The sequence below is a fragment of the Blastococcus sp. SYSU D00669 genome (assembly GCF_054050715.1).
On sequence record NZ_JBJGZV010000006.1, the window covers coordinates 56,101 to 112,738 of the forward strand.

General features: G+C 74.7%; 57 protein-coding genes (2 of these 57 running past the window's edge). 25 read left to right on the forward strand and 32 right to left on the reverse strand.

The features are described from left to right. A protein-coding gene (locus tag ACI8AF_RS06425) for an acyl-CoA dehydrogenase family protein (protein ID WP_456538851.1) crosses the window boundary here: on the forward strand, positions 1–64 show its final stretch. Its footprint begins 965 nt before the window's first position; 64 of the gene's 1,029 nt are visible here — the last part of the coding sequence; its start codon lies beyond the left edge, outside the window; its stop codon occupies positions 62–64. A gap of 8 nt (positions 65–72) precedes the next feature. Here ACI8AF_RS06425 and ACI8AF_RS06430 read toward each other — a convergent pair whose 3' ends face one another. Next, positions 73–651 (reverse strand): hypothetical protein, encoded by a 579-nt coding sequence (locus ACI8AF_RS06430; protein ID WP_456538852.1) that lies wholly within the window; start codon positions 649–651, stop codon positions 73–75. Next, positions 648–2,072, reverse strand: coding sequence for an FAD-dependent oxidoreductase (locus tag ACI8AF_RS06435; protein ID WP_456538853.1), 1,425 nt, complete (start codon positions 2,070–2,072; stop codon positions 648–650). Before ACI8AF_RS06435 ends, ACI8AF_RS06430 begins: the two co-directional genes overlap by 4 nt. Before the next feature lie 219 nt (positions 2,073–2,291). Here ACI8AF_RS06435 and ACI8AF_RS06440 point away from each other — a divergent pair, with 219 nt between their 5' ends. Further along, positions 2,292–3,713, forward strand: a complete 1,422-nt coding sequence (locus ACI8AF_RS06440) for an aldehyde dehydrogenase family protein (RefSeq protein ID WP_456538941.1) — start codon at positions 2,292–2,294, stop codon at positions 3,711–3,713. Positions 3,714–3,733: 20 nt separating this feature from the next. On the opposite strand, the gene ACI8AF_RS06445 is transcribed toward ACI8AF_RS06440, so the two are convergent. The 5 genes from ACI8AF_RS06445 to ACI8AF_RS06465 form a co-directional block, all read right to left on the reverse strand. Then, positions 3,734–5,104, reverse strand: a complete 1,371-nt coding sequence (locus tag ACI8AF_RS06445; RefSeq protein WP_456538854.1) for an MmgE/PrpD family protein — start codon at positions 5,102–5,104, stop codon at positions 3,734–3,736. A 15-nt stretch (positions 5,105–5,119) separates the two neighbouring features. Further along, a complete protein-coding gene (locus tag ACI8AF_RS06450) occupies positions 5,120–5,752 on the reverse strand; it encodes a hypothetical protein (RefSeq protein ID WP_456538855.1) in 633 nt (210 codons plus the stop codon). Positions 5,753–5,853: 101 nt separating this feature from the next. Beyond that, positions 5,854–6,636, reverse strand: coding sequence for an enoyl-CoA hydratase/isomerase family protein (locus ACI8AF_RS06455; protein WP_456538856.1), 783 nt, complete (start codon positions 6,634–6,636; stop codon positions 5,854–5,856). A 38-nt stretch (positions 6,637–6,674) separates the two neighbouring features. Continuing rightward, positions 6,675–7,466 (reverse strand): enoyl-CoA hydratase-related protein, encoded by a 792-nt coding sequence (locus tag ACI8AF_RS06460; RefSeq protein WP_456538857.1) that lies wholly within the window; start codon positions 7,464–7,466, stop codon positions 6,675–6,677. Positions 7,467–7,534: 68 nt separating this feature from the next. Continuing rightward, positions 7,535–8,275: an SDR family NAD(P)-dependent oxidoreductase gene (locus tag ACI8AF_RS06465; protein WP_456538858.1), complete on the reverse strand. Its 741-nt coding sequence runs from the start codon at positions 8,273–8,275 to the stop codon at positions 7,535–7,537. Positions 8,276–8,483: 208 nt separating this feature from the next. On the opposite strand from ACI8AF_RS06465, the gene ACI8AF_RS06470 reads away from it, so the two are divergent. From ACI8AF_RS06470 to serA, 9 genes are all read left to right on the forward strand, one after another. Beyond that, positions 8,484–9,278 carry an enoyl-CoA hydratase/isomerase family protein gene (locus ACI8AF_RS06470; RefSeq protein ID WP_456538859.1) on the forward strand — a complete coding sequence of 265 codons (795 nt, stop codon included), beginning with the start codon at positions 8,484–8,486 and terminating at the stop codon, positions 9,276–9,278. 12 nt (positions 9,279–9,290) lie between these two features. Continuing rightward, entirely contained in the window at positions 9,291–11,618 is a 2,328-nt protein-coding gene (locus tag ACI8AF_RS06475) for a CaiB/BaiF CoA transferase family protein (RefSeq protein ID WP_456538860.1), read from the forward strand. Between the two features lie 109 nt (positions 11,619–11,727). Then, positions 11,728–12,561, forward strand: coding sequence for a 2-keto-4-pentenoate hydratase (locus ACI8AF_RS06480; protein ID WP_456538861.1), 834 nt, complete (start codon positions 11,728–11,730; stop codon positions 12,559–12,561). Then, positions 12,558–13,508 (forward strand): acetaldehyde dehydrogenase (acetylating), encoded by a 951-nt coding sequence (locus tag ACI8AF_RS06485; protein WP_456538862.1) that lies wholly within the window; start codon positions 12,558–12,560, stop codon positions 13,506–13,508. Before ACI8AF_RS06480 ends, ACI8AF_RS06485 begins: the two co-directional genes overlap by 4 nt. Beyond that, positions 13,505–14,530, forward strand: a complete 1,026-nt coding sequence (dmpG, locus tag ACI8AF_RS06490) for a 4-hydroxy-2-oxovalerate aldolase (protein ID WP_456538863.1) — start codon at positions 13,505–13,507, stop codon at positions 14,528–14,530. The genes ACI8AF_RS06485 and dmpG overlap by 4 nt, the downstream gene beginning before the upstream one ends. A 9-nt stretch (positions 14,531–14,539) precedes the next feature. Further along, on the forward strand, positions 14,540–15,043 hold the full coding sequence (locus ACI8AF_RS06495) for a biotin carboxylase N-terminal domain-containing protein (protein ID WP_456538864.1): 504 nt from the start codon (positions 14,540–14,542) through the stop codon (positions 15,041–15,043). Between the two features lie 57 nt (positions 15,044–15,100). Then, a complete protein-coding gene (locus ACI8AF_RS06500) occupies positions 15,101–15,526 on the forward strand; it encodes a dehydratase (RefSeq protein ID WP_456538865.1) in 426 nt (141 codons plus the stop codon). 24 nt (positions 15,527–15,550) lie between these two features. Further along, on the forward strand, positions 15,551–16,774 hold the full coding sequence (locus ACI8AF_RS06505; protein ID WP_456538866.1) for an MFS transporter: 1,224 nt from the start codon (positions 15,551–15,553) through the stop codon (positions 16,772–16,774). A 681-nt stretch (positions 16,775–17,455) separates the two neighbouring features. Further along, on the forward strand, positions 17,456–18,661 hold the full coding sequence (serA, locus tag ACI8AF_RS06510) for a phosphoglycerate dehydrogenase (RefSeq protein ID WP_456538867.1): 1,206 nt from the start codon (positions 17,456–17,458) through the stop codon (positions 18,659–18,661). Positions 18,662–18,683: 22 nt separating this feature from the next. Here serA and ACI8AF_RS06515 read toward each other — a convergent pair whose 3' ends face one another. Together ACI8AF_RS06515 and ACI8AF_RS06520 are read right to left on the reverse strand one after the other, a co-directional pair. Beyond that, on the reverse strand, positions 18,684–18,959 hold the full coding sequence (locus ACI8AF_RS06515) for a hypothetical protein (RefSeq protein WP_456538868.1): 276 nt from the start codon (positions 18,957–18,959) through the stop codon (positions 18,684–18,686). Positions 18,960–19,143: 184 nt separating this feature from the next. Then, the gene (locus ACI8AF_RS06520) at positions 19,144–19,383 is read right to left on the reverse strand and encodes a hypothetical protein (protein WP_456538869.1); all 240 of its coding nucleotides are present in this window, start codon (positions 19,381–19,383) and stop codon (positions 19,144–19,146) included. A gap of 148 nt (positions 19,384–19,531) precedes the next feature. Between ACI8AF_RS06520 and ACI8AF_RS06525 the strand changes: the two genes are divergently transcribed. Next, positions 19,532–20,095 (forward strand): hypothetical protein, encoded by a 564-nt coding sequence (locus ACI8AF_RS06525; protein ID WP_456538870.1) that lies wholly within the window; start codon positions 19,532–19,534, stop codon positions 20,093–20,095. Between the two features lie 5 nt (positions 20,096–20,100). Here ACI8AF_RS06525 and ACI8AF_RS06530 read toward each other — a convergent pair whose 3' ends face one another. The 6 genes from ACI8AF_RS06530 to wrbA all read right to left on the reverse strand — a co-directional run bounded on the left by ACI8AF_RS06530 (position 20,101) and on the right by wrbA (position 25,175). Next, the gene (locus ACI8AF_RS06530) at positions 20,101–20,574 is read right to left on the reverse strand and encodes a MarR family winged helix-turn-helix transcriptional regulator (RefSeq protein ID WP_456538871.1); all 474 of its coding nucleotides are present in this window, start codon (positions 20,572–20,574) and stop codon (positions 20,101–20,103) included. Next, entirely contained in the window at positions 20,571–21,467 is an 897-nt protein-coding gene (locus ACI8AF_RS06535; RefSeq protein WP_456538872.1) for a dioxygenase family protein, read from the reverse strand. Before ACI8AF_RS06535 ends, ACI8AF_RS06530 begins: the two co-directional genes overlap by 4 nt. A 117-nt stretch (positions 21,468–21,584) precedes the next feature. Then, a complete protein-coding gene (gene katG / locus ACI8AF_RS06540) occupies positions 21,585–23,804 on the reverse strand; it encodes a catalase/peroxidase HPI (protein ID WP_456538873.1) in 2,220 nt (739 codons plus the stop codon). Then, positions 23,801–24,271, reverse strand: a complete 471-nt coding sequence (locus ACI8AF_RS06545; protein WP_456538874.1) for a Fur family transcriptional regulator — start codon at positions 24,269–24,271, stop codon at positions 23,801–23,803. Before ACI8AF_RS06545 ends, katG begins: the two co-directional genes overlap by 4 nt. A 66-nt stretch (positions 24,272–24,337) precedes the next feature. Continuing rightward, the gene (locus ACI8AF_RS06550) at positions 24,338–24,520 is read right to left on the reverse strand and encodes a hypothetical protein (RefSeq protein ID WP_456538875.1); all 183 of its coding nucleotides are present in this window, start codon (positions 24,518–24,520) and stop codon (positions 24,338–24,340) included. A gap of 10 nt (positions 24,521–24,530) precedes the next feature. Beyond that, positions 24,531–25,175, reverse strand: coding sequence for an NAD(P)H:quinone oxidoreductase (gene wrbA, locus ACI8AF_RS06555; protein WP_456538876.1), 645 nt, complete (start codon positions 25,173–25,175; stop codon positions 24,531–24,533). 122 nt (positions 25,176–25,297) lie between these two features. Between wrbA and ACI8AF_RS06560 the strand changes: the two genes are divergently transcribed. Both ACI8AF_RS06560 and ACI8AF_RS06565 read left to right on the forward strand, forming a co-directional pair. Then, positions 25,298–28,231: a BTAD domain-containing putative transcriptional regulator gene (locus ACI8AF_RS06560; protein ID WP_456538877.1), complete on the forward strand. Its 2,934-nt coding sequence runs from the start codon at positions 25,298–25,300 to the stop codon at positions 28,229–28,231. Next, positions 28,228–28,716: a GNAT family N-acetyltransferase gene (locus ACI8AF_RS06565; RefSeq protein WP_456538878.1), complete on the forward strand. Its 489-nt coding sequence runs from the start codon at positions 28,228–28,230 to the stop codon at positions 28,714–28,716. Before ACI8AF_RS06560 ends, ACI8AF_RS06565 begins: the two co-directional genes overlap by 4 nt. Here the strand turns inward: ACI8AF_RS06565 and ACI8AF_RS06570 are convergent. After that, on the reverse strand, positions 28,713–30,113 hold the full coding sequence (locus ACI8AF_RS06570) for an MDR family MFS transporter (RefSeq protein ID WP_456538879.1): 1,401 nt from the start codon (positions 30,111–30,113) through the stop codon (positions 28,713–28,715). The genes ACI8AF_RS06565 and ACI8AF_RS06570 overlap by 4 nt on opposite strands. A 65-nt stretch (positions 30,114–30,178) precedes the next feature. Further along, the gene (locus ACI8AF_RS06575) at positions 30,179–30,901 is read right to left on the reverse strand and encodes a hypothetical protein (protein ID WP_456538880.1); all 723 of its coding nucleotides are present in this window, start codon (positions 30,899–30,901) and stop codon (positions 30,179–30,181) included. Between the two features lie 154 nt (positions 30,902–31,055). Between ACI8AF_RS06575 and ACI8AF_RS06580 the strand changes: the two genes are divergently transcribed. Then, positions 31,056–32,198: a sensor histidine kinase gene (locus ACI8AF_RS06580; protein WP_456538881.1), complete on the forward strand. Its 1,143-nt coding sequence runs from the start codon at positions 31,056–31,058 to the stop codon at positions 32,196–32,198. Continuing rightward, entirely contained in the window at positions 32,195–32,848 is a 654-nt protein-coding gene (locus ACI8AF_RS06585; protein WP_456538882.1) for a response regulator, read from the forward strand. Before ACI8AF_RS06580 ends, ACI8AF_RS06585 begins: the two co-directional genes overlap by 4 nt. Before the next feature lie 4 nt (positions 32,849–32,852). Here ACI8AF_RS06585 and ACI8AF_RS06590 read toward each other — a convergent pair whose 3' ends face one another. Beyond that, complete coding sequence (locus ACI8AF_RS06590) at positions 32,853–34,382, reverse strand: LLM class flavin-dependent oxidoreductase (RefSeq protein ID WP_456538883.1); 1,530 nt, start codon at positions 34,380–34,382, stop codon at positions 32,853–32,855. A gap of 72 nt (positions 34,383–34,454) precedes the next feature. On the opposite strand from ACI8AF_RS06590, the gene ACI8AF_RS06595 reads away from it, so the two are divergent. Then, complete coding sequence (locus ACI8AF_RS06595; RefSeq protein ID WP_456538884.1) at positions 34,455–34,949, forward strand: MarR family winged helix-turn-helix transcriptional regulator; 495 nt, start codon at positions 34,455–34,457, stop codon at positions 34,947–34,949. On the opposite strand, the gene ACI8AF_RS06600 is transcribed toward ACI8AF_RS06595, so the two are convergent. Genes ACI8AF_RS06600 through ACI8AF_RS06625 form a run of 6 tightly spaced genes read right to left on the reverse strand, consistent with a single transcriptional unit; the run spans position 34,946 to position 42,028 of the window. Next, a complete protein-coding gene (locus ACI8AF_RS06600; protein ID WP_456538885.1) occupies positions 34,946–35,689 on the reverse strand; it encodes an MBL fold metallo-hydrolase in 744 nt (247 codons plus the stop codon). The genes ACI8AF_RS06595 and ACI8AF_RS06600 overlap by 4 nt on opposite strands. 13 nt (positions 35,690–35,702) lie before the next feature. Next, complete coding sequence (fahA, locus tag ACI8AF_RS06605) at positions 35,703–36,899, reverse strand: fumarylacetoacetase (RefSeq protein WP_456538886.1); 1,197 nt, start codon at positions 36,897–36,899, stop codon at positions 35,703–35,705. Further along, positions 36,896–38,113 carry a cupin domain-containing protein gene (locus ACI8AF_RS06610; protein ID WP_456538887.1) on the reverse strand — a complete coding sequence of 406 codons (1,218 nt, stop codon included), beginning with the start codon at positions 38,111–38,113 and terminating at the stop codon, positions 36,896–36,898. Before ACI8AF_RS06610 ends, fahA begins: the two co-directional genes overlap by 4 nt. A gap of 22 nt (positions 38,114–38,135) precedes the next feature. Next, a complete protein-coding gene (locus tag ACI8AF_RS06615) occupies positions 38,136–39,710 on the reverse strand; it encodes an FAD-dependent monooxygenase (RefSeq protein ID WP_456538888.1) in 1,575 nt (524 codons plus the stop codon). After that, a complete protein-coding gene (locus tag ACI8AF_RS06620; RefSeq protein WP_456538889.1) occupies positions 39,707–40,669 on the reverse strand; it encodes an MBL fold metallo-hydrolase in 963 nt (320 codons plus the stop codon). Before ACI8AF_RS06620 ends, ACI8AF_RS06615 begins: the two co-directional genes overlap by 4 nt. A gap of 9 nt (positions 40,670–40,678) precedes the next feature. Continuing rightward, a complete protein-coding gene (locus tag ACI8AF_RS06625; RefSeq protein WP_456538890.1) occupies positions 40,679–42,028 on the reverse strand; it encodes a cytochrome P450 in 1,350 nt (449 codons plus the stop codon). An 84-nt stretch (positions 42,029–42,112) separates the two neighbouring features. Between ACI8AF_RS06625 and ACI8AF_RS06630 the strand changes: the two genes are divergently transcribed. Genes ACI8AF_RS06630 through ACI8AF_RS06645 form a run of 4 tightly spaced genes read left to right on the forward strand, consistent with a single transcriptional unit; the run spans position 42,113 to position 45,371 of the window. Beyond that, positions 42,113–42,418, forward strand: coding sequence for an antibiotic biosynthesis monooxygenase (locus ACI8AF_RS06630; RefSeq protein WP_456538891.1), 306 nt, complete (start codon positions 42,113–42,115; stop codon positions 42,416–42,418). Next, positions 42,415–43,092, forward strand: a complete 678-nt coding sequence (locus ACI8AF_RS06635) for a hypothetical protein (RefSeq protein ID WP_456538892.1) — start codon at positions 42,415–42,417, stop codon at positions 43,090–43,092. The genes ACI8AF_RS06630 and ACI8AF_RS06635 overlap by 4 nt, the downstream gene beginning before the upstream one ends. Before the next feature lie 12 nt (positions 43,093–43,104). Beyond that, positions 43,105–43,782: a hypothetical protein gene (locus tag ACI8AF_RS06640; RefSeq protein WP_456538893.1), complete on the forward strand. Its 678-nt coding sequence runs from the start codon at positions 43,105–43,107 to the stop codon at positions 43,780–43,782. After that, complete coding sequence (locus tag ACI8AF_RS06645) at positions 43,779–45,371, forward strand: TIGR03086 family metal-binding protein (RefSeq protein ID WP_456538894.1); 1,593 nt, start codon at positions 43,779–43,781, stop codon at positions 45,369–45,371. Before ACI8AF_RS06640 ends, ACI8AF_RS06645 begins: the two co-directional genes overlap by 4 nt. Positions 45,372–45,471: 100 nt before the next feature. On the opposite strand, the gene ACI8AF_RS06650 is transcribed toward ACI8AF_RS06645, so the two are convergent. Next, a complete protein-coding gene (locus ACI8AF_RS06650; RefSeq protein ID WP_456538895.1) occupies positions 45,472–45,870 on the reverse strand; it encodes a VOC family protein in 399 nt (132 codons plus the stop codon). A 50-nt stretch (positions 45,871–45,920) separates the two neighbouring features. Between ACI8AF_RS06650 and ACI8AF_RS06655 the strand changes: the two genes are divergently transcribed. Further along, positions 45,921–46,424, forward strand: coding sequence for a DinB family protein (locus tag ACI8AF_RS06655; RefSeq protein ID WP_456538896.1), 504 nt, complete (start codon positions 45,921–45,923; stop codon positions 46,422–46,424). A 40-nt stretch (positions 46,425–46,464) separates the two neighbouring features. Here the strand turns inward: ACI8AF_RS06655 and paaE are convergent, their stop codons facing one another. The 5 genes from paaE to paaA form a co-directional block, all read right to left on the reverse strand. Beyond that, the gene (gene paaE / locus ACI8AF_RS06660) at positions 46,465–47,541 is read right to left on the reverse strand and encodes a 1,2-phenylacetyl-CoA epoxidase subunit PaaE (protein WP_456538897.1); all 1,077 of its coding nucleotides are present in this window, start codon (positions 47,539–47,541) and stop codon (positions 46,465–46,467) included. Next, positions 47,542–48,036, reverse strand: a complete 495-nt coding sequence (paaD, locus tag ACI8AF_RS06665) for a 1,2-phenylacetyl-CoA epoxidase subunit PaaD (RefSeq protein ID WP_456538898.1) — start codon at positions 48,034–48,036, stop codon at positions 47,542–47,544. A 5-nt stretch (positions 48,037–48,041) separates the two neighbouring features. Continuing rightward, complete coding sequence (gene paaC, locus ACI8AF_RS06670; protein ID WP_456538899.1) at positions 48,042–48,950, reverse strand: 1,2-phenylacetyl-CoA epoxidase subunit PaaC; 909 nt, start codon at positions 48,948–48,950, stop codon at positions 48,042–48,044. 77 nt (positions 48,951–49,027) lie between these two features. Then, positions 49,028–49,384, reverse strand: coding sequence for a 1,2-phenylacetyl-CoA epoxidase subunit PaaB (gene paaB / locus ACI8AF_RS06675; protein ID WP_456538942.1), 357 nt, complete (start codon positions 49,382–49,384; stop codon positions 49,028–49,030). Between the two features lie 5 nt (positions 49,385–49,389). Beyond that, positions 49,390–50,349, reverse strand: coding sequence for a 1,2-phenylacetyl-CoA epoxidase subunit PaaA (gene paaA, locus ACI8AF_RS06680; protein WP_456538900.1), 960 nt, complete (start codon positions 50,347–50,349; stop codon positions 49,390–49,392). A gap of 208 nt (positions 50,350–50,557) precedes the next feature. Here paaA and paaK point away from each other — a divergent pair, with 208 nt between their 5' ends. From paaK to paaZ, 3 genes are read left to right on the forward strand one after another with little or no spacing between them, the layout of a single operon-like run. Further along, positions 50,558–51,898 carry a phenylacetate--CoA ligase PaaK gene (gene paaK, locus ACI8AF_RS06685; protein WP_456538901.1) on the forward strand — a complete coding sequence of 447 codons (1,341 nt, stop codon included), beginning with the start codon at positions 50,558–50,560 and terminating at the stop codon, positions 51,896–51,898. After that, the gene (locus tag ACI8AF_RS06690) at positions 51,895–52,503 is read left to right on the forward strand and encodes a TetR family transcriptional regulator (RefSeq protein ID WP_456538902.1); all 609 of its coding nucleotides are present in this window, start codon (positions 51,895–51,897) and stop codon (positions 52,501–52,503) included. The genes paaK and ACI8AF_RS06690 overlap by 4 nt, the downstream gene beginning before the upstream one ends. An 11-nt stretch (positions 52,504–52,514) precedes the next feature. Beyond that, positions 52,515–54,566, forward strand: coding sequence for a phenylacetic acid degradation bifunctional protein PaaZ (gene paaZ / locus ACI8AF_RS06695; protein ID WP_456538903.1), 2,052 nt, complete (start codon positions 52,515–52,517; stop codon positions 54,564–54,566). Here the strand turns inward: paaZ and ACI8AF_RS06700 are convergent. Further along, positions 54,559–54,996: an ATP-binding protein gene (locus ACI8AF_RS06700; RefSeq protein WP_456538904.1), complete on the reverse strand. Its 438-nt coding sequence runs from the start codon at positions 54,994–54,996 to the stop codon at positions 54,559–54,561. The two genes, paaZ and ACI8AF_RS06700, sit on opposite strands and share 8 nt — an antisense overlap. Beyond that, positions 54,993–56,638: the 3' portion of a SpoIIE family protein phosphatase gene (locus tag ACI8AF_RS06705; protein WP_456538905.1), read on the reverse strand. 502 nt of this gene lie beyond the right edge of the window; only the last 1,646 of its 2,148 coding nucleotides appear in the window; its start codon lies off the right edge, out of view; it ends in the stop codon at positions 54,993–54,995. Before ACI8AF_RS06705 ends, ACI8AF_RS06700 begins: the two co-directional genes overlap by 4 nt.

Genomic DNA, 56,638 nt, shown 5'->3' on the forward strand with positions numbered 1-56,638 from the left:
GGCCGCGCAGGCGGCGCCGGCGCGCACGCTCGTGGCGTCCCGCACCCGGCCGGTCCCGGCCTGACCGCACCGTCAGCCGTCGACGCGGCCGAAGACGTCGAGCACCTTGCCCGCCTGGTGGTGCGGCTTCATGCGGCGGGTCCACGGGCTGTCCGACGCCTGCTTCCACTCCCGGGTCCGCGGGACGTCCGGCGCCGTCATGTGGTACATCGCGAGGTACCGGCGCCCGAGACGGTCGGGGTTCTGCGCCCGGAACCGGCGAGCGCACAGCACGCCGGCGACGCCGGCCAGGGACGGCACGTGCTCCTCGCTGTACCAGCGGTTCCACTCCTCCTCGATCGCGGGGTCGGGGCGCAGCCGGACGAGGTAGAGGTGTCCGGCGTCGGCCGGGGCCACGAGCCCGCCGGGGTGCAGCTGCACGCAGCGGTAGACCGACGTCCGGCCCTCCCGCGTGGTGTCCGGCGCGTCGACGACCACCGGGTCACCTGGCTCCGTGGCGAGGTCCAGGGTGAGGCAGGTCTTGCCGTCGGCCGAGCGCCAGCGCTGTACCGAGAGCACCCCGGGCCGGTCGTCGCCGACCTCTGCTCCCGGGGGGCCACCGGGCTCGCCCACCGGTTCGTCGACGACGACGTGCGCGCCCAGGGGGCTCACCGCGCGCTCTCCGTCCCGGCGACGCGGCCGGTGGTGAGCGCGGTCGCGAGGCCGCCGATGTAGGAGAGCCGGCTGACGTTCCCCACGTCGCCCCCGGCGGCGAACAGACCGGGGACGGGGCTCAGCCGGACGTCGGCGGGGTCGGTGACCGACTGCGCGAGGGGCGAGCTCGAGGAGGACCGGCGCAGCACGCGCATCGCGTCGTCGACGGCGAGCCCGCCCATCGTGGCGGTGATCGACGCCTTGACCGAAACCGCGTAGAACGGCGGACGGCGGAGGGGGAAGCGAAAGCGGGAGCGCCCGGGTGTGTGCGGGCCGGCGGTACCGCTGTCGCCCGCGCAGAGCTGGTCGTACTCCTCGAGCGTCTGCCGGACGGCTGCGGCAGGCACGCCGCAGGTCGCCAGGCCGTCGGCGAGTTCGTCCCAGGAATCGGCCACGACGACGTGCCCGCCGTGTGCCCGTGCGCGGTCGACGACCACGCGCGTCACGCTCTTGCCGGCGGTCCGTGCCCGCCCGGCCACGTCGTCGTCGAACAGGTAGAAGCCCCGGCCCTCGGGCCGGCGCGCCAGGCGCTGGTTGAGCACCTCCTCGCCGGTGCCCTCCGACTCGTCGGCGAACCGGCGCCCGCGCAGGTCGATCGCGATCGAGCCCTGGCCGTAGCCCTGGGTGACCTCGCCGAACTCGATCTGCCGGAACCGGGCCGGCGGAGCCGTCATCGCGTGCCCGTAGAAGGTGTCCAGCCCGGGCGAGGCGGCGGCACCGACCGCCGTCGCGGCGAGGAAGGCGTCGCCCGTGCTCCAGGGGTTCGCGCGCAGGTACAGGTGGTCGGCCCCGGCGACGTAGCGGGTGAGCAGCTCCGGGTTGCCCTGGAAGCCGCCGGTGGCGAGCACCACGGCGTCGGCCCGGAGGACGGCCGTCGCGCCGTCGGCCGTGGCCACCCGTGCACCCACCACCCGACCGGCGTCGTCCTGGACGAGCGAGTCGAGTGCGGTCTCCGTGCGCAGCACGCCACCGAGCGCGGTGAACCGCTCCTGCAGCGCCGCCAGCGCCTGGGCGGGCTCGACCAGCTGCCCGAGGCCACGGATGCCGCTCTCCCCCGAGACGTCGGCCCACCCGCCGTGGGCGAGCTCGGCCGAGGGCTCCGCGGTGGTGAACCGGACGCCCTGCTCGCCCAGCCACCGGCGTGCCGCGGGCGTCCCGTCGAACACCAGCTCCTGCAGCACCGGGTCGCCGTCCGGCACCGCCGCGTGCAGCTCGGCGAGGTCGGCGAACGTCCAGATCAGTCCACCGGAGAGGGCCGTCGACCCGCCGATCGCGCCCGACTTCTCGCACAGCACGACGTACGCACCGGCCTGCAGCGCGGTCACCCCTGCGGTGAGACCGGCGAGCCCCGCTCCGAAGACGACGACGGTCCGCTCCACACGCCACCTCGGCCCTCGCCCGGTCGGGGGCCGGGACGGACCCCGACCGCTCGGAACGCCGCGAAGCTAGCAGCGGCACAGCCGTCGGACAGCTCCCGTGTTCCGCTCTCAGGAACCCCCGCCCGGTGTCCCGCTCAGCGGTATGGCGGGCACGTCCGGGCCGGTCGCAGCGGACATACTCGCGCCACCCCGGAGCAGCTGGAGGGCCACGTGGACGGGATGTTCGTCGCCGGCCGGTCCGTGCCCGCCCGGGGGCCGGAGATCGAGGTCCGCGACCCCGCCCTCGGGACCACCGTGGGGATCGTCCGCGACGGCGGACCGGCGGCCGTCGACGACGCGGTGGCGGCGGCGGCGGAGGCCTTCCGGTCCTGGCGCCGCCTGCCGGGCGCACACCGCGGGGCGGTCCTCCTCGCGGGGGCCCGCGCGGTCGCCGAACACATCCCGGAGCTGGCGCCGCTGCTGACGGCGGAGCAGGGCAAGCCGCACCACGAGTCGGAGCTGGAGCTCTCCCGCTTCGTGCGCACGCTCGAGCACTACGCCGGGCTCGGCCGCAACCTGCGCGGGCAGTCGGTGGCCGATCTCGACGACGGCGCGACCGGGCACGTGCTCACCCGGCCGCTCGGCGTCGTCGGAGTGCTCGTGCGCTGGAACTTCCCTATCACCCTGCTCGGCAAGAAGCTCGGCCCGGCGCTGGTCACCGGCAACACCGTCGTCGCCAAGCCCGACGAGTCGACGCCCCTGGTCACCTTGCGCGTCGCGGAGATCATGCAGGGAGCGGGCCTGCCCCCTGGCGTCCTCAACGTGGTGACCGGGTACGGCGAGACCACCGGCGCGGCTCTGGCCGCCCATCCGGGCGTCGCCATGGTCGCGTTCACCGGCTCCGACGCCCACGGTGCGGAGGTCATGGCCGTCGCCGGGCGCCGGCTCGCCCGCACGACGGCGGAGCTGGGGGGATCCGACCCGCTGATCGTCTGCGCCGACGCCGACCTCGATCGGGCCGTCAGCGCGGCCAGCTGGGGCCGCTTCTTCAACTGCGGCCAAGGCGTGCTGGCCGTCAAGCGGGTGTACGCGCACGCGTCGGTGTACGACCGCGTCGTCGCCGGCCTCGCCGACAAGGCCGGCCGCCTCGTGCTGGGGCCGGGGGACCGGGAGGGCGTGCAGATCGGCCCGCTGCACGGCCGCGACGTGCGCGACCGCGTCCTCGCGCAGCTGGAGTCCTCGGTCGCCGCCGGGGCACGGGTCGTCGTCGGTGGCGAGGTGCCGACCGGCCGACCCTACGACGACGGCTGGTTCCTCCGGCCAACGGTGGTGGTGGACGCCCCTCACGACTCACCGGTCGCGACCGAGGACACCTTCGGCCCGCTGCTGCCGGTGTGGCCGTTCGACGACTTCGACGAGGCCGTGGCGCTCGCGAACGCCTCCCGCTACGGCGGCGCCGCCTCGCTGTGGACCCGGGACCTGACGGCCGTCACCGAGGCGGTGGAGCGGATCGAGACCGGCTACCTGTGGGTCAACACCCCGACGCGGGTCTACGACGAACTGCCGTTCGGCGGCACCAAGGGCACCGGCCACGGCAAGGACCACGGCCTGGAGTCCCTCGCCTTCTACCAGGACGTGCGATCGGTCGTCCTGCACGGCTGACGCCGAACGGCTCCCCGGCGTCAGCGCCCGGCGGGCGTGACGTGCGCCAGGACGTCCGCCGCGACGTCGACGTCCTCCAGGTTCCACAGCGCGGACAGCAGCGAGCCGCAGGCGGCCGTCCCCAGGACCGGTTCCACCAGTGACCGGAACTTGTCCGAGAGCCGGTCGTCGGACATCGGGTTCTCCGGCGAGCCGATCGGCGCCGGCTGGTGGCAGGTGTAGGTCGCCCCCGACGTGGTGCGCACCGTCAGCACCCCGCCGAAGCTGCGCCACTTCTCCGCGTCTATCCGGGGGTCGACGTGCACCTCGATCCGCCGGGCGAGGGCGGCGACCTCGCCGTCGCGGAGGTCGTCCGGGGTGACCGCACGCAGCCGGTCGGCACCGTGCCGAGCGGCCAGCGCGAGGGCGAACCGCATGCTGAACTGCGCCCCGAGCGGGTCGGTGGGGACGACGATCGTGCCGACGGCCTCGACGGTGACCGAGCTGGTGCCCACGCTCATCGAGTCGATGTCGGCGACGGTCAGCCCGTGCGTGGCCATCAGGTGCTCGAGCGCCTGCAGCGGCGCGTGGATCCGGTACTCGGCGAAGTAGCCCTTGGGCCCGGCGCCGTCCAGCAGCCAGGTGTCGCCGAGACCGTCGACCAACCGGTCGACGTGCTGCCGGTCCGCGAAGGCCTCCAGGAAACCCCGGTTGCCCTCGAGGACCGCCACCGGGCCGGTCATGCCGTGCTGGGCGAAGTACCCGGCGCGGACACCCGCCGCCGCCCCGATGGCGGTGAGGATCCGCTTCACCGACCCCCCCGACTCGGTGTACTCCATCTGCCCACCGCTGTGGCTGCCCGCGATGGCCAGCGCGTGCCGTGTGCCGTCGGCGTCCAGTCCGAGCAGCCGCGCGGCGGCCGCCGCCGAGCCGAAGGGGCCGGCCGAGACCGAGGTGTGGTGGTGTCGGGCCATCAGCAGGGGGAACCCGGCCCACGCGACCCGGAGCAGCACCTCGTAGCCCACGACGGCGGCCAGCAGCACGTCCGTGCCCCCGGTCGATCCCTGGGCCTCGGCGACGGCCAGCACCGCCGGCACGACCACGGCACCCGGGTGCGTGCGCACCCCGGTGTGGGCGTCGTCGATCTCGTTCGCCGCGCCGAAGGAGCTGTTGACGAATGCCGCGTCGTCGGGCCGCAGCCGGTGCCCGGTCGCCATGACCAGGCAGGGCCCCGAGCTGCCGAGGTCGAGCGTGGTGCGGAGGACCTGCTGCGACCAGGGAAGGTGGGCGCAGCCGATCTGGCAGCCGACCTGGTCGAGCACCGCGCGCTTGGCGAGGTGGCGGGTGGTGTCCGGCACGTCGGCGAGGCGCAGGCCGTGCGCGAACCCGGCGAGGGTCCTGGTCTCGTCCACGGGATCTCCTGACGGTCAGGGAGCCGGCCGCCGGCCGACGTGGTCCTGCAGTGCGCCGGTGGGGACGAACATCGTCGCCCGCTTGCGCCGGTGGTGCGCGCGGATCCTGATCGACCAGTCGGTGTGCGAGGCCCGCTGCCAGCGCGCGGTCTGCCGCACGCTGGGGCACTGGAGGTGGTAGACGGCGAGGTACTCGCGGACGTCCGCCGCCGCGTTCGTCGCGCGGAAGCGCCGGGCGCACAGCACGCCGGGGACCCGTGACAGCCCGCCGACGTGGTCCTCCGTGTACCACCGGTTGAACTCCTCGTCGTGTCCGGGCTCCACGTCCATGCGCACCAGGTAGAGGAACGGGGTGCTCGGCGGCGAGGGTGCGGCGCCCACCTCGATCTCCTCGACCCGGTACCGCTCCACGGTCGCCGCGTGCCGGGTGGTGGCGTCGCGCACGAGGTCCTCCCACGCGCCGTCGCCCCGCGACCCGGCCGCGCCGGCGTCCACTGCCGGCAGCCGCAGCCGAGCCGCCACGTGCGTCGAGTCCGCCGCCACCCAGTGGGCCGTGGCGTCGTCACGGCCATCGCGGAGACCTGGCCGGTGCGGCAACGAGCAGAAGGAGGCGTCCCACGCCTCGCAGGTCAGCTCGGGTGCGGACACGACCTCGATGGAGCCTTCGGGTTGCTGAGCCACGATCGTGATCTCCCCTGGAGCGGCGTCCGGCCGGGCCGACGTGGCCCGGCCGGACGCGGGGTGGACGCCTACTCCCCGGCGAAGACCGCCGGGCGCTTCTCGAGGAACGCGCTCATCCCCTCGGTCTTGTCCCTGGTCCCGGCCGCGCTGCCCGACAGCACCGCCTCCAGGTCGAGCGCGGACTCCAGGTCGACGTCCATCCCGGTCCGGACGGCCTGCTTGGTCCAGCCGATGCTCAGCGGGGCGTTGACGGCGAACTCGGCGACCAGCGCCTTGGCCGCCTCCACGACCGTGCCGTCGGGCACGACCCTGCTGACCAGGCCGATGCGCTCGGCGTAAGCGGCGTCGAAGGTGCGGGCGGTGAACATCAGCTCCAGGGCGACCGACCGGCCGACCAGGCGGGGCAGGCGCTGGGTGCCGCCGATCCCGGCCACCGAGCCGATCCTGGCGCTGGTCATGGCGAACCGGGCGCCCTCCGCGGCGTACCGGATGTCGGCCGCCATGGCGATCTCCAGGCCGCCGGTGTAGCAGTGACCGCTGATCGCCGCCACGATCGGCGTGAGGCTGCGCTCCATCCGGTGCGTCAGCTCCCGGAACATCCGGCCGTGGTGGACGAACTTCGCCGCTGAATCCACCTGCAGCGCCTCGTTCAGGTCGGCGCCTGTGGAGAAGGCGGTATCCGACCCGGTGAGCACGATCCCGCGGACCGCCGGGTCGGCGTCCAGGCGCGCCAGCGCGTCGACGACCTCACCGATGAGCTGCGCGCTGAGCGCGTTGTGCTTGGCGGGTCGGGCGAGCCGGATGATCCCGGCCGGCCCGTCGACCTCGCACTCGATCGTCGCGGGCTCCACGCCGTCCTCCCTCCCCGTCACGCCGGCCGTCGCGCCGCTCACTCGCGGCGGAACTTCCGGTAGTCCGGGGACCGCTTCTCGAGAAAGGCGTGGACGCCCTCGAGGTTCTCCTCGTCGCCGTAGGTCATCGCGAGCAGCTCGCTACCGGTGCTGTAGGTGTTGTGCTCGAGGTCGGAGCCGTGGTTCATCAGGGTCTTGGCGATCCGGAGGCTCCGCGGGCTCTTGTCGAGCAGCTCCTGCGCCCACTCGTCCACCTCGGTGTAGAGGTCCTCGTGCGGGACCACCTTGTTGATCAGTCCCATCGCCAGGGCTTCCTCGGCCGTGTACTGGTGGCACATGAAGACGATCTCGCGGGCCTTCTTCTCACCCACGATCCGGGGCAGCACCTGCAGCGCCCCGAAGATCGGCACGCTGCCGACCCGTGGGCCGACCTGACCGAACCTCGCCCGGTCGGAGGCGATCGTCAGGTCGCACATGATGTTGAGCTCGTTGCCCGCGCCGATGCAGAACCCGTTGACCGCGGCGATCGTGGGCTTGCCGCTGGTGCGCATGACGGCGCCCATCTCCATGGTGACGCGCAGCTGCTCCCGCCCGGCGTGCACGGTGCGCTTGGCCTGGGTCTTCACGTCCCCGCCGGAGCAGAACGCCCGGTCCCCGCTGCCGGTCAGCACCATCACACCGATGCTCGGGTCGGCGGTCGCCAGCTTGAACGCGTCGCGCAGGTCCTCGTAGGTCTGCCGGCGCAGCGCGTTGAGCACCTCGGGTCGGTTGATCGTGATCCACGCCACGCCACCGCGGTCCTCGTACGTCACGTCCTCGAACTCGGTCATGCCCTACCTCTCGTGATGGATGTCGACCGCACCGACCTGCGCTGCGGCGGAACGGGGACCGACCGGGCTCACCCGGCGCGGAGCATGCCCCCGTTGACGCTGATGACCTGCCCGGTGACGAAGGAGGCGTCCGGGCTGGCGAAGTACTGGACCGCCGTCGCGATGTCGTCGGGCTGGGCGAACCGGCGCATCGGGTGGAGCTTGAGGCGCTTCTGGATGCCGTCCTCCGAGAGCATCTGCCGCATGGCGGCGGTCTCGGTGCTGCCGGGGCAGACCACGTTGACGGTGATCGCGTGGCGGGCGACCTCCACCGCGAGGGACTTCGCGAAGCCGATCAGCGCCGCCTTCGCCCCGGCGTACACCGCCTGGCCCGGCACGCCGGCCCGCGCCGCGTCGGAGCTGATGTAGACGACGCGACCGCCGCCGGCGTCGACCATGCCCGGGAGGAACTGACGGCTCAGGTCGAGGCTGGCCACGTAGTTGAGGTCGATGACGCGCTGCTGCTCGTCGAGCGACATGTCGAGGAACCGCTTGTCGGGGCTGCCGCCCTGGTTGGCCACGAGCACCTGCGGCGGTCCCCAGAGCTGCTCCACCCGCTTGGCGGCCTCGGCGATCTGCTCCCGGTCCGTCACGTCGCACCGGAAGCCCGCCGCCGCCCCGTCGTCCAGCCGCCGGGCGGCGTCCTCGGCCGCGTCCCCGTCCAGGTCGAGCAGGGCGACCCGGCAGCCCTGCGCCACGAGGCGCTTGCCGACCGCGAACCCGATCCCCTGCGCACCGCCGGTCACGACCGCGATCCGAGCGTCTCCCACGCCGACTCCTCACCGCGCGGCGCCGATGCGCCGCGCCGTCCTGTGCCACCTGTCGAGGCGGGAGCGAAGCACGGTGCGTGCGGCGGTGTCCTACGGCTGTCCAGCTGAGCGGAACCGATCGTTGGTCCGGTCCTCGGCGGCATGGCGCAATGCGTTGCGGCCGCTGGGTCCACCGGCGGCGTTCCCCACGCGAGCGGAGTCGCCCAGCATGGAGTACCCCGACATCCTGTTCGAACGGCGCGGCCCGGTCGCCACGATCTCGTTCAACCGCCCGGAGCGGCTCAACGCCTTCAGCATGGACCTGCTGACCAGCGCGCTGCGCGCCCTCGAGGAGGTCCGCAGGGACCCCGAGCTGCGCGTCGTCGTGCTGACCGGGGTGGGCCGGGCGTTCTGCGCCGGGGCCGACGTCAAGCGCATCCACGAGGAGCGGGAGTCCGGGAGGCCGGACTCCCTCGGGTTCGAGCAGGTCCAGCTCGCGCAGAACCTGCTGCTGGCCCTGCACCGGTTCCCGAAGCCGGTGCTCGGCGCGCTCAACGGGGTGGCCGCGGGCGCGGGCTTCGAACTGAGCCTGGCCTGCGATCTGCGGATCGCCGCGGAGTCGGCGTTCGTCAAGGAGGCCGCCATGGGCGTGGGGCTGGTCGCCGGCGACGGGTCGGCGTGGTTCCTGCCGCGCCTGGTGGGTCTGCCGCGCGCGTTCGAGATGTTCATGCTCGAGGAGCGCATCAGCGCCGCCCGCGCCGCGGAGTTCGGGTTGGTCAACAGGGTCGTGCCGGACGAGGAGTTCCGCGACGCCGTCGACGAGTGGGCCGCGGTCCTCGCGGCCCGGCCACCGATCGCGATGGCCCTGACCAAGCAGGCGATCGTCAACGGTCTGTCCCGCTCGCTGCCGGAGACCCTGCTCGAACTGCGCGAGTCGGTCGTGACGACGCTGGCCACCGCCGACTACGTGGAGGGGTCCAACGCCGTCCGCGATCGCCGCCCGCCCAAGTTCGAGGGGCGCTGAGAGGTGGACGCCGTGGCAGGGGAGGGGTCCCCGGGGGGGCAGCTGCTGCGTGGGTTGACCGTCGTCGAGCTGGCGGTCGAACCTGATCTGGCCATGTCGCTCGCCGGCAAGCTCCTGGCCGATCTCGGCGCCGACGTCGTGGTGGTGGGCGCCGCCGTTCCGGAGGACGACGACTCGGCACCTGCGGCCGAGCGGGAGTGGCGCCACCTGCAGCGGCTGGTGGCGGCGGGGAAGAGCGTGCACCCGCCGGTCGCCGACGCCGGCCCGCTGCTCGCCCGGGAACCCGTCGCCCGGCTCGTGCGGGAGGCCGACGTCGTCCTCGCCCCACCCGCCGAGCTCGCCGCCCGCCACGGGGCGGGACACGACGCCCTGGTGGCGCTGAACCCCGACGTCGTCCTCGGGGTGGCCGCACCGTTCGGCGACGACCCGGCGTTCGCCGGCTGGCGCTCGAGCGACCTGGTGCTGCAGGCGATGGGCGGCATGCTCAGCACCACCGGGCAGCCCGGCGAGCCACCGACCCGCATCGGTGCCCGGGTGGCCGACCACCTCGGAGCCCTCTACCTCGCGCTCGGCACGCTCGCGGGGATCGTGCGGCGCAACCGGCTCGGTACGGGACGGCGCGTCTCGGTGTCGCTGGTCGACTCCCTGGTGTCGTCGCTGAACAACTTCGTCGCCGAGTACACCGGCAAGGGGCACCTCCCCCCTCCGCTGGGCAACCGGCACCTGGCCTCCAGCCCGTGGAACCTGTACCCGGCCGCCGACGGCTACGTCGTCATCTGCCTCATCACCGATCGGCAGTGGGACTCGCTGGCCGGCCTGATGGGACACCCGGACCTGGTCGGCCACCCGGACTTCCACGGCCAGCACAACCGCCGCCCCCGTGCCGACGAGATCGACGCCCTCGTGACCGCGTGGACCGAGCGGCGCACGGTCGAGGAGATCGTGACCGCGCTCGGGGAACGCGATGTCCCGTGCGGGACCATCGCGTGGGTCGACGACGTGCTGACGGACCCGGCGCTGTACGAGCGCGGCCTGCTGCGCCGGAGTCCCGCGGGCGAGGTGGCGCTCGGGCCGCTGGTGCGCATCGCCCGAGAGGTGGAGGCGGGGCCCGACCGTCCTGCGTCGGCCTTCGAGGGGCGCGGGGATCCCGCGCGAGGGCCCCTGGACGGGCTGCGGGTCGTGGAGATCGGCGTGGCCGCGGCGGGACCTGTGTGCGGTCGCATCCTGGCCAACCTCGGCGCCGACGTCGTGAAGATCGAGCCGGCGGGAGGAGAGGTGGGGCGCCGGGTACCGCCCCAGGTGGGGACGACCTCGGCCGTGTTCCACCTCAACGGCGGCGACAAGCGCAGCGTCTGCCTGGAGCTCACGTCCGAACCGGGGCGGTCGATCGCGCGGCGGATCATCGAGCGCGCCGACGTGGTGGTGGAGAACCTCGCCCCCGGGCGGCTGGCGTCGTGGGGTCTGGACCTCGCCGACATCCTGCCGCGCAACCCCGGCCTGATCTGGACCTCGGTGACCGGGTTCGGCCAGGCCGGCGCGGGGCGGCGAGCGCGTGCGTACGACACGGTCGTGCAAGGGGCGTCCGGTCTGCTCTCCGTCACCGGGTTCCCCGACGGGATGCCGACCAAGGCCGGCATCTCCCTGTCGGACTTCTTCGGCGGTGTGTCCGGCGCGTTCTCGACGATGGTGGCGCTGGTGGCACGTCAGGCCGAGCGCTCGCGCGGCGAGGCGCCCCGGGGCCGGCACGTCGACGTCTCGATGTACGCCACCACGGCGTGGACCTCCCTGGCGGCCTGGCCGCCGTACCTGGTCCACGGCGAGCGGCCGGTGCGTTCCGGCAACCAGGACAGGTACGAGTTCTGGCAGGGCCTGCTGACGTGCACGGACGGCACCGCCGCGGTGACCGTGCACGACGAACGCGACGCCGCGGCGGCCGCCGGGCTGGTCGAGGTCCCGGTGACGGACGCGGTGTCGTCCGGGCGCGCGTTCGAGGAGTCGGTGCTGCCCGCCCTGGAGAAGTGGGCGGGGGAGCGGTCGGTCGACGAGGTGGTCCGGCACCTGCAGGGCCTGCCGCTCGCCGCCGGCCCGGTCCGCACCGTGCCGGAGCTGCTGGGCGACCCCGGTCTGCGGGAGAGGGCCGTCCTCACCACGGCGGTCCACCGGTTCGACGGCGAGGTCGCCGTCATGGGGACGCCGGTCCGCTTCTCCGACGTGCCGGTCCACGTGCCGCGGCCGGCGCCGGTGCTGGGTGCGGACACCCGGGACGTGCTGCGCACGGTCGGCTTCTCGGACGGCGAGGTCGAGGAACTGCTGCGGGACCCGACCGTCGTGCAGGCGTGAGCCGCACCGCCGGTCCCGTAGTCGTTCCGGCCACCGGAACCGGGCGGTGGGACGCACCCGCGACCCCCGCCATCGTCGTAGGCCCACCGAGCCGGACCCGAGGAAGCACATGACCCAGGTGCGCACCCCATCGGAGCTGCCCGACCACCGGCGTGCGCTGGTGGTCGAGGCGGCCGATCGTCTGGCGGTCGCGGCCCGCAGCCGCGTGCCGTGCCCACCCGTCCGCGACCTCATCGGCGCCGAGGACGTCGTGGCCGCCTACGCGGTGCAGCAACTGTCGACGCGTCGGCGTCTGGCCGAGGGCGCACGGGTCGTCGGCCGCAAGATCGGGCTCACGTCGCCGGCCGTCCAGCGGCAGCTCGGAGTGGACCGCCCGGACTTCGGTGTGCTGTTCGACGACATGGACGCGACCGGCCTGCCGGACGTGCCCTCGGAGCGGCTGCTGCAGCCGAAGGCCGAGGCAGAGGTGGCGTTCGTGCTCGGCCGGGACCTGGACGACGGCCCGCTGGACGTCGGACAGGTGCGGGGGGCGGTCGACCACGCGGTCGCCGCGCTCGAGATCGTGGACAGCCGGATCGCCGGTTGGGACATCACGTTCGGCGACACGGTGGCCGACAACGCCTCCAGCGGCATGTTCGTCCTCGGGAACCGGCGCCTGTCGCTCGACGAGTTCGAGCCGGTCAGGGCGCGCATGCGGATGACGCTGCACGGAGCGGTCGTCTCCGAAGGGACGGGGGCCGCCTGCCTGGGCGACCCGCTCGCCGCGCTGGCCTGGCTCGCGCGGACCGCGCTCGAGGTCGGCGATCCCCTCCGGGCCGGGCAGGTCGTCCTGTCCGGCGCACTGGGTCCCATGGTGGCCACGCCACCGGGATCGGTGGTCCGCGCGGAGATCGGCGCACTCGGCGCGGTCACCGCGACGTTCTCGGGAGAGGGGCAGCGGTGAGCAGGACCAAGGTGGCGGTCATCGGGTCGGGCAACATCGGCACCGACCTGATGATCAAGGTCGCCCGGCACTCGGCTGTGCTGGAGATGGGTGCGATGGTCGGCATCGATCCCGACTCGGACGGTCTGGCCCGAGCGCGTCGCATGGGGGTTCCGACGACGGCGGGCGGCGTCGACGGCCTGATCGCGATGGACGGCTTCGACGAGATCGCGATCGTCTTCGACGCGACGTCGGCCAAGGCGCACATCGCGAACGCCGAGAAGCTGGCGCCGCACGGCAAACGCCTGGTGGACCTGACGCCCGCGGCGATCGGCCCGTACGTGGTCCCGCCGGTCAACCTCGATGCACATCTCGCTGGGGACGCGACCGACCTGAACATGGTGACCTGCGGCGGCCAGGCGACGATCCCGGTCGTCGCCGCGGTCGCCCGGGTCACGCCGGTGCCCTACGCCGAGATCGTCGCCTCGATCGCGTCGCGCTCGGCCGGTCCGGGCACGCGCGCCAACATCGACGAGTTCACCGAGACCACCGCGCACGCCCTCGAGGTCGTCGGCGGCGCCGGCCGGGGGAAGGCGATCATCGTCCTCAACCCGGCCGACCCGCCGCTGATCATGCGCGACACCGTCTTCTGCCTCGTCGGCGACGCCGACCAGGACGCCATCCGCTCCTCCGTGGCGGAGATGGTCCGGACGGTCGCCGAGTACGTCCCCGGCTACCGGCTGAAGCAGGAGGTGCAGTTCACACCGGTTCACGACGGCGATCCCGTGCACACCCTGGTGCCCGACGGGTCGGGGCCGGTGACGACGAAGGTCACCGTGTTCCTCGAGGTGGAGGGCGCGGCGCACTACCTGCCCGCCTACGCCGGGAACCTGGACATCATGACCTCGGCGGCCCTGCGGGTCGGCGAGAGCATCGCCCGCCGGCTGACCAGCGCGGTGCCGGCGTGAGCGTCGACCTGTACGTCCAGGACGTCACGCTGCGGGACGGCATGCACGCCGTCCGGCACCGGATGAGCCCCGAAGACGTCGGCCGGATCGTCGCGGCCCTGGACGCCGCTGGTGTCGACGCCATCGAGGTCGCGCACGGGGACGGGCTGGCCGGGAGCAGCCTGAACTACGGCGCGGGCAGTCACACCGATTGGGAGTGGATCGAGGCCGCTGCGGCGCACTGCCAACGCGCCGTGCTGACCACCCTCCTGCTCCCGGGCATCGGCACCATCGCGGAGCTCCGGCACGCCTACTCCCTCGGCGTCCGGTCGATCCGGGTGGCCACGCACTGCACCGAGGCCGATGTCGCGGCCCAGCACATCGCCACCGCACGAGACCTGGGGATGGACGTCTCCGGCTTCCTCATGCTGAGCCACATGGCGCCGGCCGCCGAACTGGCCAGGCAGGCGGCGCTGATGGAGTCCTACGGAGCGCACTGCGTGTACGTCACCGACTCCGGCGGCCGGCTGACCATGGACGGCGTCCGCGAGCGCGTGCGGGCGTACCGCGACGTGCTGCGGCCGGAGACGCAGATCGGCATCCACGCGCACCAGAACCTCTCCCTGGCCGTGGCCAACTCGGTCGTGGCAGTGGAGGAGGGCGTCACCCGGGTGGACGCCTCCCTCGCCGGGCACGGGGCGGGCGCGGGCAACTGCCCGATCGAGCCGTTCGTCGCCGTGGCGGACCTGCAGGGCTGGCAGCACGGCTGCGACCTGTTCGCCCTGCAGGACGCCGCCGACGACCTCGTCCGGCCGCTGCAGGACCGGCCGGTCCAGGTCGACCGCGAGACGCTCACGCTCGGCTACGCCGGTGTCTACTCCAGCTTCCTCCGGCACGCCGAAGCGGCCTCGCGGCACTACGACGTCGACGTCCGGAGCATCCTCGTCGAGGTCGGTCGCCGGCGGCTGGTCGGCGGCCAGGAGGACATGATCGTCGACATCGCCCTGGACCTGCAGGCGGCGCGCAGCGCCCCCGTGGCCTAGTCCCGTGCCGTGTTCAGCGAGGTCCTGGTCGCCAACCGCGGGGAGATCGCGGTGCGGGCGTTCCGCGCCGCGTACGAGCTGGGCCTGTCCACTGTGGCGGTGTTCGCCGACGAGGACCGCAACTCCGTGCACCGGCTCGAGGCCGACGAGAGCTACCGGATCGGCCGGGTCGGCCACCCGGTCCGGGCCCATCTGTCGGTCGACGAGGTGCGCCACACCGCGCGGCGGGCGGGTGGAGCGCGGAGACCTCCTCCTCGTCGTCACCGGCCCCACCGCCCCGGTCGGCCACCCGCCCCGTCAGGGAGTCGTCCCGTGAGCACCAGCCTGTTCCGATGGTTGTGCGAGGAGCTCGGCTACGCCCCCGAGCACGTGCTGAGCGTCCGCCTCAACCGCACCGAGGCGGTGGTCGTGACGCGGGACGACGCCGGCCAGCTCCGCGTCGTGAACCACTTGGTCACGAGCCCGAGGGTCACGGACGACGTGCTGACGCGTCCGGCACGGGTTCGGCCCTAGGGCGCGGGGAAGGGGATGTCCGGAGGCGGCGGGACGGCGCGGACCAGCGTTCACGGTGTGGAGGGTGTGCTGGCCCTCGTGGGGGAGCACCTGGGCCCCAGCGGGTGGGTCACACTCAGCCGGCGCCGGCTGGACGCCTTCGCCGCCGCGACCGGCAGCTGCCGGGAGCTCCCCGCCGACCCGGAGGGCAGCGGACCCGGTGGCGCGACCGTGCCCCACCTGCTGACGCTGTCCCTGGTGCCGGTGCTGCTCGCGGAGGTCCTCGACGTCTCCGGCTTCCGGCTGGGCGTCAACTACGGCACAGGGCCGGTGTTCTTCCCGTGCCCGGCACCCCTGGGGAGCCGGGTGCGGGCGCAGGCGGTCCTCGAGTCGGCGACGGAGTTCGACGGCGGGGTCCAGCTGAGCGTGACGGTCACCTTGGAGGTCGACGGGGCCGGTGACGCAGCGGTGATCGCGACGGTGCTGCTGCGCCGGTACCTGTGAGCGGGGCGTGAGGCGGGAGCGGCTGTGCGCCGCACCCCCTCGGGCGTGGTCCTGATCGGCCGCGGATCCGGCGCGGCGGTCCTCGCCTACGCCGCCGGCGCCTTCTGCTCGGGGTTGGGCAACTGGATGCTCCGGCTGGGCCAGGCGCTCGTCGTCCTCTCGATCCCGGGGACGGGCGGCGCGGAGGTGGGACTGGTGACCGCCCTGCAGACCGCACCCACCGTCCTGCTCGCCGTTCCCGTCGGCACCCTGGCCGATCGCACGTCGCGGCGGGGCCTGCTCGTCGCCGGGCAGTGCGTGATGGCCACCGCAGCCGGTGCTCAGTGCCTCGTCCTCGTGTCGGGGAGTCCGACGATGACGAGCACGGCCATCGCTGCGGTGGCGTTCGGCTGCGGCTCGGCCGTCGACTCCTCCGTGCGCTTCACCTTCGTCTCGTCCCTGGTGGAGCCTGCACGACTGGTGCGGACCGTCGGCCTCGTCGTGGTGACGTACCAACTGGCCAGGACGGTCGGGCCCTCGCTGGCCGGCGCCCTCGACGAGCTGGTCGGTCTGGCCGCGGTCTTCGTGACGGCCGCGGCGTTGATCAGCACGTTCGCGGTGACCCTCGGCTTCCTCCGCGGGCGCCCCCCACGAGGCGCCACCGCCACACGCGGAACGGGGCTCCGGCGTGCCCTGTGGTCGGTCGGGAGCGATCAGCGGCTGCGCACGGCATTCCTCGTCGTGGCCGTCGCCGGGCTGGTCGGCCCCAACCTCACGACCTTGGCGGTGCTCATGGTCGACGACGTCTTCGAGTCGGGTTCGGCCGGGATCGGCTGGGCGACCACCGGGCTGGCGGCCGGCTCCCTGCTCGGCTCCCTGGCCGCGGTGGTCCTTCCCGGCGGACCCTCGCAGCGGAGCCTGCTGGTCGCCACCGCCGGCTGCGGGCTGACGGCGGCGCTGACCGGGCTGACCCCCTCCGTGGTCGTCTACTGCCTGGTTTCTGTCGCGGCGGGCGCGACCTCCCTCGTCATGGTCTCCATCGCCAGCGCACTGGTCCAGGTAGCGGCCGAGGACGGCAACCGCGGCATGATCACCGCCCTCTTCTCCGTCGCCCTGCTGCTCGGCGTCCCGGTGGGCGGTCCTCTGCTGGGTCTCACGGCCGACCTGATCGGGGCACGGCTCACCTCGGTCGGCGCCGGGCTGGTCGTCCTCGTGTTCTCCGTCGTCCTGGCCGCGCGGAGGAGGCGCTCGGGACCGCGAGGCAGCTGAGCCGTGACTGCGCAGCCGTCGTGCTGCCCCGTCCTCGCTCGTCACAGCGCTCCCGCGTGGGGGACGCCGGGCGCGGAGCCACGCCTACGGTGAGCCCGCCGGCGCGGGCCTCGCTGCGGCCGGCAGTCGAGCTGGCGCGGCTCACCGAGCGCGTGCGACGCGGGGGCGGAGGGGCGGCTGGCAGGCCCTCCGCCTGCGGGCTGCGAGCGCCCCCCGGCGTCCCTCGTCCGCGACGCGATCGGCCACGGCCGCGACGGGCGGGGTGCGGCGGTGGCCACCGTCGGCCCGTGAGCGACGCGCTGCTGCGCCAGGTCGACGCCGTGACCGTCCCGGTGCCCAGCCTGGACCAGGGGCTGGCCTTCTACCGCGACCGGCTCGGGCACCGGTTGCTGTGGCGCCACGACGCCGTCGGCCAGGCGGGGCTGGCGCTGCCGGGCGGCGGCACCGAGCTGGTGCTCACCACGAGGCAGCCCTACGCACCCGCCTGGCTGGTCTCCTCGGTGGCTGAGGCGGCCGCGCGCATCGGCCGTGGCAGTGATCCGGTGGGGACCCGGGGTGCGCCAGCGACCCTGTCAGTCAGTCACCGGCTCGTCGAGGGTCCTCCAGTGAGCCGCCCTCCGGCCCGCCGGACCGGTCGGGGAGGATCGGGGGCGACGCGCTTCCTCCGAGGGGACCTCCCACATGCCCAAGGCTCTGCTGCTCGAGAACATCGACCCGGTGGCCGTCGAGCTGCTGTCCGCGGCCGGCTACCAGGTCGAGGCGGTGCGGGGGGCGCTGGACGAGGACGACCTCGTCGCGGCACTCGACGGCATCGAGCTCCTCGGCATCCGGTCGAAGACGCAGGTGACCGCCGAGGTGGTCAAGGCGCGTCCGGAGCTGGCGGCGATCGGGGCGTTCTGCATCGGCACCAACCAGATCGACCTGGTCGCCGCGGCGGAGGCCGGGGTGGCGGTGTTCAACGCGCCGTACTCCAACACCCGAAGCGTGGTGGAGCTGGCGATCGCCGAGATCATCAGCCTGGCCCGGCGGCTGAGCGACCGGGACCGCGCGCTGCACGCCGGCATCTGGGACAAGTCGGCGACCGGCAGCCACGAGATCCGGGGCCGGACGCTGGGCATCGTCGGCTACGGCAACATCGGCAGCCAGCTGTCGGTGCTGGCCGAGGCGCTGGGCATGCGCGTTTTGTTCTACGACCTCGAGGACAAGCTCGCCCTCGGCAACGCCGAGGCCTGCGGCAGCCTCGAGGAGCTGCTCGAGCGCGCGGAGACGGTGACGCTGCACGTCGACGGCCGTGCCGGCAACGCGGGCCTGTTCGGCGCCGAGCAGTTCGCCCGCATGCGGCCGCGCAGCCTGTTCCTCAACCTCTCCCGCGGGTTCGTCGTCGACCACGAGGCGCTGCGCGAGCACATCCGCAGCGGCCACCTGGCCGGTGCCGCCGTCGACGTCTTCCCCGACGAGCCCAAGGAGCAGGGCGACCCGTTCGACTCGGTGCTGCGCGGGCTGGACAACGTCATCCTGACCCCGCACGTCGGCGGGTCGACGCAGGAGGCGCAGTACGACATCGGGCGGTTCGTCGCCGGCAAGCTGCTCGACCACAGCCGCACCGGGACGACGACGCTGAGCGTCAACCTGCCCGCGGTGGCGCTGCACGGGGCATCGGCCGCCCGGTTCGCGCTGCTGCACCACAACGTGCCGGGCGTGCTGGCCCGCGCCGACGCGCTGGTGGGCGAGCACGGGCTCAACGTCGACGGGCAGGTCCTCGCCACCCGGGGTCAGCTCGGCTACGTCGTCACCGACGTCAACGGGCCGCTGCCCGACGCCCTGCTCACCGCGCTGCGGGCGATGCCGGAGACCGTCCGCCTGACCACCTTCCCGGGCGCCGCCTGAGCCGGGTGCGCCTCCGGCCCTCCTAGGCGGTGTCCTGCAGCCGGGCCCTGCGCCGCACCTCGACGGCGAGCACCGACGGCAGCCGGAGCAGCCGCTGCTCGAGCAACCGGCTCTCGTCGGTGTCGGCGAAGCAGTCGAGATCCAGACGCCACCGGCCGGCGCCGGCCTCCTCGGCCTCGAGGTGGGTGAAGCGGTGCCCGCGGCCGGTGAGGAGGGCGAGGACGCGCTGGACACCGACGTCGTCGGTGGTGGTGACGGTGAGACGGACGAACTGCGGGAAGGACGCGACGGCGTGCACGGGGATCTCCAGGCGGGCGTGGGTGGGAAGTGCTCCCGATCCGTGCTCACGGACCCGCCGGCTCGAGAGTCAGCCTCCGGCGGGCCCGCTGATAATCACCGTCCTGCGCATGCGGCGACGTTACCGGCGGCCACGCGCCCGCCGGAAGCCCGGCAGGCCGGCAGGCCGGCACCGGCAGGGTCGCTCAGGCGACGTCTTGACGGCGCTGCTGCGCGGGCGCGGCCGCCGCCCCGCCGGGCAGGACGACGAGCGCGGGCCGCGCGGCGGCGGGGCGGACCTCGCCGAGCCGGGTGCGCAGCCCCGTGTTCGCGTAGCCGGCCGGCAGCCGGTGGCACTCGTCGAGGACCTGCAGCGGCGGTGCCGGGGCGGGCTCCTGCGCGAGGTGGACGTACACGATGCGGTCCGCGGGGTCGTAGATGTTCATCTCGTCCTCGCCTCCTCCGCGGTGCGTTCCGGACAGGTACAGGGTGGCCCCGGGGTACGACAGAACCGGGGTCCTCGGAGGGCGTCCGGTTCACTGGTCCAGACCGTGGTCGGCCGCGGAACTCAGCGGTCTGGCTAGCCTGCTCGGCGTGCCGCTGCTGGGCCCGACGGACCCCCTCCCGCACCGCCCCGCGCGGGTCCTCGTCGCCGGCACCTCGGGGTCGGGGAAGACCACTCTGGCGTCCCGGATCGCGCACGCCCTGGGCAGCGAGCACGTGGAGATCGACGCGCTGTTCCACGGCCCCGGGTGGACGCGGCGGCCCTCGTTCGAGGCCGACGTGCACGCCTTCGCCGCGGGGCCCACCTGGGTGACCGAGTGGCAGTACGACAGCGTGCGCGAGCACCTGGCGGAGCGGGCCGACCTGCTGGTCTGGCTGGACCTGCCCCGGCCCGTCGTCATGCGCCAGGTCGTCCTGCGCACGCTGGTCCGCCGGCTGGGGCACCGGGAGCTCTGGAACGGCAACGTCGAGCCCCCGCTGCGGACGGTCCTCACCGACCGCGAGCACATCGTGCGCTGGGCCTGGACCACCCACGGCCGGGCCGGAGCCCGCGTGACCGGGCTGCTCGACCGTCGTCCCGACTTCGTCGTGGTCCGGCTGCGGAGCCGGGCCGAGGTCGCGCGCTGGCTGGACGGGCCGCTGCGCGACCGGTGACCCGGCTACCCGCGCCGGTCGGTCGCCGCGTCGAGCAGCTTCCCGGCGATGCGGGCGAGCTGGTCGACCTCCTCCGGTGCCAGCCGGTCGACCACCAGCCGGCGCACCTCCGCGACGTGTCCCGGGGCGAACTCCTCCACCGCATCCCGGCCGGCGGGGGTGAGCCGGGTGACCTGGCCGCGCCCGTCCTGCTCCGACGGGCAGCGGACCACCCAGCCGCGGTCCTCCAGCGCCGTGACGGCGTGCGAGAGCCGGCTGGGGGAGGTGGCGGTCAGGCCGGCGAGCTCGCTCATCCGCAGCTGCTGCCCGGGAGCCTCGGAGAGCACGGCCAGGATCTGGTAGTAGACGTGGCCGATCCCGGCGTCCTCGCGCAGCTGCCGGTCCAGCCGCTGCGGCAGCAGCGTCACCAGGCGGACCAGCGGCAGCCAGGCCGCCATCTCCGCCGGCGTGAGCCAGCGGGTCCCCTCCGGAGCGGTCATGCCGCCTGGAAGGAGCGCCGGGACAGCCCGACGCCGTAGCCGTCGAGCCGCGTGACGACCGGCGCGGTCGGGTCGGTGGCCGCCCCCAGGGTGACGAACAGCGGGGTGAAGTGCTCCACCGTCGGGTGCGCGTAGGGCATGCCCGGCGCGGCGCTGCGGAACCGGGCGAGCTCGGCGACGTCGCCGCGGGCCAGGGCGTCGGCGGCCCAGGCGTCGAAGTCGGCCGACCACCCCGGCACCTCGTTATCGACGAACATCTCGCGGGTCAGGAACGGCAGGCCGTGGGTCATGTGGCCCGAGCCGACGACGAGCACGCCCTGCTCGCGCAGCGGGCGCAGCCGCTCACCCAGGGCCAGCAGCCGGTCGGGGTCCTCGGTGGGGAGGGACAGCTGCAGCACCGGGACGTCGGCGGCCGGGTACATGATCTTGAGCGGCACCCAGGCGCCGTGGTCGAGGCCGCGGCGGGCGTGCCGGTGCACGTGCTCGGTGTCGGGCACCAGCCCCACGACCTGGCGGGCGAGCTCGCCGGCGTCGGGGGTGTCGTAGCGGAACGTGTGGTACAGGGGGTCGAACCCGCCGAAGTCGTACACGAGCTCGTCGGGCCGGTCGGCGCTGACCGACAGCGGCGCCGACTCCCAGTGCGCGGAGACGACGAGGATCGCCTTCGGCTTCGGCAGCGAGCGGGCCCAGGCGTGCAGCGGGTCGAGCCACTCCGCGCTCTGGAAGGGCATCGGGCCGCCGCCGTGGGAGAGGTAGAGGCTGGGCAGCGGCCCGTCCTCCGGCGTCCACACCGCGTGCGGCTGCTCGGCCTGGAGCCTCGCGGCACGGGTGAGGTGCCGGGCGAAGGGGTGGGCCGCGGGGATGCGCGCGTCGGCGATCGCGGTGGTGGACATGCCGCCTCCTCGAAACTTGAAGTCTCAACAACCATATCGGACCTTTGTTGAGATTTCAAGCAGGAATGCGACGGCCCCCGCCCGGCGGGTCGCCGGGCGGGGGCCGTCGTGCTCGGGTCAGCGCAGGTCGAAGCGGTCCAGCTCCATGACCTTGACCCACGTGGTGACGAAGTCCCGGACGAACTTCTCCTTCGCGTCGTCGGACGAGTAGACCTCGACGATGCCGCGGAGGATCGAGTTCGACCCGAACACGAGGTCGGCCGCGGTGGCGGTGCGGACGACGTTGCCGTCGGCGTCCAGGCCCTCGTAGACGCCCTCGGTGTCGACCGACGTCCGCCACGAGACGCCCAGGTCGAGCAGGTTGCGGAAGAAGTCCTGCGACAGCACGCCCGGCCGGTCGGTGAAGACGCCGTGCTGCACGCCGCCGGTGTTCGCGCCGAGCACCCGCAGCCCGCCGACCAGCAGCGTCATCTCCTTGGGCGTCAGCTCCAGCATGTACGCCTTGTCGACGAGCAGCGTCTCCGGCCCGATCTTGGTGCCGGGGGAGACCCAGTTGCGGAAGCCGTCGGCCCGCGGCTCCAGCCAGGCGAAGTTCTCGACGTCGGTCTGCTCCTGGGAGGCGTCGGTCCGCCCCGGGGAGAACGGCACGGTGATCTGCACGCCGGCGTCGGCCGCGGCCTTCTCCACCGCCGCGCTGCCGCCGAGCACGATCAGGTCGGCGAGGGAGACCTTCTTCCCGGTCTGCTGCTCGAACTCGGCCTTCACCCGCTCGAGCACCGGCAGCACGTCGCGGACGCCCTCGTTGACCGCCCAGCTGATCTGCGGCTCGAGGCGCAGCCGGGCGCCGTTGGCGCCACCGCGCTTGTCGGTGCCGCGGAACGACGCCGCCGCCGACCAGGCCGTGTGCACCAGCTGCGGCACGGAGAGCCCCGCGGAGAGCAGCCGCTGCTTCAGGTCGGCGATCTCGGCCTCGCCGACCAGCTCGTGGTCGACGGCCGGGACCGGGTCCTGCCAGATGAGGTCCTCGGCCGGCACGTCCGGGCCGAGGTACCGGCTCTTCGGGCCCATGTCGCGGTGCAGCAGCTTGAACCAGGCGCGGGCGTACTGGTCGGCGAAGTACTCGGGGTCGTCCCGGAACCGCTCCGCGTAGGCGCGCAGCTCGGGGTCCACGCGCAGGGCCATGTCGGCCGTGGACATCATCGGCGGGTTCTTCTTGCCCTCGATGTGCGCGTCGGGCACGAGCTCCTGGGCCTCGGGGTTGCTCGGCTGCCACTGCTTGGCGCCGGCCGGGCTCGTCGTGAGCTCCCAGTCCCAGCGGAAGAGCGTCTCCCAGTAGGAGTTGTCCCACGTCGTCGGCGTGGGGGTCCAGGCGCCCTCGAGACCGCTGGTGATCGTGTCGGCGCCCTTGCCCGTGCCGTACTGGCTGATCCAGCCCAGGCCGTTGCCGTGCACCGGGCAGCCCTCGGGCTCGGGACCGACGAGCTCGGGGTTGCCCGCGCCGTGCGTCTTGCCGAAGGTGTGCCCGCCGCCGATGAGGGCGACGGTCTCCTCGTCGGTCATGCCCATCCGGCGGAAGGTCACCTTGATGTCGTGCGCCGAGGCCAGCGGGTCGGGGTTGCCCTTGGGGCCCTCGGGGTTGACGTAGATCAGGCCCATGGTGACGTTCGCGAGCGGGCCCTCGTCGAGGTTCAGCGGGTCCTCGCCGGCGTAGCGCTCGTCGCCGAGCCAGGTGTCCTCCGGACCCCAGAAGACCTCCTCGGGCTGCCAGGTGTCCTCGCGACCGAAGGCGAAGCCGAAGGTCGGCAGGCCCATGTCGTCGTGCGCGACGTTGCCGGCGAGCACGAGCAGGTCGGCCCAGGAGAGCTTGCGGCCGTACTTCTGCTTGATCGGCAGCAGCAGGCGGCGGGCCTTGTCGAGGCTCGCGTTGTCCGGCCAGCTGTTGAGCGGGGCGAAGCGCTGGGCGCCCTGGCCGCCGCCGCCCCGGCCGTCGGCGATGCGGTAGGTGCCGGCCGCGTGCCACGACATGCGGATGAACAGCGGGCCGTAGTGGCCCCAGTCGGCCGGCCACCAGTCCTGCGAGGTCCGCATGAGCTGGCGCAGGTCCTGCTTCAGCGCCTCGACGTCGAGCTCGGCGAAGGCCTTCTTGTAGTCGAAGTCCTCACCGAGCGGGTCGGCGTCCTTCGCCGTCTTGTTCAGGACGCCCAGGTCGACCTGGTTCGGCCACCAGTCGCGGTTGGTGCGCGGCCGGCGGTCGGTGTGCGCCTCCGGCGACGGGATCGCCGGGTTCTCGCTCTCGCTGGTGCTCGCGGTCTCGACCTTGTTGTGCTCGTCCTTCACGGTGTGCCTCTCTGTGGTGCGGATCCGTCAGGGTTCGGGGACGTGCGGGCCGAGGCGCAGGCGGGGCAGCGGCCCCACCAGATCACCTCGGCCTCGTCGATCTCGTAGCCGGCGTCGTCGGACGTGGTCAGGCACGGGGCCTCGCCGACCGCGCACGCGACGTCGACGATCGCGCCGCACGAGCGGCAGACGACGTGGTGGTGGTTGTCGCCGGTGTGCATCTCGTAGCGCGCGACCGAGCCGGTCGGCTGGAAGCGCCGGACCAGGCCGGCGTCGGTCAGCACGCGCAGCACGTCGTACACCGCCTGGTGCGACACGTCGCCGGAGTCGCGGCGGACCGCGGCGAGGATCGACTCGGTGTCGGCGTGCGGGTGGTCGTGCACGGCCGCCAGCACCGCGATCCGCGGGCGCGTCACGCGGAGGGGCACCCCGCGCAGCAGGCGCTCGAGTTCCGCGGCGGTCGGCACCCCCTCACCCAACCCCAGAATCTTGAATGGATCAAGTCCTCGCCCCCGGTGCGCCGGCCGCCCCGGTCAGCACGCCTGCCGGGCGCCGAGGGCGCCCGGCCGCCGGGCCGGAGGCTTCGGCAGCCGGGTCCGCGGGGACTGGTCCGCGTAGCCGCGGGGGAGGCGGTGCTCGACGGGCGGGACGCCGGCCGCGACCGTCGTCGCCACGTGCACGTAGCGGATCGAGTCCGCCGGGTCGTAGGTGCGCACGTCCGCCTCCTCACGCGGCCGCGCTGCCCAGGAGCAGCCGCCGGGTGACGGTGGCGACCCGCCGGCCCAGGTGCACGGCCGCCGCCGTCGCGACCTCGTCGACGGGGGTCGCCCCGTCGTCGGTGACGTGGCTGACGCCGTAGGGGTTGCCGGCCTCGAACTGGACGGGGTCGGTGTAGCCGGGCGGCACGATGTAGCCGCCCCAGTGGTAGAAGGTGTTCGCCAGCGCCAGCAGGGTCGACTCCTGCCCGCCGTGGCGGGTCGCGCTGCTGGTGAACGCCGCGTACACCTTGTCGGCCAGCAGGCCCTGGTCCCACAGCGCCCCGGTGCGGTCGATGAACTGCTTGAGCTGCGCGGCGGGCAGGCCGTACCGGGTCGGCGTCCCGAAGACGACGGCGTCGGCCCAGAGCAGGTCGTCCTTGACGGCGAGGGCGACGTCGCCGCTGGCGGCCACGTGCGCCGCCCACGCCTCGTTCTTCCCGATCGACTCCTCCGCCGCCAGCTCGGCGACCTTGCGCAGGCGCACCTCCGCGCCCGCCTTCTCGGCGCCCTCGCGCACCGCCTCGGCCAGCGCGTGCACGGTGCCGGTCTGGGAGTAATAGATGACGGCGACCTTCGGGGTGGGGCCGAAGGCGCGGTCGGTGGTGTCGGTCATCGTGGTCCCTCTCGAGGAAGTGCTGCCGGGTCCGGCAGGGCCGCGCGTCGCGGCCGGGAACCAGTGCACCGGGCGGGCCTTCCCCCGACCTTTTCCCGACCTGCTCTGGCTACGCTCCGGCCGTGGACTTCTCGGTCCTCGGCCCGCTGCAGGTCCGGGTGCGCGGCGAGCTCGCGCCGGTCCGCCGGGGCCGCCCGCGCGTCCTGCTCACGTACCTGCTCCTGCACGCCGGGGAGCCGGTGCCGGCGCCGCAGCTGGCCGACCGGGTCTGGGACGGCAGCCCGCCCGCCGACGCCGGCAACGCGGTGCACCGCACCGTCTTCTACCTGCGCCGGGCGATCGGCCCGCGCGAGCCGCTGCCGCTGCGCACCGTGGCGGGTGGCTACCAGCTGGACGTACCGGCGGACGCCGTGGACAGCGTCCGCTTCACCCGCCTCGTGCGGGGTGCCGCCGGGGGACCCGACCGCGTCCTCGCCGCGCTCGACGAGGCGCTCGGCCTCTGGCGCGGGCAGCCGCTCGCCGACGTCGCCGACCTGCCGTGGGCGCTGCCCGCCGTCGCCGAGCTGGAGGAGCTGCACGTGCAGGCCCACGAGCGGCGGCTGCGGTGCCTGCTCGACCTCGGCCGCCACCTCGACGTCGTGCCGCAGGCGCAGGCCCTGGTCGCGACGCACCCGCTGCGGGAGGGCCTGCGCGCCTCGCTGATGACGGCGCTGTACCGCAGCGGCCGCCAGGGCGACGCCCTTGCCGAGGCGGCGGCGCTGCGCCGGACCCTGGCCGCGGAGCTCGGGCTCGACCCCGGCCCCGCGGTGCTCGACCTGGAGCGGCGCATCCTGGCACGCGACCCCACGCTGGGCGGCCCGCCGGCGCCCGTGGCCGCACCGCCGGCCGCCGTGCTCCCGCGGACCGCCCTGCCCCGCGCCGTCACGTCGCTGGTCGGCCGGGACGCGGAGACCTCCGCCGTCCGGGCGGCGCTCGGCACCGTAGGTCTGGTGACCCTCACCGGACCGGGCGGCGCCGGCAAGACGCGGCTCGCGCTCGCCGTCCTCGGCGAGGGGCCCGAGCACGGACCGGTGTGGTTCGCCGATCTCGGCGGCGCCGCCGACGACGCGGCCGTCGCCGGCGTCGTCGCGGCGGCCACCGGCGCGCCGACGTCCCCCGGCACCGACGTGGTGCAGGCGGTCGTCGCGCACCTGCGGGAGGCCACCGGCGTGCTCGTGCTCGACACCTGCGAGCACGTCGTCGAGGGGGCCGCCGCGCTGGCGACGGCGGTGCTGCACGGCTGCCCGCGGGTGCGCCAGCTGGCCACCAGCCGGCGGCCCCTCGGCGTCACGGGGGAGGTCGTCCGGCCGCTGCCACCGCTGGCGCTGCCGCCGGCGGGGGAGGACGTGCCCGTCGACGAGGTCCGAGCCGCCGCCGCGGTCGAGCTGTTCGTGCAGCGCGCGACCGCCGTCGCCCCCGACTTCACCGTCGACGAGGCCAACGCCGCCGACGTCGCCGCGGTCTGCCGGCTGCTCGACGGGCTCCCGCTGGCCCTGGAGCTGGCGGCGGCGCACGCCGACGTGCTCAGCGCCGGCAAGATCCGCGCCCGCCTGGACGACCGGTTCGCCCTGCTGGTCGCCGGGACGCGGGACGTCGCCGGGCGGCAGCGGACGCTGCGGACCACCATCGGCTCGAGCGTGGACCTGCTGACCGCGGACGAGCGCGCCCTGTTCACCCACCTGGCGGTGTTCGCCGGCACCTTCTCCCTCGACGCGGCCGTGGCCGTGGCGCCCCGCTCGGCCGGCGGCGACGCCTTCCGGCTGCTGGCCTCGCTGGTGCGCCAGTCGCTGGTGGCCCGTGCCGGCCCCGAGCGATACCGGCTGCTCGACTCGGTGCGCGCCTACGCCGCCGAGCTGCTGGCGGGCTCCCCGGACGGCGCCGCCGTCCGCCGCCGGCACGCCGAGCACCTCGTCGCGCTGGCGGAGACGGGCGACCGCCAGGTGCGGACCGGCGCCCAGCGGTCCTGGCTGCCGCTCCTGCGGGAGATCGCCCCCGACCTGCGTGCCGCGCTGCGGTGGTGCCTGGACGGGCACGCACCCGAGCTGGGTGCCCGGCTGGTGGGGGCGCTCGCGTGGTTCTGGACGCTCGAGGGACAGCTGGCGGAGGCGCGGTCGTGGCTGGACCGCGCCGAGCGGGTCCCCGTGACCGACCCGCGGATCCGCTCGCGCGTGCTGCTCGGGGTGGGCCTCGTCGCCGCCCCGCTCGGTCACCTGGTCCAGGCGCGCGACGCCTGCGCCGAGGCCGCCGCGCTGAGCCGGTCCCGCGGGGACGACCGCGGGACCGGGGACGCCCTGATCACGCTCGGCGTCGCGCTGTGGGCGCTGGGCGACCTGGACGGCGCCGCCGCCGCCCACGACGAGGCGGCCGAGCGGCTGGCCGCCGAGGAGGAGCCGTGGCGCCGGGACGTCGCGCTGATCCTCAGGGCGCGCACGGCCGTGGACCGCGAGGACGACGACGCGGGGGAGCGGGTCGCCGCCGCCGTGGTGGCCGCCCGGCGCAGCGGGGACGCCCACCTGCTGGGCCTGGCGCTGACCCAGCGGGCGCGCGACGCCCTGCGCCGGGGTGACGGGCGGGCGGCGGCCGGCGCGGCGGAGGCCGCCGAGGACGCCTGCCGGCGGATCGGCTACCACGAGGGCGAGGCCGCGGCGCTCACCCTGCTGGCGCGTGCCCGGGTGGCGGAGGGGACCACCGACCTCGCCTCCGGACCGGCGGAGCGGGCGCTCGCCGTGGCCGCGGCGATCGACCACCGCGGCGCGCTGTGCTCCGCGGTCGAGGCGCTCGCCGCCGTCCGGGCGGGCGACGGCGACGACGCCGGCGCGCTGGTGCTCCTGGAGGTCGCGGCCGCCGAGCGGCGGGTCCGCGGGATCCCGGACGCGCCGGTCGAGCGCGCGCTGACCGCCCGGCTGGCCGGCGGTCTGCACGAGCGGCTGGGCCCCCGCGCCGCCGCCACGCCCGAGCAGGCCGCCCTGCTGACCGTCGACGACGTCGCCGCGCCCTACCGGAGGAGCAGCCCGTGACCCGCACCGTCGTCCACCCGCTGACCCTCGACGAGGCGCGTGCGCTGATCGCGGGCCCCGAGGAGTTCGGCCGCCGCACCGGGCTGGGCGTCGCCGAGGGGTACCTGGAGTTCCCCGAGGCGCTGCCGGCGACGGTGGATGCACTGGCCTCGGGGACCCCCCCGGAGTGGTTCAGCCACCTGATCGTCGACCCGGACGCGGACCTGGTCGTCGGCCTGGGCGGGTTCACCGGCCCGCCGCAGGACGGCGTGGCGGAGATCGGCTACAGCGTCGCCCCGGCGCACCGCGGCCGCGGCCACGCCACCCGGGCCGCCCGGGCGTGGGTGGAGGCGGCGCGGCGGGCCGGGGTGGCCACCGTCCGGGCGCACACCCTGGCGCAGGAGAACCCCTCGACGGCCGTCCTGGCGCGGGTCGGGTTCGCGCGCGTGGCCGAGCTGCACGACGCGGAGGAGGGCGACCTCTGGCGGTGGGAGCTGCCGCTCTAAGCCGTGCCGGCGGCCCGGTCGCGGGGCATCAGCGCGACGGCGGCGAGCATGACCAGCGACACCGCGGCCGTGGCCAGGAACACCTGGTGGACGGCGGTGCTCAGCGGCCCGGGCAGCACGTCGCCGCTCTCCACCGACGTCGTGCCCAGGGAGGCGTTCACCACCGCGCCGAACACGGCGACCCCCACCGCGCTGCCCAGCGAGCGGAAGAACATGTTCGCCGCGGTCACCACCCCGCGCTGCTCCCAGGGCACCGCGGACTGCGCGGCGATCAGCGTGGGGGCGGCGGTGAAGCCCATGCCCAGGCCGATCACGAAGCAGGTGGCGCCCACCTGGAGGACGTTGGTGCCCTCGTCGAGCAGGAGCAGCAGCGCGGCGCCCAGCACCGCCACCGCGGCGCCGATCAGCGACGTCCGGCGGATGCCGATCCTCAGGTACACCCGCCCGGCCTGCGAGGCCGACAGCGGCCAGCCGAGCGTCAGTGCCGCCAGCGCGAACCCGGCCACCAGCGGACCCGTGCCGAGCGCCACCTGGGCGAAGGTCGGCACGTACGTGGTGAGCCCGAGGAGGGTGGCGCCCACGCAGACGGCCACCAGGCACGTGGTCACGATCAGCCGGTCGCCCAGCAGCCGCAGCGGCACGACGGGGTCGGCGGCGCGCCGCTCGACCAGCACGAACACGGCCAGCAGCGCCGCGCCCGAGCCGAGGACGGCGATGCTCGGCGCCGAGCCCCACGCCCACGCCTGGCCGCCCTCGAGCAGGCCGAGGATCACCAGCGTGAGGCCGACGGTGAGCACGACCGCGCCGGCGTGGTCGACCTGCGGCCGCCGGCGCTCCACCTGCTCGGTGAAGCGCAGGGCGATCATCGCGCCGGCGACCAGGCAGAGCGGGATGTTGACGAAGAAGATCCAGCGCCAGCTCACATACTCGGAGAAGACCCCGCCCAGGGTCGGGCCGACGACGGCCGAGATCGCCCACACGCTGGCGACGTAGCCCTGCACCCGCGCGCGCTCGGCCAGCGTGTAGAGGTCCCCGACGATCGTCATCGACATCGGCTGGACGGCGCCGGCACCCAGCCCCTGGACGGCGCGGAAGGCGATGAGCGCCCACATGTTCCAGGCCAGGCCGCAGAGCACCGAGCCGAGGAGGAACAGCCCGATCCCGGCGAGCATCACCGGCTTGCGGCCGAACAGGTCGGCGAGCTTGCCGTAGACCGGGACGGTGACCGCCTGCGCCAGCAGGTAGATCGAGAACAGCCACGGGAACTCGGCGAAGCCGCCGAGGCTGTCGACGATCGACGGGACGGCGGTGGCGATGATCGTCGAGTCGATCGCGACCAGGCCGGTGGAGAGCATGACGCCGATGAGCACCGGGCCGCGCTCCGACCGGAACCCCACCCCGGACGACGCCGGGCTCCCCGACGTCGGGGAGCCCGGGACGGTGCTGCGTGCGGCGGGGCGTCTCACTCCTCCATTCGTACCCGCGTCCCCGCCCGCAGGAGCACCCAGGTGAGCAGGGCCACGACCACGCCGAGGGCCGTGATCCCCCAGGCGACGGTGCCGAGCGCCGGGAACTCCGCGCCGATCCGCGCCCGCACGTCGACGAACCCGGAGCCGTCGGCGTTCATGACCACGAACACCCACTCGCCGTCGTCCGGACGCCAGTCCACCTGCTGCGTGCCGGGGCCGTCCGCGCGGGCGAGCCAGAAGTCCTGGGCGCCGGGCGCGGCGGCCGGCGCGCCGCCGGGCAGCTCGTCGTCCGGGCCGGCGGGGGAGTCGAACCCGAGGGCGTCGACCTCGGTGCGCCGGACGTCGCCGAGGTAGGCCGCCGCGTCGGCCGGCCGGGCGATCCCGACGAAGACCGCACGGTCGTCGACGGCGGTGACCTCGACCCGCGCCTCGCCGACGGCCGCCGACACCGGCAGCCAGTCCGGGCCGGCGGCCAGCTCGGCCCGCTCGCTCACGAGGGCGTACCCGGACGAGGTGAACCGGTCCTGCGGCGAGACGACGACGCCGTCCTCGCGGCCGACGCCGTGCGCCCAGAGCAGGACGCCGCCGCCGGCGAGCAGGCCCAGCGCCGGCAACCCCAGCAGGCAGCCGAGGACGAGGGCCACGATGCGCCCGGCGCGGCCGGGGCGGCCGGGGCGCCGCGCGGGAGCGCGGGGTGGGGGAGCGGTGGTGACCATGGGGACCTCCCGGTGGGGATCGGACGACCCGAGCCTCGCCGGGCGCGTCGCCGCCCACGAGCCCCGCGGGGAGCCGGTCGCTCCCTCGCGCGGGGGAGGCAGGTCGCCTCGTGCGGGGGGTCCTCCCGGGGCGCCTCCGGCGGGACCATGGGAGGTGTCGCCGTCCGCCCGGCGCTGGGCCGGGACCCGTGGGGACGCCTGGCTGGCCGCCGGGCTCGTCGTGCTGTCGCTGTCGTCGGTGCTGGCGATGCCCGCCGGCGACCCCTACCGCCCGGTCGACGCGGCCACGCTGCTGCTCGCCGCGATCGGCCCGGCCGCGCTCGTCTGGCGGTCGACCGCGCCGCTGGCCGCGCTGGGCGTGGCCGGCGCCGCGATCCTCGCCAACGCGGCGCTCGGGGCCGCCATCGGCTTCCTCGAGTGGCCGGCCTGGATCGCGCTGTTCAGCTCGTTCGACGTCGGGGGCCGGCGCGTCCGGGTGGCCGCGGCGGCGATCACCGTGGTGTCCATCGCCGGCTGGGTGGTCCTCGACCGGGCGCACCCGGTGGGGTCGGTGCCCGGGATCGTCATCCACTTCCTGATCGCCGCCGTGATCGGTGACCTGAGCAGCCGGCGCACCCGCGCCCGGGTCGCCGAGGCGCGCCGGGCGGCGGAGAGCGAGCAGCACGCGCTGGCCGCCGAGCGGCTGCTGCTCACCGAGCGGGGCCGGCTGGCCCGCGAGCTGCACGACTCCCTCGGCCACACGGTCAACGTGGTGGTGCTGCAGGCCGGGGTGGGCCGGCGGGTGTTCGACGACGACCCCGGCTACGCGCGGGAGGCGCTGGCGTCGATCGAGACCGCCGGCCGGGCGGCGCTCGACGAGCTCGACCGCCTGCTGCGGGTGCTCCAGCCCGACGGGCGCGGCTCGCCCGAGGCGTTCGCGCCCACGTCGGAGGACCTGGTGGAGCTGGTCGAGCGGGTGCGGTCGACCGGGCGGGAGGTCGAGCTGCGCGCCGCCGCCGGCGACCTGCCGGCCGGGGCCGCGCGGGCGGTGCACCGGATCGTGCAGGAGGCGCTGACCAACGCCGTCCGGCACACCGCGGCCGGCCGGATCCGGGTCGAGATCGCCCGGCAGGGCGCCGACGTGCTGCTCGAGGTGACCAACGAGTGCGACCCGGTGGCCGCGCCGGTCCCCGGCCACGGGCTGGTCAACATGCGCGAGCGGGCCCGCCTCGAGGGCGGCGTGCTGGAGGCCGGACCGGTCGAGGGCGGGTTCCGCGTGCGCGCGGTGCTGCCCGTGGCCGCGGCGGTGGCCCCGTGATCCGGGTGCTGCTCGCCGACGACGACGGGCTGGTGCGCAGCGGGCTGCGGGCGCTGCTCGGCGGCGAGCCGGACCTGACCGTGGTGGGCGAGGCGGCCGACGGCCGGGAGGCGGTGGAGCGGGCGCGGTCGCTGCTGCCCGACGTCGTCCTCATGGACGTGCGGATGCCGCGGCTGGACGGCGTCGCCGCCACCCGGGAGATCGCGCGCTGGCCGCGCCGGCCGCGGGTGCTCGTGCTGACCACGTTCGACCTCGACGAGGTCGTCGACGACGCGCTGGACGCCGGCGCCGACGGCTTCCTGCTCAAGCGGGCCACCCCCGAGGAGCTGGTGGCCGGGATCCGCACCGTCGTGGCCGGCGACGCGCTGGTGGCGCCCGCGGTGACCCGGCGGCTGCTGGCCGCCTACGCCGCCCGCCGGCCGCCCGACCGCGAGCGGCTGCGCCGGGCGGCCCGGCTCACCGACCGCGAGGCGGAGGTGCTGCGCGCGCTGGCCGAGGGCCTGTCGAACGCCGAGATCGCCGGCCGGGTGCACGTCGCACCGGAGACGGTGAAGACGCACCTGAAGAGCATCCTGGGCAAGCTCGGCGTCCGGGACCGCACGCAGGCGGTCGTCTGGGCCTACCGCACCGGCTTCGCCCGCCCGGGCTGAGCCGTCACTGGACGCCGAGGCGGGCGATCGGCTCGACCAGCTCCCGCTCCTCGTAGGACAGGTGCGACAGCAGCGTGTCGCCGAGCAGGTCGACGGCGGCGCGCAGGCCGTCGACGCCGCCGTCGCCGGAGACCAGCGCGACCAGCGCCCGGTCGACGCCCTCGAGGACGTCGTGGATGACGGCGTGCTCCTGCTCGAGCCGGTCGATCACCGGCGCCAGCCGGGGGTCGCCGGCCCGCAGGTGCGGGAACAGCGAGCGGTCCTCGAGGGTGTGGTGGGTGGTCACCACGCGGCAGTAGGCCTCGCAGTAGGTGCCCAGCGTCCAGTTGTTCTGCCGCATGGTCATCGTGTTGATGTGCGACCGGGCGGTGCCCACGTCCACCGTCCCGGCGGCGACCTGCTCGACGAGGTCCTGCACCTGGGCGAGCTCGGCGCGCAGGTGGTCGTGGACGTCGACGAGGTGCTGGCCGGCGGCCTGCTCGTGCGCGGTGTAGGTGCGCCGCGGGTCCCGGGCCGGACCGGTGGGCCGTTCGGTCTCGTCCCAGAGCCGGGTGCTGCTGCGGCGCGTCCCGTCGTCCGGGGTGGGGACGACGGCGAACGCGCCGCCGGCGACCACCGGCCGCGCCGCCGGCGCCGCGGCGATCCCCGACCGTTCGGCCGCCACCAGCTCGCGCACGCCGGGGGCCACCTCGGCGGCGAAGCGGCGCAGGTCGTCGGGGTCGTCGCTGCCCAGGACGAACGTGCTCACCCCGTCGCGCAGGGCCAGCTCGGCGAGCTCCTCCGCCCACTGCTCGGCGGGCCCGTGCAGCCGGCCGCGGCCGGCGGCGGCGAACCGGCCGCTGACGTTGAGCAGCCGGCGCACGTCCGCGGGCTCGCGGCCCGCCTCCAGCGCGGCGTCGTCGACGATCGCGTTGCCGGCGGCGAGGTCGCCGGGCTGCAGGTAGGACAGCGACGGCAGCCAGCCGTCGGCCCGGCGGCCGGTGAGCGCCAGCATCTTCGGCCTGTAGGCGCCCAGCCAGATGCCGACGTCGTGCGCGGGCGCCGGGCCGCGCTCGGCGCCGACCACGCGGTGGAACTCGCCGTCGACGCGGACGCCGCCGCGCGCGTCGGCGTCCCACACCTGCCGGACCACCTCGATCGCCTCCTCCAGCGCGCGCACGCCCTGGCCGGCGGTCAGCCGGCGGCCGCCCATCGCCTCGATGGCGTCCCAGAACGCGCCGGCGCCCAGGCCGAGCTCGACCCTGCCCCCGCTGAGCAGGTCGAGGCTGGCCACGCTGCGGGCCAGCACGGCCGGCGGGCGCAGCGGCAGGTTGGTGACGTTGGCCGCCACGTGCACGCGCTCGGTGCGGGCCGCGACCCAGGACAGCAGCGTCCAGGTGTCCAGGAAGGCCGGCTGGTAGGGGTGGTCCTGGAAGGTGACCAGGTCCAGGCCGACCTGCTCGGCGAGGACGGCGAGCCCGACCACCCGCGCGGGCTCGGCGCTCGCCGGCGTGAGGAAGGCGCCGAAGGAGAGGGGGTGACCGTAGTCGGACATGGGCTGCCAATCGTCTGCAGGACAGAACATCTGCAATGTACAACGTCTGCACCACCGCGCTACGCTGATGCGGTGACCGACGACGGCCGCCTCGACGCCGACCTGGGCTGGATGCTCGGCGTCGTCTTCCGCGGCTATGCGCAGGCCGCCGGGCACGTGCTCGCCGACCTGCCCGGCGGGCCGCGCGGCTACCAGGTGCTCACCGCGGCGGTGGGGGAGCCGGCGCGCAACCAGGGCGCGATCGGGGCCGGGCTCGGCATCGACCGGACGGTGCTCACCTACCTGATCGACGACCTCGAGCGGCAGGACCTGGTGGAGCGCCGGCCCGATCCCGCCGACCGCCGCAGCCGGCTCGTGGTCGCGACCGACACCGGCCGCGCCGCGTGGCAGGAGCGTCGCGACGCGCTGCGCCGGGTCGAGGCGCACGTGCTGGGCCCGCTGCCGGCGGCCGAGGCCGAGACGTTCCGCGCCCTGCTGCAGAAGGTGGCCTGCGGGTGGCAGGCCCTCGACCCGCTCCGCGACCTGTGCGCGGTGGTCGAGACGGCCGGCGACCGGCAGGACCGCTAGCGGCCGGCGAGCGCCCGGTCGACGGCGGCGGGCAGCGGTCCGTGCAGCGTCGGCCCGTGGCCCGGGACCAGCGTGTCCGCCGGCACGGTGCGCAGCCGGTCGAGGGCGGCGACCACCTGCCGCTCGTCCTCGTTGAACACCCCCGGCAGCAGCTGCGGCCCCTCGGGCAGGCGGGAGAGGGGGTGGCCGGTGACCAGCGCGTCACCGGAGAACAGCACGCCCGCTCCCGGGTGCAGGTAGGCGGTGTGCCCGCTGGTGTGGCCCGGGGTGGCGAGAGGGACGAGCCGGCCGGGGACGTCGAGCGGGACGTCGGCGGGGACGGCGACGACGTCGGCCAGGGCCATGCGCACGTGCGGGAGCACGGCCCGCAGCGTCTGCGCGACCCACGTGACGCCGCGCCGGGACCGGCACTGGCCGAGCATCTCGAGCGGCGTGATCTGCTGCAGGTACTCACGGCGGGCGTGCCGGGCCTCCTCGGCGCCGGTGTGCACGGGCGCGCCGGACCTGCGCGCCAGCGCCGGGATCCCGCCCATGTGGTCGAGGTGGGCGTGGGTCAGCACGATCGCGGAGACGTCCTCGGGGCGCCGCCCGATCGCGGTCAGGGACCGCACGACGGAGGCGGCGTCGTTCGGGTAGCCGGCGTCGACCAGGGTGACGGCGTCCCCCTCGACGACGAGCGCCCAGTTGACGTTGGTGCCGGTGACCATGGTGATCTCGCCGGTGACCCTCGTGAGCCGCACCGCCCGGCCTCCTTCAGCCGCGCGCCGGCTCGACCCGGCCGGCGACCTCGCCGAGGGAGATCCGCCCGCCGCCGGTGCCCGGGGCGGTCGCGCTGATCACCACCTCGTCGCCGTCCTCGAGGAACGTGCGGGTCGAGCCGTCGGCGAGGGTGAGGGGTTCCCGGCCGCCCCAGGACAGCTCGATGAACGAGCCGCGCTGGTCGCGCTCCGGACCGGAGACGGTGCCGGAGGCGAACAGGTCGCCGGTGCGCAGGCTCGCGCCGTTGACGGTCATGTGCGCCAGCTGCTGGGCCGGCGTCCAGTACATGAGGTCGAACGGCGGGCAGCTGACCATCTCGCCGTTGAGGCGCACCTCGAGCCGGAGGTCGAGGCCCCACGGATCGGTGTCGGCGTCGTCGAGGTAGGGCAGCAGCGGCACGTCCCGCTCGGGTGGGCGCACGCGGGCCGCCTCGAGCGCGGGCAGCGGCACCACCCACGGCGAGACCGAGGTGAGGAAGGACTTGCCGAGGAACGGCCCCAGCGGCACGTACTCCCACGCCTGCAGGTCGCGGGCCGACCAGTCGTTGACCAGGCAGACGCCGAAGACGTGCTCGGCGAGGTCGCCGAGCGGCACCGGCGTGCCGAGGGCGGATCCCGTCCCGATGACGAAGCCGACCTCGGCCTCGATGTCCAGCCGCTGCGAGGGCCCGAAGGTGGGGGCGTCGTCGGTCGGCGCCTTGCGCTGCCCCGAGGGGCGGACGACGGGGGTGCCGGAGACCGCGACCGTGCCGGCGCGGCCGTGGTAACCGATCGGCAGGTGCCGCCAGTTCGGCGTCAGCGGCTCGGAGTCGGGCCGGAACATGCGGCCGAGGTTCTCGGCGTGGTGCCGGGAGCTGTAGAAGTCGACGTAGTCGGCCACCTCCACCGGCAGGTGCAGGGCCACCTCGTCGCGGGGGATCAGGTGCTCCTCGACCGCGCGCCGGTGCGAGGGCTGGGTGAGCCAGTCGGTCACCTGCTCGCGCTGCTCACGCCAGGCCCGCGGCCCCAGCGCCAGGAACGCGTTGAGCGAGCCGGTGAGGTGCACCGGGTCCTCGGTGAGCCCGCCCAGGTCGAGCACGGAGTCGCCGACCGCGATCCCGGTGCGCCGGACGCCGTCCCGGCAGGAGAAGACGCCGTAGGGCAGGTTGTCGGGACCGAAGCCGGTGCCGTCGGGCAGGTCCAGCCAGGTCACGCCGAGGGACCCCGGCCCGACCAGGTCCAGGCGTACTTCCCGTCGTCCACCGCCGTTCCACCCTCGCCGAGCGCGAGCGGCCGGAAGGTGTCGACCATGACGGCGAGCTCGTCGAAGGCCTCCACGCCGAGCGAGCGCTCCACGGCACCCGGCTGCGGGCCGTGCGAGTGCCCGCCGGGGTGCAGGCTGATCGAGCCCTTGCCGATGCCCGAGCCCTTCCGGGCCTCGTAGTCGCCGTCGACGTAGAACATGACCTCGTCGGAATCGACGTTGGAGTGGTAGTAGGGCACCGGCACCGCCAGCGGGTGGTAGTCCACCTTCCGCGGCACGAAGTTGCAGATGACGAAGTTCTGCCCCTCGAAGACCTGGTGCACCGGCGGCGGCTGGTGCACCCGGCCGGTGATCGGCTCGAAGTCGGCCACGTTGAACGCGTAGGGGTAGAGGCAGCCGTCCCAGCCCACGACGTCGAACGGGTGCTCCGGGACGACGTGCACCGTGCCGGCCAGCCCGCCGGGGCCGTCGCCGCGGTGCTTGACGTACACCTCGACATCCCCGGAGCTGTCGCCCCCCTCGACGGTCAGCGGTTCGGTGGGCGCACGCAGGTCGCGCTCGCAGTACGGCGCGTGCTCGAGGAACTGCCCGTAGCGCGACAGGTAGCGCTTCGGCGGGGCGATGTGGCTGTTGGCCTCGATGGCGTAGGTGCGCAGCGGCTCGTCCCCGGCCGGGATCCACCGGTGCGTGGTCGCCCGCGGCAGGACCACGTAGTCGCCCTGCCCGACCTCCAGCGCGCCGAACACCGTCTCCACCGTCGCTCTGCCGCGCTCGACGTAGACGCACTCGTCGCCGGTGGCGTTGCGGTAGTAGGGGCTGGGCAGGCTGCTGACCGCGTAGGAGATGCGCACGTCGGCGTTGCCCAGCACGAGCCGCCGGCCGGTGACCGGGTCGACCGCCTTGTGCTCCTCGCCGGGGAAGAGGTCGTGCAGCTTGAGGTGCCGCGGCATCAGCGGGCTGTTCGGCGTGGTCGCCTGGTCGGGCAGCTCCCAGGGGCGGGCGTCGACCATCGCCGACGGGATGCCCCGGTGGTAGAGCAGCGAGGAGTCCGACGAGAAGCCCTCCTCGCCCATGAGCTCCTCGGAGTACAGCCCGCCGTCGGGACGGCGGAACTGGGTGTGCCGCTTCGGCGGGATCTCGCCCACCTGCCGGTAGAACGCCATCGCTGGATGCCTCCTGGTGCGGTCAGGCCGGGACGGGGACGTTGCGGGCGAGCAGACGCGCCACCGCGGGGGCGACGTCGGCGGTACGGGTGCAGACGGCGGCCACGTGGGCGTCGGGCCGCAGCACCCAGAGCTCGTCGGGGCGCGCGCCGAGCGCCTCGCGCAGCACGGGCGTCGGGTCGAGGTCGCCGATCCGGTGCACCGCGACCGGCGGCTCGGCCGGCAGGTCGGCGGGCGGCGCGGCGTCGTCCCCGACCAGGACGGTGACGCCCGCGCGGGCGAGCTGGCGCAGCCGGACGACGTCCGGCCCGCCGGGCACGGTGACCGGGCAGTCGGGCACGAGAATGCCGGGTGCCGGGACGGGGACGTCGCCGCGGGCGGGCCGGCCGGCGAACGGGCGGCGCGGATCGGGGGTGGTCAGCGGCGAGCCCACGTACCAGAACGGCTCGGCCAGCCGGCCGGAGTCGACCTGCGACCGGGCGGCGGGGTCGGTGGCCGCGCGCTCGAGGACGTCGAGCCGGTGGCGGGCCTCCTCGTCGGTGCCCGGCACGAGGAAGCGCATGGTCGCGCTGGTGACGTCGAGGTTCTCCAGCGCCGCGGCGTGCCGCTCCGCGTGGTAGCTCTCCAGCAGCTCGGGCGGGGCCCAGCCGCGGGCGACGAAGGCGATCTTCCAGGCGGCGTTCTCGGCGTCGAGCACCCCGGAGTTCAGGCCGCGCGCGCCGAACGGCGAGTACAGGTGCGCGGCGTCACCGGCGACCAGCACGCGGCCCACCCGCATGCGGTCGACCACGCGGGAGGAGAAGCGGTAGACCGACTTCCACACGACCTCGTAGGGGCGGTCGCCGACGACCTGCCGGATCCGGCGGTCCAGGCCGCCGGAGGCCTCCTCGGCGGCGAGGTCGAAGTCGGGCGGCACCTGCCAGTCGATGCGGAACGTGGAGTCGGGGCAGGGGTGGACGAGCACCTGCCGGCCGGGGTTCCACTCCGGGTCGAACCAGAACCGGCGCTCGGTCTCCCAGCCGGGCAGGTCGGTGCGGATGTCGCAGATCAGGAAGCGGTCGCCGAAGGTCCGGCCCTCGAACGCCAGCCCCAGCTCCGCCCGGACGACGTCGCCGCGCGGCCCGGTGCAGGCGACGGCGAACGAGCCGTGGACGGTCGCCCCGTTCGCGCACGTCACCGTGACGCCGGCGTCGTCCTGGGCGATCCCGGTGACCGCGTGCCCCCACCGGACCTCGATCCGCGGTTCGCCGGCGAGCCGCTCGTCGAGCAGCGCCTCGGTCTCGGACTGCGAGACGTTCACGAACGGCGGGAAGGGGGAGCGGCCGCGGTCGGCGAAGGTGAAGGAGAACAGCTCGCGGTCGCGGTGGAAGGTGCGCGCGGTCGTCCAGGTGACGCCGCGGCGGGCGATCGCCGCGCCGACGCCCACGGCGTCCCAGACGTCGAGGACGTCGCGCTGCTGGCAGATCGCCTTGCTGCCGACCGGGTCCCGCCCGGGACGGCCGTCGAGGACGACGACATCGAGGCCCCACCGGGCGAGCAGCAGCGCCGCGGTCTGCCCGACGGGCCCGCAGCCGAGGACGACGACCGGGGCGATCATCCCTGCAGCTCGTCCCAGACCCGGCGGTCGCGCTCCGCCGTCCAGATGACCGGGCGCTCGATGCCGTCGAACTCGTCCCAGATGCGCTGGACGTCGAAGGGCAGGCAGTGCTCGAAGATCGGCCACTTGCCGTACTTCGGGGCCAGCGCAGCGTGGGTGGCGGTGAAGGCGTCCTTGAGCGTGCCGCCGGAGCGGTGCGCCTCGCCGACCGTGCGCTGCATGGTGAGCAGGAAGTCGCGGGTCTGCTCGATCGCCGCGTCGACCTGCTCGCGGCCGCGGGCGATGGCGCCGCGGCCGCCGACGAGCTGCTGCGCGCCCAGGGCCTTGACCCGGTCGAGGGTGCCGGCGGCCCAGTCGAAGTGGAACGCGTCGCCGGTGTAGAGCGCGGCCTGCGACTCGACCAGGTCGCCGGCGAAGACGATCTCCTGCTCCGGCAGCCAGGCCACGATGTCGCCCTCGGTGTGGCCGCGACCGAGGAACTCGAGCACCAGCTCGCCGCGGTCGCCGCCGAGCTCGATGGTGAGCTTGTCGCGGAAGGTCAGCGTCGGCCAGGTCAGGCCGGGGATCGACGCGGGCTCCTCGAACAGCCGGGGCATGCGGCCGTACTCGCTCTCCCAGTCCTGCTGGCCGCGCTCGGCGATGAGGTGCTTGGTCTGCTCGCTGCTGACGATCACCTCGGCGTCGAACGCGCTGGCGCCGAGCACCCGGACGGCGTGGTAGTGCGACAGCACCAGGTAACGGACCGGCTTGCCGGTGTGCTGGCGCAGCCGGGCCAGCCAGCGGCGGGCGGCGACCGGGGTGGCGAGGGCCTCGAAGCAGACGAGGAAGTCCTCGCCCTCGATCGCGCCGATGTTGGGGTCGCCCTGCGCTGTGAGCGCGTACACGCCGTCGGCGAGCACCTCGAGGGTCTGCTCCTTGACGCCCAGGTCGGCGGACGAGGCGAACGGCTTGGCGACCATGGAGCGAGCCTATGCAGTCCGTGACCGCGGCCACACCCCGTCCGCCGCCGTCCATCGGAGGGGCAGCCGCTTGACCCCGCGCTGGAAGTTCGACCGGAGCAGCGCCGGCTCGCCGTCGAGCCGGAGCGTGCTCGTGCGCCGCAGCAGCGCGCCGAACAGCGCCCGCATCTGCGCCTTGGCCAGCTGCGCGCCGAGGCAGAAGTGCGGGCCGTGGCCGAAGGACAGGTGCGGGTTGGGCGCCCGGCGGACGTCGAAGCGGTCGGGGTCGGCGAACACGGCCTCGTCGCGGTTGGCGGAGGTGAAGGAGACGACCACCTTGTCGCCGGCGCCGATCCGCGTGCCGGCGAGCTCGACGGCGGCGGTGGCGGTGGCGGTGCGGCGGAACACCATGACCGGCGTCCACCAGCGCAGCATCTCGTCGACGGCGGAGGGCAGCAGCGAGGGGTCGGCGCGGACGGCGGCCAGCTGTTCGGGGTGCTGCAGCAGCGCGATCAGCCCGCCCGGCAGGCCGTTGCGCAGCGTCTCGTTCCCGGCGACGGCGAACAGCCAGAACATGTTCTCGAACTCGGCGTCGCTGACCCGGCCGCCGTCGTCGTCCCGCTCCGCCAGCAGGATCGACATGACGTCGTCCCCGGGGGAGCGGCGCTTCTCCTCGGCGAGCAGCCCCGCGTAGAGGTAGAGGTCGGGCATGCCGGCACGGGTGCGCGGGTCGGGCATCCGCCCGTCGGCGTCGGGCCGCGGCCGGGCGGCGAGCGCTTCCCGCGCCATCGCCGTCCCACCCGTGCCGTCGAACGCGGCCGAGACGGCGTAGTCGGGGTCCTGCCAGCCGATGACCCGGTTGGACCAGTCGAACAGCAGCCAGCGGTCCTCGGCCGGTACGCCCAGGACGTCGGCGAGGGTGAGCAGCGGCAGGTCGGCGGCGACGTCCTTGGCGAAGTCGGTGACCCCCTCGGCGGCGCCGGTGACCATGCGGTCGACCAGCCCTTCCGCCGTCGCCTCGATCGAGGCGGTCAGCGCCGCGACCGCCCGCGGGGTGAACGAGCGGGACAGCAGCCGCCGCAGCCGGGAGTGCTCCGGCGGGTCCATGTTGAGCATCATCCGGCGCACCCAGGCCAGGTCGGCGGCGTCGCGGACCTGGGTCGCGCCCAGCCACGAGGAGAACGTGGCCGGGTCGCGCAGCACGCGCTCGACGTCGCCGTGCCGGAGCACCAGCCAGAACCCGGGACCGGCGGGCAGCCCGTGCAGCGCCGGCTCCTCGACCCAGGTCACGGGCACCTCGGCGCGCAGCCGACGGAGCAGCTCGAACGGCGGCCCGTCCTCGTAGGTCGCCGGGTCGACGAGCGGGGTCACGTCGGACATGTCGGCTCCTTCGACCTGCGCACCTGCGGCCCGGCCTCCTACGGTATGGCCACCGTGCGCGGCTGAGCCGGCGAGGAGGGCGTCATGGCCGTGTTCCGCATCCTCGAGGCGAGGGCCCGTCCGGGCGCCGTGGAGCGCGTGGCGGAGCTGCTGGTCCGCCAGAACGACGAGGTGGTGGCCGCCGCGCCGGGGGCGCTGTTCTCCCAGGCGCTGCGCAGCGGCGACCAGGTGATGGCGGTGTCCAGCTGGGCCACCGTCGAGGACATGCAGCGGTACCTCGACCGCGACGTGACGCGCGAGTTCTACCGCGCCCTGCCCGAGCTGCTCATGGGCACCCCGAGCATCCGGACCTACGAGGAGATCCGGGCCGGTGAGGGGGGACGGCCGTGAGCTGGTACTACCCCAAGGGCTGGACGGACCAGGAGGCCGGCGTCGAGCAGGTCCTCATCCACTACGTGAACACGCCGCCGGGCCAGTGGCCGGACTGGTCGTGGGGCCACGAGTCCCGGGTGCTCGAGGACCGCGGCGGCTTCCCGCGCACGCGGCTCAAGGTGCTGCGGATGCCGCGCGAGGTGTGGGACATGGAGCACGGGTGGCACACGCCCGAGTACCGGTTCCACTACTACTTCGAGGTCTACCAGGACGGGCACCGCTGGACGACCGACCTGTTCACCGAGGACATCGTCTACCGCGACCTCGAGTACGTCGACGACCACGGCTGGACGACGAACATCTGCATCTACTGGTCGGTGGGGGACTGGTCGGCGCCGGTCTACAGCCCGATGGAGGACCCGCGGTTCCCGGCCGACTCGCCGTACCGCGCCACCAAGTACTACTCGTACTGGGACAAGGAACGCTTCCACCACGACAAGTTCCACATGCTGCAGTCACTGGAACGACCGCACCGCTGGCGCTCGCGCATGTACGGCCCGCGCGGCGCCACGCTCGTGCAGCAGTACCACGTCGGCCGGATGCACCCGCCCGAGGAGAAGGACGAGTTCTGGCTGGGCCCGGACGGGCGCTCGGCACCGGGCGGCGACAGCTGGTGGGTCCACCACCTCTAGGACGGGAGTTCCGTGACCGAACTGCGAGCGGCCGCCACCGAGGCGCGCCGTGCCGAGTCCGAGCAGCTGTTCGGCCTGCGCAAGACCTGGTTCGACCCGGCCCCGGGCATCGAGTTGGTGCAGCTGCACTTCGCCTGGACCCGCCCGGGGGAGGAGCCGGACTGGGAGGCGGCCGACTCCCGCGTCATGACGCCGAGCGAGACCGCGCCCCGCCTGCGCATGGCGGTCATCGAGGCGCCGCGCCAGCTCGACGGCAGCCGCGAGTACCTGCTGCACCACTTCTTCTTCGTCGTCCGCGGGACCGAGTGGGTGAGCTCGCCGGTGTTCACCGAGGAGATCGTGGCCCGCGAGGTCAGCCACGTGGACGACGACGGCCGGTGGACCCACGTGGGCATCGCCTGGGGCGTCTCCCCGGGCGACCCGGCGCTCGCCGTGCCGAACTACACCGCGGCCGCGATGGACGGCCTGCCGTTCGAGGACCCGGGCGCCGGCGCGCCGCCCGAGCCGGCGCCGATCCACGAGTTCGTGCAGGCCCAGCCGCTGCCGCACGTCTTCCGCGGCCTGGTGTGGGGGCCGCGCGGCGCGGAGGTGCGCTACGTCGTCCACCTCGTCCGGACCGGGCACCCGGACGGCGAGGACGAGGAGGTGTGGGCGGACGACGGCGGGCGGGGGTGGCGCCTGACGCTGTGACCGCGGGCCTCCCGCTGACCTGGGACACGCCGGCGGGGGAGCGGACGCCCTCCGGCCGGGTCCGCTACCGCGGCCCGCTGGCCGGCGCCGACCGCCCGCTGCACCTGCACCTCGGCTTCGACGGCGCCGGGCCGCCGTTCGTCGCCGTCCCCCTGGAGCGGGACGACGACGGCACGTGGACGGGGGAGGTGCCCGGCGCCGACGGGCACCTGCTGCTCGACGGCGCCGTCGCCACCGAGGACGGCGAGTGGGACAACAACGGCACCGCGGACTACCGGCTCTGGCTGGGGTCCGACCCGGTCGACTCGCACGTGCACGCCCGGGGGCGCGGGCTGGGGCCGATGGGCTTCGACAGCCTGCGGGTGGCGCTGGCCTCCGGCGGGATGACCCACGGGCTGGTGTCCTGGCAGGACAACGCGTTCGTCGACGAGGTGGCCGAGGGCGTGCCCTGGCTGACCCGGCTGGTCTGGGTCGGGCCGAGGGGGCCGGACGTCGACGAGGTCCGGCGGCGGCTGGCCGACGGCGCCGCGGGGCTGAAGTTCCACCCCAGCTACGACGAGTACCCCGCCGACTCGCCCCTGCTGGACCCGTTCCTGCGGGTCGCCGCGGAGGCGGGGGTGCCGGCGACGGTGCACACGGCGCCCGGCCCGTCGGACCCGGACCTCGTGCGGCGGCTCGCCGAGCGGCACCCCGACGTGCCGTTCGTGCTGTACCACACCTTCCTCGGCTTCCCGGAGGGCCGGCGGCGGGCGGCCCGGCACGCGCAGCAGCTGCCGAACCTCCACCTGGAGACGTCGTGGTGCCGGTCGGCCGAGGTGGAGCTGCTGATCGAGGAGGTCGGCCCGGACCGCGTGCTGTTCGGCTCCGACGCCGCCGTCGACGGACCCACGCACTACGTGCGCACGCCGCCGAACGTCGAGCTGACCGAGACCTACAACGGCGGTCTGCTGCGCCTGGCCCGGCGGCTGCCGGCGGAGACGCTGCGGGCGCTGCTGGAGGGCAACACCCGCCGACTGTTCGGCCTGCCGGCGCCGTGGCCGCCGGAGCCCGGCGTCCGCGAGCTGTTCTCCCGGGCCCTGGCGACGGCGCAGCGGGTGGTCGAGGGGGTGGCGCCCGACCAGCTCCGCCGGGTCACCCCGTGCGCCGGCTGGGACGTGGAGGCGCTGATCCGGCACCTCGTCGCGACCGTCCAGAAGGCCGGGCGGGTGGCCGGGAGCCGGCGGCGGTCCCGCCCCGGTGCCGAGTGGGCTGCCCAGTTCGCCGCCGCCGCGCGGGCGGCCGAGGAGGCGTGGGCCGACGACGAGGTGGCCGAGGGCGACCTGGAGGTGGCATGGGGGCTGCTGCCGGCGCCCGCGGTCCTCTCGGGGCTCGTGCTCGAGCTGGTGGTGCACGCGCACGACCTCGCGGTGGCGACGGGGCGCGTGTGGGTGCTCGACGACGGGCTGGCGGTCCCCGCGCTGCGCATCGCCGAGCGGCTCGTGCCGGCGACCTTGCGGGGTCGCGGCGCGGCGTTCGCCGCCCCGGTTCCGGTGCCCGTCGGCGCCGACGACTGGACCCGCCTCGCCGCCTTCCTCGGGCGGACACCGTAGCGAGCTCGGTGTCAGCCGGCGGACTGCGTCGACGCTCTCATGCGCATGGATGCGGTGATCCGGGCGCGGGATGCCGCACCCGTGCGCATCGGCGCGGTGCTCAGCCCGGCTCCAGCGTCTGCGCGACCTCCCAGACGTGACCGGCGGGATCGGCGAACGCGGCGGTCCGCTGCCCCCAGGTGCGGTCCTGCGGACCGTTGAGCAGCTCGACGCCCCGGTCGGCGAGCTCGCCGCACACGGCGTCGACGTCGGGCACCCAGACGGTGAACTGGACCCGTGACCCGGCGTCCGCCGGTGCCACCCGCGCCGGCTCGATCAGCTCGGGAGCCGCTCGGACACGGAGCAGGTTGAGGATCGTGCTGCCGAAGCGGAACGCGGTGGAGTTCTCGTCCTCGACGACCGGCTCGAGGCCGAAGACGTCCCGGTAGAAGTCCGCCGTCCGCGGCAGGTCCTCGACGAACAGGGTGACGGCCCCGAGGCCGGTGAACGACGGGCGCACGTGGGGAACCTCCGGTCTACTGGTGCGGTGATCCTCGCAGTGGAGGACCGGTGTCCCGACCGGAACTGATCGATGAGAAGTCCGCCCTGCTCGCCGCCCTCCGGTCGCAGCGCGAACACGTCCTGGGCATCCTCGACGGGCTCCCCGACGAGGAGCTGCGGCGTCCGGTGCTGCCGTCGGGCTGGTCCTGCTTGGGCCTGGTCAAGCACCTCGCCGTCGACGTGGAGCGCTTCTGGTTCCGGGCCGTCATCGCCGGCGAGCAGGTGGAACTCCAGTCGGGGGACGGCGGATGGCGCGTGCCCGACGGCACGACCGGCGACGAGGTCCTCGCCCTGTACCGCGACGAGGCCGCGCGTGCCGACGCGGTGATCGGTGATCGCGCGCTCGACGCGGAACCGGCCTGGTGGCCCACCGAGCTCTTCCCCGGCCTGCCCGTGCGCGACCTCCGGCAGACGGTCCTCGCCGTGATCGTCGAGACCGCCACCCACGCCGGCCACCTGGACGCCGTTCGAGAGCTGATCGACGGCCGCACCTGGCTGGTGCTGACCGGGTGATCGGGAACAGGCGGCAGTCCGCGCGCCGCCGGCTGCGGGGTCAGGCGTCGAAGTCGACGGTGACGGCGTCGGAGAGCGGGAGCGTCTGGCAGGTGAGCACGTAGCCGGCCTCGACCTCGTTGGGCTCGAGGGCGTAGTTGCGGCGCATCTCGACCTCGCCGTCGGTGACCTTCGCCCGGCAGGTGCCGCACACGCCGCCCTTGCAGGCGAACGGCAGGTCGGAGCGCACGCGCTGCGCCGAGTCGAGCACCGGCTCGTCCTTGGGCAGGGCCAGGGTGGTGGTCCGGCCGTCGAGGACGACGGTCACCTGGCTGCTCGGCCCCTCGACGGTCTGGTCGTCGCCGCGGACCGGCTGCGGCGGGACGTCGTCGACGTAGAAGAGCTCCTGGTGCACCTTCTCGCGGGCGACACCGAGCTCACCGAGCAGCGCGCGGGCGTCTTCGACCATCCCGTGCGGGCCGCACAGCCACCAGTGGTCGACGTGCTCGACGTCGACGAACGCGTCGACCAGCGTGCGCAGCCGCTCGCCGTCGAGCCGGCCGCTGGTCAGCTCGGCGTCGCGCGGTTCGCGCGAGAGCACGTGCACCAGCTGCAGGCGGGGGCCGTAGCGGTCTTTCAGGTCGGCCAGCTCGTCGGCGAACATGACCGTGTTGGTGCGCCGGTTGCCGTAGAAGACGGTGACCGTCGACTCCCCGTCGCGCAGCACCGAGCCGGCCAGGCTGATCGCCGGCGTGATCCCCGAGCCGGCGACGACGAACACGTGGTGCCCGGGCACCGACAGGTCGGCGGTGAACGTCCCCGACGGCGGCAGCACCTCGATCTCGTCGCCCGGCCGCACCTCGTGCACCAGGTAGGCGGAGAAGAAGCCGCCGGGCACCTCGCGGACCCCGACCCGCGGGGGCGCGCCCACCGGCGCGCAGATCGAGTAGGAGCGGCGCTCGTCGCGGTCGCCGACCACCCGGCGCAGGGTGAGCGCCTGCCCGGGCTTGAACGCGTAGTCCTCGGCCAGCTCGTCGGGGACGTCGAAGGTCACCGCGACCGCGTCGTCGGTGAGCTGCTCGATCTTCGCGACCTTGAGCGGGCGGAACTGGGGACGGCGTCGCGTCGGCGCGCTCACTCAGATCTCCTTGACGTGCTCGAACGGCTCGCCGCACGCGCGGCAGCGGCGCAGGGCCTTGCAGGCGGTGGCGCTGAACTCGCTCTGCTCCACCGTGTCGGCCGAGCCGCACTGCGGGCAGGCGGCGGTGCGCCGGGTGGGGCCCAGCTGCAGCGGGACCGGCCCGGCGGGGCGCACCGGCGCCGTCCCGGGCGGGGCGATGCCGGCCGCGGCGAGCTTGCGGCGGCCCGCGGCGCTGATCCAGTCCGTCGTCCAGGCGGGGGAGAGGACGGTGCGGACGTCGACGTCGGCGAACCCGGCCTCGTGCAGCGCCAGGACGAGGTCGGCGCGCATGACGCCCATCGCCGGGCAGCCCGTGTACGTCGGGGTGATCTCGACGACGACGGTGCCGTCCTCGACGCGGACGTCGCGCAGCACCCCGAGGTCGGCCAGCGTGAGCATGGGCAGCTCGGGGTCGGTCACCGTCTCGGCGACCGCGCGGGGGTCGGTCAGCACGGCGGTCACCACGTCGCCGCCGGGTGCTCGCGGGCCAGGCCCTGGAGGGTGGCGAGCAGCCCGGCGAGCTCCTCGCCGTGCTGCCCGGCCCGCCCACGCGGCGGCGCGTCGGCCGGCCACTCCGGCACCGTGAGGGTGGCGCGCTCCAGCACCGTCGTCAGCACCTCGCGCACCTCGTCGCGGACGTCGGCCGGGTCGACGGCGACCCCGGCCGCGGTCAGCCGCCGCTCCACGTCGGTCGCGGTGAACACGTCGGCCAGCAGCGGCCAGACCGCCTCGGCGCCGGCCTGGGCGCGGCGGTGCGACTCCTCGGTGCCGTCGCCCAGCCGCAGCACCCAGCGCGCGGCGTGGTCGCGGTGGTAGGCCAGCTCGTTGACGCCCTTGGCGGCGATCGCCGCGAGCACCGGGTCGCGGGACTCCCGCAGCCGGGCGAACACCGCCAGCCGCACCGAGGCGGCCACCAGCAGGCGGACCATCGTCTGCGCGAAGTCGCCGTTCGCGGCCTCGACCAGGCCGGTGCTGCGGAACTCGTCGGGGTCGCGGAAGTAGGCGAGGGCGTCCTCGTCGGGGATCGAGTCGGTGGCCAGCTGCCGGGAGCGGCCCAGGACGCCGACCGAGCCGGCGCGCGCCAGCAGCAGCCGCGCCTGGCCGAGCAGGTCGAGGGCGGTGTTGCCGATCGCGACCTCCTCCTCGAGCTCCGGCGCGTTGGTGATCCACTGCGTCAGCCGCTGGGCGAGCACGAGGGCGTCGTCGCCGAGCATCAGGCAGTAGGCGCCGAGGTCGGCCGGGTCGACACAGTCGGGCACCGTGGTGTCGACGCCGGCCAGCGGGTCGTCGAAGCCGGTGCCGAACGCCCAGTGCCCCGGGTCGTCGTGCGCGTTGCTCAGCGCGTCGTAGACCGTTTCCTCGTGCAAGGGGACTCCTCGAGGGTGGCCCCCTCCCCGGGGTCCCCGCGCCGCGGTACGAGGTGCGGGGGAGGGAGGGGGTCCTTCTACATGTGGGGGACGTTCTCGGGGATCTCGTAGAACGTGGGGTGGCGGTAGACCTTGTCGCCGCTGGGGGCGAACATCGGGTCCTTCTCGTCGGGGCTGGACGCGGTGATGTCGGCGGCCTTGACCACCCAGATGCTCACGCCCTCGTTGCGCCGCGTGTACAGGTCGCGCGCGGCGTGCACGGCCATCTCGTCGTCCGGCGCGTGCAGCGACCCGACGTGCACGTGGTTGAGCCCCCGCTTGCCGCGCACGAACACCTCGTACAGCGGCCAGTCGCGCCGGCTGACGGTCGGCTTCGGCTCGACCGGGACGTCGGCCGACGTGGGGACGGCGCCGTGCCCGCCCTCGCTGGTCATGTCGCTCACGCCGCCGACCCCTCCTGCTTCGCCGCGTAGGCGGCGGCCGCCTCGACGACCCAGGCGTTCTCGTCGCGGGCGGCGCGGCGCCGGGCGATCCGCTCGGCGTTGCGCGGGCCGTTGCCGGACACGACCTGCTTGAACTCGTCCCAGTCGATCGCGCCGAACCGGTAGTGGCCGGTCTCGGGGTCGTAGGAGAGCTCCGGGTCGGGCAGGGTCACGCCGAGCACCTCGGCCTGCGGGACCGACATGTCGACGTAGCGCTGGCGCAGCTCGTCGTTGCTGTGCCGCTTGATGCCCCACGCCATGGACTGCGCGCTGTTCGGGCTGTCGTCGTCGGGCGGGCCGAACATCATCAGCGACGGCCACCACCAGCGGTCGACGGCGTCCTGCACCATCGCCCGCTGCTCGGGGGTGCCGCGCATCATCGTCATCAGCAGCTCGAAGCCCTGCCGCTGGTGGAACGACTCCTCCTTGCAGATGCGGATCATGGCCCGGGCGTAGGGCCCGTATGAGGAGCGGCACAGCGGCACCTGGTTGCAGATCGCGGCGCCGTCGACGAACCAGCCGATGACGCCGACGTCGGCGTAGGTCAGCGTGGGGTAGTTGAAGATCGAGCTGTACTTCTGCTTGCCCTCGATCAGCTTGTCGGTGAGGTCGGCCCGGTCGGCGCCGAGGGTCTCGGCCGCGGAGTAGAGGTACATGCCGTGCCCGGCCTCGTCCTGCACCTTGGCCAGCAGGATCGCCTTGCGCCGCAGGCTCGGGGCGGCGAGCAGCCAGTCGCCCTCGGGCTGCATGCCGATGATCTCCGAGTGCGCGTGCTGCGCGATCTGCCGGATCAGCGTCCTCCGGTAGCCCTCGGGCATCCAGTCGCGCGGCTCGATCCGGTGGTCGGCGGCGATCGTCGCGTCGAACTGCTGCTGCAGCGTGGTCTCGTCGGGCCGTTGCAGGGTGGGCGCGGACATCCTCGTCCCCTCGGGATCCGTCATTTACTGACCGGATGGTCGGTAATGAGTGTGCCCCATCCTGCCGCGGCGCACAAGCGGGCCGCGCCAGGACTTGACAGCACCCGCCCAGGGAGAGTTGGTTACCTGACCATCTGGTCGGTATTTGGGGGCGGTGCGCCCTGCCGGCCGCCGGCGACGACGCTGTGAGAACCACGGAGGCCCCGCCATGACCGCCACCACGAGCGAGACGAACCGGCACCTGGGCAGCGCGCCCGAGCCGGGGCAGCTGGACGACGCGGAGCGGCTCGGCGTCGACGAGCTGCGCGCCCTCCAGCTCGAGCGCCTCCGGTGGACGCTGCGCCACGCCTACGACAACGTGCCGCACTACCGCCGCGCCTTCGACGCCGCCGGCGTGCACCCCGACGACTGCCGCGAGCTGGCCGATCTCGCGAGGTTCCCGACCACGAGCAAGGCCGACCTGCGCGACAACTACCCCTTCGGCATGTTCGCCGTCCCCCAGGACCAGGTGCGCCGGGTGCACGCGTCGTCCGGCACCACCGGCAAGCCCACCGTCGTCGGCTACACCGCGAAAGACGTCGACACCTGGGCCACCGTGATGGCGCGGTCGATCCGGGCGGCCGGCGGCCGGCCGGGCGACAAGCTGCACAACGCCTACGGGTACGGCCTGTTCACCGGCGGCCTCGGCGCGCACTACGGCGCGGAGAAGCTCGGCTGCACCGTCATCCCGGTGTCGGGCGGCATGACCCCGCGCCAGGTCCAGCTCGTCCGCGACTTCGAGCCCCGGGTGATCATGGTGACGCCGTCGTACATGCTCACCGTCCTCGACGAGTTCGAGAAGCAGGGCATGGACCCGCGGGCGAGCTCCCTGGAGATCGGCATCTTCGGCGCCGAGCCGTGGACCGAGCAGATGCGCCGCGAGATGGAGGAGCGCGCCGGCATCCACGCCGTGGACATCTACGGGCTGTCGGAGGTCATGGGCCCCGGCGTCGCCCAGGAGTGCGTCGAGACCAAGGACGGCCTGCACGTCTGGGAGGACCACTTCTACCCGGAGGTCATCGACCCGGCGACCGGCGAGGTGCTGCCCGAGGGCGAGCGGGGCGAGCTGGTCTTCACCTCGCTGACCAAGGAGGCCATGCCGGTCATCCGCTACCGCACCCGCGACCTCACCCGGCTGCTGCCCGGCACCGCCCGCCCGGGCATGCGGCGGATGGAGAAGATCACCGGCCGCACCGACGACATGATCATCCTGCGCGGCGTGAACCTCTTCCCGACCCAGATCGAGGAGATCGTGCTGCGCACCCCCGGCCTGTCCCCGCACTTCGCCCTCGAGCTGGTTACCCGCGGCCGGATGGACCACCTGATCTGCCGGATCGAGGCCCGGCCGGACTGCCCGGCCGAGCGCCGGGAGGCCGCCGCGGCCGAGGTGGCCAAGGGCGTCAAGGACACCGTCGGCACCAGCATCGAGGTGCTCGTCGTCGACCCCGAGACCCTCGCCCGGTCGGTGGGGAAGCTGCAGCGGCTGGCCGACCACCGGGACCGCGCGTGACGGCCACCGAGAACGCCGCGCCGGCCCGGCGCGGGCGGCCCGGGCACTCGCTGGAGTCGCTGCTCGACGTCGCCGTCGCCGTCTTCAACGAGCGCGGCTACGACGCCACGAGCATGGAGGAGCTGGCCGCCCGGCTGGGCGTCACCAAGTCGGCGATCTACCACCACGTGCCCAGCAAGGTGGAGCTGCTGCGGCTGGCGCTCGACCGGGCGCTGGACGGGCTGTTCGCCGTCACCGAGGAGTCCGGCGCCACCACCGGCCCGGCGATCGGCCGGCTGGAGCACGTCGTCCGCGGCTCGGTGCGCGTGCTGGTCGACGAGCTGCCGTTCGTCACCCTGCTGCTGCGGGTGCGCGGCAACTCCGAGGTCGAGCAGGCCGCGCTCGCCCGCCGCCGCGAGTTCGACCGCATCGTCACCGACCTGGTCCGGGCCGCCGAGGACGAGGGCGACGTGCGGCCCGACGTCGACCCCGCCGTCACCAGCCGGCTGCTGTTCGGCACCGTCAACTCCCTGACCGAGTGGTACCGGCCCGAGCGCGGTCTCGACGCCGCCGCGCTCGCCGACGCCGTCGTCGCCACCACCTTCGACGGCCTGCGCAAGCACTGAGGAGGCCCCCCGTGACCGCACCCCTGCTCGAGAGCTACGCCGCCGGCCGCTGGTACGCCGCGCCCGACGACGGCACCCCGATCGCCGACGCCGTGACCGGCGAGACCGTCGCCCGGATCAGCAGCACCGGGCTCGACGTCGCCGCGATGCTCGACCACGCCCGCACCGTCGGCGGGCCGGCGCTGCGGGAGCTGACCTTCCACCAGCGGGCCGGCCTGCTCAAGCAGCTGGGCCTGCGGCTGCTGGCCGACAAGGACGCCTTCTACGCGCTGTCCCGCCGCACCGGCGCCACCGACCGCGACAGCGCGGTCGACGTCGACGGCGGCTTCGGCACCGTGCTGTCCTACGCGTCGAAGGGACGCCGGGAGCTGCCCGACGACACCGTCGTCCTCGACGGCGCGGTCGAGCCGCTGAGCAAGGTCGGCACCTTCGTGGGCCAGCACCTGTACACCCCGCTGCGCGGCGTCGCGGTGCAGATCAACGCGTTCAACTTCCCGGTCTGGGGCTTCCTGGAGAAGTTCGCGCCCGCCTTCCTCGCCGGCGTCCCGACGATCGTCAAGCCGGCCGGCCAGACCGCCTACCTCACCGAGGCCGTCGTCCGGGCCGTCGTCGACTCCGGCCTGCTGCCCGAGGGCTCGCTGCAGCTGCTGGCCGGCAGCCCGGCCGGGCTGCTCGACGGCCTGGCCGGCCAGGACCTCGTGTTCTTCACCGGCTCGGCCGCGACCGCCCGCAAGCTGCGCAGCCACCCCGCCGTGGTGGCGAACAGCGTGCGGTTCAACGCCGAGGCCGACTCGCTCAACTGCGCCGTCCTCGGGCCCGACGCGACCCCGGGCACCCCCGAGTTCGAGCTGTTCGTGAAGCAGCTGGTCACCGAGATGACGGTCAAGGCCGGCCAGAAGTGCACCGCGATCCGCCGGGCGTTCGTGCCCCGGGACCTCGTGGACGACGTCGTCGAGGCGACCCGCGAGAAGCTCGCGGAGGTGGTCGTCGGCGCGCCCGGTGCCGAGGGCGTCACCATGGGCGCGCTCGCGAGCCTCGACCAGCGCGAGGAGGTGCTGCGCTCGCTCAAGGCGCTGCGCGGCGTCGCCGAGCTGGTCGCCGGTGACCCCGAGTCCTTCGAGGTGGTCGGCGCCGACCGCGACCGCGGCGCCTTCCTCCCGCCGCTGCTGCTGCGCTGCGACGACCCGGCCGCCGCCGAGCCCCACGACGTCGAGGCGTTCGGCCCGGTGAGCACGGTGCTGCCCTACGACGGCGTGGCGCAGGCCGTCGAGCTCGCCGCCCGCGGCCAGGGCAGCCTGGTCGGCTCGGTGGTCACCCACGACCAGCAGTTCGCGCGGGAGTTCGTGCTGGGCGCCGCGCACGCGCACGGCCGGATCCTTGTGCTCGACCGCGACGACGCGAGCGAGAACACCGGCCACGGCTCGCCGCTGCCGGTGCTCGTGCACGGCGGCCCCGGCCGCGCCGGCGGCGGCGAGGAGCTCGGCGGCATCCGCGGCGTGCTGCACCACATGCAGCGCACCGCCGTGCAGGCCTCGCCCGACCAGCTCACCGCGATCAGCGGCCGCTGGGTGACCGGGGCGCGGCGCACCGACGACGGCGTGCACCCGTTCCGCAAGTCGCTGGCCGAGCTGCGCATCGGCGACTCGGTCACCGCCGGCCCGCGGGTGGTCACACTCGAGGACGTCGAGCACTTCGCCGAGTTCACCGGCGACACCTTCTACGCCCACATGGACGAGGAGGCCGCCGCGGCCAACCCGCTGTTCGGCGGCCGCGTGGCGCACGGCTACCTGATCGTCTCGTGGGCGGCCGGGCTGTTCGTCGACCCCGCACCCGGGCCCGTGCTGGCCAACTACGGCGTGGACAACCTGCGGTTCCTCACGCCGGTCAAGCCGGGGGAGGAGCTCACGGTCACGCTCACCGCCAAGCAGATCAGCCCGCGCGGCGGGGCCGACCACGGCGAGGTCCGCTGGGACGCCGTCGTCGTCAACGGCGAGGGCAAGCCGGTCGCGACGTACGACGTCCTCACCATGGTCGCCAAGACCTGGCCGCCGTCGGTCAGCTGAGCGCCGCCCGGACGAAGGCCCAGACGTGCTTGCGCCGCCCCTCGGCCCACCAGCCGTGGGCGGCGCTCAGCCGGGCGACCAGGTAGAGGCCCAGGCCGCCGTGCGCGGGATCCCGGCCGACCGCCGGGGTGGGGGTGCGGTCGGTCGCGGCGTCGGTGACGTCGACGAGCCAGCCGTCGTCGTCCTGGCTCACCACGACCCGCACCGGGGGCCGGCCGTGGCGCAGCCCGTTCGAGGCGAGCTCCTCGAAGGTCAGCAGCAGCCGGTCGACGTCGACCCCCGCGGATCCGGTCGGCACCGGGCGGCGGAGCACCTCCCGGTGCAGCCGCCCGCGGGCGAGCGTCAGGTCGGCGGGCGCCGTCACGTCGCAGGAGAAGAGCTCGGTGCGCAGGCGCGGCGGCTGCGCCCGCCGCCACAGCGGCGCGTTCACGAGCCCGTCGCCGGGTCGTCCGGGACGGCGTCAGGCACCCGGTTCGGCCCCGCCTCGGCCGGCCGGGGCCGGTCCTGCCGGTGCAGCCGGACGGCGACCAGCGCGACGTCGTCGTCGGGACGGCCGTGCACGAGCCGGTCGAGGACGGCGTCGCAGAGCTCGTCGAGCGGCAGGTGCGCGAGCTCGGACAGCGCGGCGCGGAGCTGGGCGAGCCCGGTGTCCAGGTCGGCGTCGCGCCGCTCGACCAGGCCGTCGGTGTAGAGGAGCACCGTCGCGTCGCGGTCGAGGCTGACGACCGACTCGGTGCGCGCGACGTCGGGGTCGACGCCGAGCAGCCGCTCGGCCGGCAGCGTGGCGAGCGCGGTGACCTCGCCGCCCGGGGTGACCGCGAACGGCGGCGGGTGCCCGGCGTTGGCCCACCGCATGCGGGTCACACCGCGGGCCAGCTCGTCGGGCGTCTGCTCGAAGCGGGCGACGGCGGCGGTGGCGAGGGTCCGCACCTGGAGCAGGGACATGGAGCTGTCCAGCTTGCTCAGCAGCTCCGCGGGCCCGGCGCCGCTGCTGGTGGCGATCCCGCGCAGCAGGCTGCGCAGCTGACCCATGGTGGCCGCGGCGGCGGTGTCGTGCCCCGCGACGTCGCCGATGACCACCATCGTCGCGCCGTCGGACTGCAGGAAGGCGTCGTACCAGTCGCCGCCGACCGCGGCCGCCTCCGACGCCGGCAGGTAGCGGACGACGATCTCGGCGTGGTCCGGCTCCGGCGGCGCGGTGAGCATCGACCGCTGCAGCTGCAGCGCCAGCTGCTGCTGCTGGCCGTAGAGCCGGGCGTTGTCCAGTGCCAGCCCGGTGCGGTCGGCGACGTCCTGGGCGGTGGCCAGGTCCCCGTCGGCCGGCCGCCGGCCCTTGTCGTAGAGGAGGGTGAGCAGGCCCAGCGTGCGGCCCCGGCCGCGCAGCGGCAGCGCGACCGCCGAGGTCGGGGCCAGCTGCGTCAGCAGCTCCCTGGCCTCGCCCGCCGGGGTCAGCCCGAGGGCCTCCTCGCCGGTCACGTCGATGACCTCGCCGGTCTCGAACGACCGGACGACGGCGGCGATGGTGGGCAGGGCCTCCAGCCGGGCGCGGCCGTAGCGGGCCAGCAGCGGGCGCGCGTGCGGGTCGCGGTGCCAGGTGCCGACGTCGCGCGGGTGGCCGTGCCCGTCGAGGACGCTGACGATGCACCCGTCGGCCAGCGTGGGGACGGCCAGCCGGGGGATCCGGCGGGTGGCCACGTCGGCGGTCAGCGAGGCCGCGAGCTCGCTGCTGACCTGCGCCAGCAGCGACAGCCGGGCGTTGGCCCGCTGGGCGTCCACCTCGGCGCGGCGCCGCTCGGTGACCTCGAGGAAGTAGACCGACAGGCCCTCCGGGCTGGGCCAGGCGCGGAGCTCGTACCAGCCGTCCAGCGGGGGCGGGTAGTAGGCGTCGAAGTTGACCGGTTGCTGCGAGGCCGCCGCCCGGCGGTAGCTGTCCTCGAAGACCGAGCCCCGCGCGGCGGGGAACGCCTCCCAGATGACCGAGCCGAGCAGCTCGTCCCGGCCGCGGGCGAGCAGCCGTTCGGCCTCGGCGTTGACGTAGGTGAACCGCCAGCCGGCGTCCAGCGAGTAGAAGC

Bases quoted from the DNA above. Each gene is read 5' to 3' on its own strand.
- ACI8AF_RS06590 (WP_456538883.1), bottom strand. From the start codon at position 34,382: ATGTCCGACTACGGTCACCCCCTCTCCTTCGGCGCCTTCCTCACGCCG.
- ACI8AF_RS06610 (WP_456538887.1), bottom strand. From the start codon at position 38,113: ATGGCGTTCTACCGGCAGGTGGGCGAGATCCCGCCGAAGCGGCACACC.
- serA (WP_456538867.1), top strand. From the start codon at position 17,456: ATGCCCAAGGCTCTGCTGCTCGAGAACATCGACCCGGTGGCCGTCGAG.
- ACI8AF_RS06480 (WP_456538861.1), top strand. From the start codon at position 11,728: ATGACCCAGGTGCGCACCCCATCGGAGCTGCCCGACCACCGGCGTGCG.
- ACI8AF_RS06575 (WP_456538880.1), bottom strand. From the start codon at position 30,901: ATGGTCACCACCGCTCCCCCACCCCGCGCTCCCGCGCGGCGCCCCGGC.
- ACI8AF_RS06630 (WP_456538891.1), top strand. From the start codon at position 42,113: ATGGCCGTGTTCCGCATCCTCGAGGCGAGGGCCCGTCCGGGCGCCGTG.
- ACI8AF_RS06535 (WP_456538872.1), bottom strand. From the start codon at position 21,467: ATGTCCACCACCGCGATCGCCGACGCGCGCATCCCCGCGGCCCACCCC.
- ACI8AF_RS06530 (WP_456538871.1), bottom strand. From the start codon at position 20,574: ATGACCGCTCCGGAGGGGACCCGCTGGCTCACGCCGGCGGAGATGGCG.
- paaB (WP_456538942.1), bottom strand. From the start codon at position 49,384: ATGACCAGCGAGGGCGGGCACGGCGCCGTCCCCACGTCGGCCGACGTC.
- ACI8AF_RS06470 (WP_456538859.1), top strand. From the start codon at position 8,484: ATGGAGTACCCCGACATCCTGTTCGAACGGCGCGGCCCGGTCGCCACG.
- ACI8AF_RS06520 (WP_456538869.1), bottom strand. From the start codon at position 19,383: ATGAACATCTACGACCCCGCGGACCGCATCGTGTACGTCCACCTCGCG.
- ACI8AF_RS06615 (WP_456538888.1), bottom strand. From the start codon at position 39,710: ATGATCGCCCCGGTCGTCGTCCTCGGCTGCGGGCCCGTCGGGCAGACC.
- paaA (WP_456538900.1), bottom strand. From the start codon at position 50,349: ATGTCCGCGCCCACCCTGCAACGGCCCGACGAGACCACGCTGCAGCAG.
- ACI8AF_RS06620 (WP_456538889.1), bottom strand. From the start codon at position 40,669: ATGGTCGCCAAGCCGTTCGCCTCGTCCGCCGACCTGGGCGTCAAGGAG.
- ACI8AF_RS06625 (WP_456538890.1), bottom strand. From the start codon at position 42,028: ATGTCCGACGTGACCCCGCTCGTCGACCCGGCGACCTACGAGGACGGG.
- wrbA (WP_456538876.1), bottom strand. From the start codon at position 25,175: ATGACCGACACCACCGACCGCGCCTTCGGCCCCACCCCGAAGGTCGCC.
- paaK (WP_456538901.1), top strand. From the start codon at position 50,558: ATGACCGCCACCACGAGCGAGACGAACCGGCACCTGGGCAGCGCGCCC.
- ACI8AF_RS06440 (WP_456538941.1), top strand. From the start codon at position 2,292: ATGTTCGTCGCCGGCCGGTCCGTGCCCGCCCGGGGGCCGGAGATCGAG.
- ACI8AF_RS06460 (WP_456538857.1), bottom strand. From the start codon at position 7,466: ATGACCGAGTTCGAGGACGTGACGTACGAGGACCGCGGTGGCGTGGCG.